The sequence below is a fragment of the Anaerosporobacter faecicola genome (genome assembly GCF_012070565.1).
GTDB classification, from domain to species: Bacteria; Bacillota; Clostridia; order Lachnospirales; family Lachnospiraceae; genus Anaerosporobacter; species Anaerosporobacter faecicola.
In genome coordinates, this window is the sequence record NZ_JAAQRO010000008.1 from 230686 (window position 1) to 288356 (window position 57671).

Here is a 57671-nt window from a genome sequence, read left to right on the forward strand (position 1 = left end):
ATTGGTTCTGCGTTGTTTCTTTCCAATCGACTCCAGTCACATATCCTCGTGCAGTAAATAAGATGATTTGATTTCCCATTTCATACAATTTATTAACTACTTCAATCATCGGCGTATTAGGTTCTGATAACCGATAGTTATTATTCGGTTCTAGTTTTGCAATTACCCCATCAATATCAAATACAAAACGTTTGCCACCTTCGCAAATTTTTAACTGATTTTGAGCCAATCGCATTTCTTCTTCCGTATCAATATCGTAGTTATCTTTCATTTCATAACCAAGAATCTTCTTTCCTGACATAGAACGTTGTTCTAAGATTACTCTTCCTCTTACCACGTCAATGCAAGCATTTTGATAATATGCTACAGGGAGTTCCTGTCTCGGCATATTATAACATTCTGGGATATCCGTTGTTACTGGAACAATTTCCCCATTCTCTCTTTTTTTCCACATCTTATAGGGAATCTCCGTAGCTAAAGCAATACTCCGAACAGAATCTGCGTCTTCTTGCTTCTGTAGCATCTCAATCATTGTATCGATATCTTTTGGATTTCTAATTGGATATGTTGGTCGAAGTTGAACAACAAGATCAGCTTCATACCCTTCCGTTTCTTTAAGATACGCAAGACAATGGTAGAACACATCGATATCAAGAGAATGATCCTGTGCATATTCTGCAGGTCGAATAAATGGTGTCTCTGCACCATATTGTCTTGCTATCTCAGCATATTCTTCGCTATCGGTACTAACTATAACACGATTTATCAATTCTGATTGTAACGCATGCTCGATTGAATAAGCTAGCATTGGTTTATTATTAATCATTCGTATATTCTTGTGTGGTACACTTTTTGATCCACTTCTTGCAGGAATGATTGCAAGTATATTCATCGTTTTTTCCTCCTATCTACTATAACGAAAGGATTTTACCTTGTTATTACATCTGACATTTTCATAATTTTAGTACCTTCAATATAAGCTCCACCTTCTGTGGCATCAATAAACTCCACAGAAGTAGCAGTATTCTTAATTCGTTGTTCAATCCAACGACGATACAAATCTAAATGTTTACTTGTCTTAACAAGATTACCACGTATATCAGGGATTTTTTTAAGACTTTCATCTTCAACAAGATTTCTCCTAGAAGTTCCTTCTGCATGAACCAGATTATCAGGATATGCAAGATCCAAGCCAAGAAAAACAACTTTATTTGCTCCCAATGTAATTGCCAAATCTAATGCAATTGTTGCAACACTGCCTCCTGTTTGATACAGATGATACCCTTCTTCTTTAGCAACTTCTTCTGCCAGTGAAAACTCTTGTTGATAAATCAGGTATTTTTCGCCTTTATATCTTTGAGCAAATCCTTTATATGCCGTTGATAAAATTAGTAGAGGAATTGTTTCATTTTCCAAATTGTCTATTTGATGTATAATTCTAGCATTTCCATCTGAAACAATTACATAATCTGGGCGAATACCCGCAGACATTAACTTATGATACACGGTACCAGTAGCCAAAATAATATCTTCCTGACTTTTTTTACTTAATAATTTATAATTTTTGTCTAGTGATGGTCCAGCTGCAACAATATATACGTTTTTTCCGTTCCAGGAAGACTTCAGACTGTCAACAACCAACTTACATTTTTTTCGATTCGACTTGAAATTATCACATAACATTGTTCTTTGATTTTTAACAGAATGATAGTGCATAAAATATTCTTCTATTCGTTCCTTTATCTGTTTTTGTGCAATCATTCGAACAGATGGATGATATACCACAACTTCTGTTTCTTCATCAATATTCTGAATTTTATTTGCAAATTCCTTATACTGTGGATCATAATGAATGTTTACTTGATTTGTTGTTAAACAATACCCCAATACACCGTACTTTACTGCTAAATATAGCATCGTCATATTCCCTTCATATACATCAATTGTAATTCCGGGATTACACGCACATAGTTGCTGCAAATGATACCCCAATCCCAAACCATACACAATATATTTTGTTTTTTCATCAGAATACCAACTAGTCGCTAGGATATATGCTTCAAGATCCGGATTATTATTACTATGAACATAATACTCTATCCCCTCATCATTACAGCGAATCGTAGGTAAACCACTAGAAGAGAATTCAACAAAGAATTCTATCTTTGTACTCGTCTGTATCCCTTTCTTTTTCTGAAGCGACTCATAAAGAATTGGATTTGCCTTTTTAATTATTTCCAAATTCTCTTTTTCATGATCAACGGGCACATATTCTAATTTCATCATTATCCATTCTAGGAGTTGTATAATAAATGGTCGTAACTGTAATTCCAACAAGTCAGCCAAAAGTATATAATCTTTCCATTCCTGTGCTTTTAGACTGGAGGACAGTATTTCTATTAATGCTTCCTGTGTTAACGTTTGCTCTTCTATTTGATTATAATTTTGCAAAAATCTTTCCATAAGTGTTATAATATTCTGATATGTCCTTAAACCTCTATCATAATTTTGTTGTCTTAGTAACATTGTGGTTAGATCAATATTTTCTATTAACGCTGTTGTTAGATGCAAAACATTCTGATAATTCAACGTCTTTTTCCTCCTATATGTCTATCTATTTTGCTATGTTTTCATCCAATTTAGTTGAAATTACTTTTACAGCATTTTGTATAGCATAATAAACTTTTTGTGTTTTCAGATAAACATGTTCTCTGTTTTTTTGTCGATCTTTAAATTGAACAAATAAATCTTTGTACTCTGTCATAGTGGTATCATACGTATATCGTTCAATCAAAGCATTGATGTTCTTCTCACTTATTATTTTATTTATTTCAGACAATCTTTTTACATTTCGTTTCATATTATTTGATTCAACGACGTTTGTTTTATTTTCTTTTAGTAGTTTCTCTATTATTTGCAACGCATCTTTTGTTGCTACTTCAATTTCTTTCAATTCCTCATGCATCTGTTGTAATGTATTATTGACTAGTAATTTTTCATCAGTTTTATTATTGTTTTCAATTTCATCATTCAAGATTTCGTTAATCTCAAATTGTTTCCTACAATATTTTGTAATCGTTTCCTCTAGTGTTAGAATCTCTGTTCCTTCAATTCTTGCTCCACCTTCTGTCGCATTTATTACTTTTCCTTCAAAGCGTTTGATTCTCTCGTTAAACCAACATAAATAAGTAAACCAATCATATCGAGTCTTTAACATTTCACCATTATTTCCCGGTATTAATTCTTCATATACTGTTGAAATATCATCTTGCCTACGTTCTCCCATTGCATGAGAAGCATTTCCTTGAAAAGCAAGATCTTGACCAACCAAAATTATGGTTTTCGCTCCTAGATAACATGCTATTTCAAATGTTGCTGTTGCTACTGAACAAGCTCCAGCTATATTCATACTAGGATACTTTAGATTCTTATATTGTTTTAAGTTTAGTAGATCATCAAAATAGATTTTCTTTCCATCATTTATATCCAATATAGCAGGATTAGACATCGTACTTGCAATCATTGCACAATGTACTGCAGTAGGATTTTGAAAATGGCCTATTGATTTTTTTACATCTAATGTCACGATAAAATCAGGTTCTACTCCATATTGATCAAGATATCTAACTGATGAGTCCACAGCTAAGATCAATGCTCGTCCTTTCGCTTTCTTAATTGTACTAATATTTTTTGTTAATGATGGTCCAGAAGCAACTATGATAACTGGTAAATCCTCTGGAATAACATTGTGATACTGTTCAATAAATTTCCCCGATAAAACCGGGACTAGATTCTTAATCAATGCATCCCCCCACATCTTACCATGATAAACAGCCGTATTGGAATCAATTAAAGACGCTATATACACTCTTTGATACGAATCTTTAAAATAATTGAGTTTGTCACCAAAAATATTGCAATAATAAGGAATATTCAATAATACGCATTGTCCATAAATAATACTAAACTCATTTTTTTTCAGAACTTTCTCTAAGTCATTTCCATTAATTTGATCTACAAGTAAAAAGATATTCGGTCTTCTAATAATATCTTGTATATCATAATGTCTCATTGTATGCACAAACATCTCATAACTTGGTTCATAAACAATCAAATTCTCATCTTCAGCCATTTGTTCTATCAATGAACTTATAAAATATCCATTTCCCAATCCAAACGAAATAAATGTTCGTTTCGTACAATGGCTATTTTCAACCGAATACTGTTTTGCCCATATTGTAGCTTCATTTGTTGGATTATAGCTACTATTAAGTCTTATATGAGCAGTACCAGTTTTTATCCAAGTAATCAATTCTTTATTCTTTGCTTCTTCTACATCAAACATGATTTCCGTCATCTGATCTTTATCATCCCAAATATTTTCCATTTTTGAGTAGAGATACAGTGCATTATTTTCTATACATTTCAGATTATCTTCATATATACCCATATACGTTTCCTTCCCATCACTTAATAGAATATTGCAAAATAAAACGTCATTGCATTCTATTTTGTAATACTCTATTTTTTTTCTTTAAAAGTAAACTTACTTCTTTCAAATTGCTCACTAATTCAAATTGCATAATGTCAGCAAATAAAATATAGTCTTTTTCTTCTAATGCATATAGTGCGGTTTCCAAAATTTTATTTATCTGGTTCACATCTATTTCTATAATCGCTTCTTTACTAAGATAATTCAGTTCTTCTATAACAGAAAGTACATTTTCCAGCACTCTATTCAAAGCCTGATATCCTTCATTGTTTTTTTGTTGATAGAAACATATATTCATATATTCAACTTCTTGTATGCATGTTTCCAAGTTTCTTTCAATTTTAGCCAACATAGATCCTCCTCAAATTATGACTTTTACACCTTCCTATAAAAGAAAAAAGGTTGGCAGTTGCCAACCTTTTTTCGAATAAGTATAACAATTAACCAATGATAGATAATACACCTTGTGTAGATTGGTTAGCTTGAGCAAGCATTGATTGAGCTGCTTGTTGAAGAATGTTATTCTTAGAGTACTTAACCATTTCATCAGCCATGTTAACGTCACGGATACGTGATTCAGCAGCAGTTAAGTTTTCAGCTGTGTTATCAGCATTAGCGATTGTGTGCTCTAATCTGTTTTGAACAGCACCAAGATCAGATCTGAAGTCAGAAACTGTCTTTAATGCAGTATCTAATGTATCAAGGTAAGCAGTTGCTTTACCATATGAACTTACATTAGCAGATGCAGAATTAATACCTAATGTAGAAGCTGTCATGTTCTTCATGCTTACACTGATGCTTTGACCATTGTTAGCACCAACTTGGAAGTTGAAAGAAGCTGTAGTATTAAGAAGTTTCTTAGTATTGAATTCTGTTTCATTTGCAATACGTGTTACTTCTGTTGTTAACTGAGTTAACTCTTTAGAGATTGCATCTCTATCTTCAGAAGCGTTCGTATCATTAGCAGCTTGAACAGTTAACTCTCTCATTCTTTGGATGATAGAGTGAGTTTCATTTAAAGCACCTTCAGCTGTTTGAATCATTGAGATACCATCTTGAGCATTTGTAGAACCTTGTTCCAAACCTCTGATTTGTCCTCTCATCTTTTCAGAAATTGAAAGACCAGCAGCGTCATCACCAGCACGGTTAATTCTGTAACCTGAAGATAATTTTTCAGCTGATTTTTGTAAATTTCCAGTAGTTACGCCTAATTGTCTGCTAGTATTAGCAGCTGTCATATTATGTTGAATAATCATATTGTTTTCCTCCTTGAATTTCCAGCAGCATCCATGCTGCTTATAATTTGTTTAAGTTGAAACAACCAAATATTAACGCAGGCCGTACGCTCCTTTGTTAATATTGATTAATTTCTTTTTACATTTTATTTATCGGCTTACTTTTTTGAAAACTTAATAGTAAAATGAAAAATTTTTATTTTTTTTTGTCAAGAAAGTACGATTGTCCTTGGTGTTGATTTGCCATATTCTGATAATACTTTGAGGCAGTGGTGTTACTCATTTTAAAGGAACGTATTTCTTGTTTTTTCGTAGAAGTATATTGTTCAAATCTCACCTTATTGCGTAGCTCTGTCGTCTGTAATACTACGCTTAAATCGGTAATCTCTTTTATTAATCCCTGCATAGTCACAATTTCATCTTTATGTTGTTCCCTATGTAGTTCTATCTCCTCTTTTACTCGAGCAAATAATTTTTCAAAACCAGTATCTAGAAGATTTAATTGTTCAATCCATTTTTGTTTTTCTTCGATCAAGTCACCAAACCGGTCCAGATCAACTTCTTGTTCTCGTAACACAAGTGATTGATCTTGTGTTAGATCAGCGATCTTCTCTAATACTTCTTTCTTTTTTTGTAATGATTGGATCATTACCTGTATATAGGTTGTATTGTTATCCAACTTTCCACCTCTTATCTATCCTGATCTAGCAATCCGCTTTTAAAAGGACTTGATTATTTATTTCCTTGTATTCTTGCTTGCTTCATAACTTGTGACCATATATCACGCATTTCTTTAAAATCTACTAATACTGCCTCAAGAATAGCCTTGTCCTTTTTAATATTCGCTTCTACTAATCTACGATACATATGATCATACACAACATCAAAATCATGTGCCACCGCGTATTTATGATCCAATGTAGAACGAAATTCCACAATAACATCTTCTGCTTTTTTTATGTTGTTATTCGCACTCTGAATGTCCTTCTTTTCAATGGCAAGTATTGCCTTATTCACAAACTTAATCCCTGCATCATATAACATGAGTGTTAACTCACCCTTGGTTGCAGTTTGTACTTTATTATTCTGATAAGCAGCCGCATAATTGAATGCCATAATAACTTCCTCCTTAATTGATGTACTTTTAAGAAAGGTTACCTCCTCCAAAAAAATCTATAGAATCGGTAACCTCTATTCCTAATACATCGATTACTTCTTACTACATAAGCACTCCAATAATGAGTACTTAATATCTATTCATGGATCGATATGATCAGGTTAATCAATATTCACTTCTTAACTCTCGTGCTTGATCACCTGCCGATAAGTTAATTATACCAAATTAATTGTTTCCTAACAAGCCAGCTAATGAATTTTGCTGTGATTGTAAAGAAGCCATTGCTTTCTCCATTGCAGTAAACTGTTTGTAATATGCATCTTCTTTTTCTTTCAGTTTTTTCTCCATAGTGCTAATGTCTTTTTTATATTTGGTTACTTGGTTAGCCATCTGTTTATCATTGTAGAATGTTAATGCACTACTTAAAGATGTCTTACTCATCTTATCAAATAAGGTACTATGAAGTTCGTCTACAATTCCAGCCATAACTTTAGCAACCAATTCTGGATCTTCATTAATTGCTTTTAATAATTTATCTTGTTTATCAGAATACGTAGAATCTTCCTTATCACCATAAATGTGAAGTAAACCTTTTTCCGTATAATCTTTTGACGTCATGATGCCAAATGAGGACAGTGAATACTTCTTTCCATTTACTTCTACTACACTTTGCATAGCAGATTTCATTGCACTTGTAATACCACCAACAGTTGTATCACGTCGAAGTAAGGAATCTTTGATCTTTGTTTCCCATTTTTCAATTTGGTCATCTGTCATTGCTTCTTTTTCTTCATCAGTTAATGGATCATACCCTCTAGAAGAGTCCGCATAATAGAGTTCATTCATTTCTTTAAGAATGGAATTATAGGAGGTTAGGAAGTCCTTAATACTTTTATATACTGCTTCTGTATCATTAGAAACAGATATTGATGTAGCCTTATACGCCGTAGGATTCCCATCTATATCTTTTTCCGTAACAGTAGAAACCGAAACTGCTTCCATTGTTAGTCCATTGGCTGTTAATGTGTTGGTTGAACTAGTTAACTCTGCATCATTATATATAAAAATACTATCGGAAGCCGCAACCGTTTTGCAACCAGTACCTAAACCTAAAGCATTTAGCTTATCAGCATCTACCGTAGCTCCTGCCCCATTTACATAATTATCCATACTTGTTTTCAAACTACTTTGTGCTTCTGAACGAACTCTTTCTTTTTCCGAATCAGTAAATCGTTCACTAACTTTATAATTAAGCAATTCCTTCATTTCCGATTTTTTCAATGCATCCTTAACCATAGCATTAATATCATCATCGGTTTCTGCTCCTGTTAGATCGGATGACTTTGGTATTTCAATACGTAAAGTCTTATCAACACCATCTACAGTAATGGTTTTTTCAAAAAATCCATCTTCAGAATTTTTTATTTTATCCTTAATTTCACTGCTTAACAATTCCGTTTCTTCTGAAGTTATAGTATTTTTCAGAGCAGTCTCTGCTTTTGAATTTGTAGCACTTACTATTGAATTAACGCTATCAAAAATCGATTGTTTTATAGATTTTTCCGTAGCATCTGCAATACCACTAATTGTAGTACTGGTAATGGTTCCATCTAAAACACCATCAATAAAACTTTGTGGATCCGTAATTAATGATTTTTTTGCTTCAATATTATTAAGAGCATCATAAACTGAGGTGCCACCTAATGCAACGATTTCATTTTTTGCCGCTAATGTTGGGCTACCCACTCCATATGAATTAGTAGTAATTGAAAAAGATTGATCAGCACCACTTTCTTTTGAGCTAATAAAAAATCTACCTTGCTTTTCATCAAAGCTAGCATTAAGTCCTGCCTTTTTACATGCATTTGTAAAATCATTTATTGTAGTTGAATCTGTAATATCAATACTTTTAGACCCCGTTGCTGATACAATATCAATTTTTGTACCCACTAAATTAGAATCTAGTGAACTAAGTTTTGTAGATCCTTTTATATTGCCAGTAAGTTTTTCACCAGTCATATACTGTGAACTTGCTAACTGCTTTACAATTATATTATGTGTTCCTTGAGTAGCCTCCTTACTAGCAGTAACTTTCACTACTGATTCGTCTGCAGAGGTTGCCTTTCTTGTAGAATAACCAGAAGTCAAATGCAATTTCGAAGTCTGTTCCTGGTACAACTTATATAACTTCGTATTCAGGTCTTTCCACTTTTCCTGTGTCCATTCCAACTTCGTTTTCTTATTCTCAATTTTGGTTAATTTCGTACGATGAGCTTCCATTAAGGCTTCTACTACAGATTCTGTGTCCATATTCGAAATTAAGCCTGTCATTCTAATACCCATAACTCTTACCTCCTATAGTTTCTCATCCACTAATAAACCTGCGATTTCCCATAGTTTTTCGATCATCTTGATTGTTTTTTCTGGCGGAATTTCTTTTACTACCTTATCTGTCTCTTTGTCTATTAATTTGATCGATACACGATTCATATCCTCATGATATGTAAACTCGCATCTAGTCTGTGGTTGAGATTGCTTTATTTTGTTGTTTGCCATGCTTAAGGCATCTTTTAATTTTTTATCTAGTTGTTCTTCCGTTACTTGCGAGTCATCAAGTGTTGTATTTTGTGGACTTGATTGTGCATCTGCCATTTGTGTGGAAACCTTCTCCACTGTAACCTCATCTGTTTGCATTTCCGGTACTGGCATGTTTACTACATCTTGAACACTCCCTGTACCTGGCTTTACTCCGTTAATCGCCATGATATACACCTCCGTGTGCATGATAAAATATTTTCCCTTATTAATGAGAAGTTCTTATTTGTTAATATGTTACTTTTCACTTAGAATTTTTATACTGTTATAACTTAATAATGCATTTGCTTATCTGTACTTTACGTTTAAGTACTTTTACTTTATTGACACTCGCCTATTACACTTTACGTTTAAGTACTTGAACTTTTTTTACTCTTGCTTGTTGTACTTTAGCTTTAAGTACTTCTACTTTCTTGACTCTCGCTTGTTGCCTATACCTTTAAGCACTTAGCTTTTTTCTTTTCGTACTCTTGCTAAGAATATCACTTTTAAAGTACTGTATATTATGTTGTATTGCTTAGTCGCAGTCTTGCTACTGCCTCATACTTAAGCAATACGTAATTTCTATCTATTATCTCTATCGGCAAATACCCGAAAAATGTTAACCTTTTTCGAACCGATTTAGAAATTGGCTTTCATTATTAGTCAAATAATCCTGATAAATCTGCATTTGTTGGCAAACTATTCGCCGCTTCTTTATTGGATTCCTGAATTTGAAGATAGAGTTCTTTTCGATATATTGGTACACTTTTCGGTGCTGCAATACCAACTTTAACTTGATCTCCTTTGATTTCTAATATTGTTACTTCAATATCATTATTGATAACGATTGTTTCTCCAATTTTACGCGATAGGGCTAACATCTATTCAACCCCCTTGTTCTTTTTTCTTTGTTGCATGATCTCATATATATTGTATTTCACCACATAATCAGAGTTCTCTGCAATGATCTGGCAGCCTTTTTTGGTATCTGCATTAATGATGATTGGTGCTTTTAGATTTACGGTTGTTTTCTCCAAATCCGAAGGAACCGTTACTACAAGAAATACAACCAGATTTTCATCTGTCAGTTCTCCTAATGGTTTTAAAACCTCATCTTCTACCGTTGGATTGTAATCTTCCTTTACAACAGCAGGAGATATGATTGGTATCGCTAATTCTGGTTCTTCTGTCGATTGTAACCAAGAAATCTTCGATTTTGTATCTTCAATATTGTATAGAATTGTGTAATTTTTATAATTTTCAAAACCCATTAATCCATTTTGAAATGTAATGATCTTATCATCATCAAGATTGATTTCTCCGAAACATCTTGTCTTTATAAGCATATGCATGCTCCTTTCCTGTGTATATTTACCGTACAATTAACGCTTTTAATATCTAATTTGTTTACGCTACAAGAATTACCGTCCATGCTACATACTAGAATCTCTATGTTACATGTCTCCTCTCTATATAACATGTTTTCAACACTTCAATAATACGAGGATCAAAGGTCATAAATCAAAAACTTCACCGTACACTTGCCGGAATACATACTCCAGTAAAGCGACCGTGAAGTTCTCTGTATCTTATAAGAAATCCAATAATGTATTGGTCACTGCTTTCGAAGCGGCTTGTAAAGAACAATTGTATACGAGCTGCGCCATTGATAGATTGATATAAGTCTCTGACATATCCGCATCTTCATTAGATGACAGCAGATCTTTGAAATCTACTTGCTGATTGGATAAACGTTCTTCCGTTAATTCCACACGAGCATAACGGCTTCCCATATCAGAGTTTTCAATATTCACTTTCTTTTGTTGTGTTGAGGTAGTTTTATTAAGGCGTTCAAATCCTTGTCGTAATGCACTGTTTTTTGCTTTCAGTTCATTATTCATAACCTCAAGAGCAGCTGCAATTGCATCATCTGGATAATCGGTTCCGCCATTTCCTTTCATCTTCTCAACGTCTGCAATTCGTTTTTCCAAATCTTCAATTTCGGATACCATAGCCTGTAATTCATCAATATCTCGACCAATGTTGTGGGTGAATACATCACTTGCCTGGGTATTGATCGAAATTGTCTGTCCAAAATTAATCTCATACTCGATCTTTTGATCTTCCTTCGTATAGCTTACACTCTTCCCAGCAATGATAGCACCAGCATCTGTTAATTCATTCTTTGTACAATCAAAGTACATCTCTGGTCGTAGATCATCAACCTTAAAATTTGTTTTGTCGTATTCTACACTAAAGCTTTCTGCATTACGAAGTGTTTCAAAAGCTGTATCGGATAGGATTACTTCTCCTGAATCCTTAATTGCTAAGCAATCATACGTTGTACCGTTAGCCGCATTATATGCTGCAACATCATAGCAATTTGGATCTGTAGAACTAACATTTCCTACGGATAGTGCAGTTCCTGTTGGATTGTATTTGATACTTGTAACTTTATCAACATCACCATAGGCCAATTTGAAACGGTTTACCGAACTAATCGTTACTTGATTAGCAGCAGACGCATAATCCTCTGCTGTTTTTCCTGCAACTAATCCAGCAACTCCAGAGGAAGATTTTGAGATAGTCTGTAAAGCAGAACTGTCAAAATTCTCTTTTATACCGGTATAGGACATATTCTTAAGATCATCCGCATCAAATGTTAATTTCGTATCTGTTTTAAATCCGGTGAATACATAACGTCCGGTATAATTTGCATTTCCTTCACTGTATAGTTGTGTTTTACTCTGTACCAAACTCTCAATGATTGCTTTTCGATTATCCGCTGTTAAGTCATCATTAGAACCATCTACACAATTTGTATTCATATCTTTCAACAACTGATCTACATTATCCAAAGCACTTTCTGTTACTTCCATCCAACTTAATGCATCAGGAATATTCTTTCCAAGATACTGATTCACCTGAACCAAATTCGTACGTAATTTCAAGGCACGAACTGCAACAATTGGATCATCAGAAGGTCTTTGGATTTTTTTTCCTGTTGCATACTGTTCATTTAATTTATTGACATTTAATTTATTGTTATTAATGCTACTCATCATATTATTGGTAAGCATCTGATTTGTTATTCTCATTTGGTATCACCTCCGTACTTTAGAGTATCTATACACCAAGTCCATTTACTAATTTATCATAGATTTCATTCATTGTTTGAATTACTTTTGCAGATAAATTATACGCGTTCTGGTATTTTACAAGATTCATTGCTTCTTCGTCTGTATCAACACCAGCTACTGATAATCGTTGATTCTTAATTGATTTTCTTATACTGGTCTGGCTTTTTTCAAAGCTTTCATACTTCGATGCATCAACACTAACTTCACCAACAATGGAGTTATAAAAATGAGCAGGCGTTCCAGCTTTGAATAAAGTCTTATCCGATTCTATGTTCAATAACTCTTTTAATACTGCTTTGTTTTCAACACCTTGTGAAATATCTTCTGCTGCAGCAAATGTACTTGGATCATTAACAATCTTATCTGCTACTTTGATATTACCTGCATTCATCAAATAGTAAGAAACATTCACATATCCACCTGTTAGAATTGGACTGCCTGTTGCATCTGTTGCGAAACCAGAAGAGAATGTCGTTGCGCTTTCATCAAAGTTCGCTTCTTCTCCAGCAACTTTACAATTAAAGAGATCCGCTCCAGCATCTCCGTTTAAATCTTCACCAGTATTGTGGATTTTATTAAATACAGACGCAAACTGTCTAGAAAATTCATTTAACTTTGCAAGATAATATGGAACACCTTTGTAATCAACACTTTGACCAACTGACATTCTTGCTGCATCTACATCTGCAGCTAAAGCTTCTTTCATTTCAAAGGTATACGTATAGGCTCCACTTGCATCTTTTGTTATTGTAAAGTTCTTATACGCATAATCCTTACCTGCAATTGTAATATTCCCTGTTGAAGGTAACGTAAGTTTTGTAATATCGTCACAGCTTGGCAAGGTTACTGTTAATGAGGTAGATCCTGCATCTCCATCGGCAACACCAGTGAAGTTTTCTCTGTTGTTTCCGTCACGCACTTGGAATAATGCAGCTAAGGAACCTTTTAGATTTGCATTATTTAAAGAAAACTCTGATCCATTTGCCCAATACACATCGTATAAGCCATCCACATCAGAATCATTTATCTTTTCTGTTCTAGGCCGTACTTCTAGTTGTCTTGGTACTTCTGAATCAACCAACATTTGTCCATTGATTCGAACTTCATATAAAACTTGTCCTGGTTCATTATCATCCGTTGGATCACTCTTAACAATTCTTTCTTCTGTTGTTACATTAACAAGTTCCGATAATTTATCTACAATTACTTCTCTCGCATCTCTTAGATCATTAGCACGAACACCCGTTACTTCTAATGTGTTGATCTGCTGTGTCAGATTAGCAATCTGTGTACTATAAGAATTGATTCGATCGATTTGATTTTTTATTTGAAAGTTTGCATCATTTTGAATGATTTTCATGCTGTTATACATGTTATTCAAGAATTCTGTAAATGCTTGTGCATTATTGCTTACAGACACCCTCTTATCATTATCCGTTGGATCATCATATAAGGTCTTTAATGATGTAAACAAATTGTTATAGCAGTCTGTAAAACCAGAATCATTGGTCTCATTAAAATAATTTTGGATTTGTCCCATGTAGTCATTCTTTGTTGCATATTCACCATATAAGCTAGATGCATTCCGGTATTTGGTATCATAGTAAGCATCTCTTTGTTGAATGATATCAACAATGTCAACACCTGTTCCTACCATACCATACGAGCTGTACACACGTAGTGGATCACTTGCCTGTGTTATAAGGGATTGTCTTGTATACCCTTCCGTTTCTGCATTTGATATATTATGTGCTGTTGTATTAATCGATGCCTGATATGCGTATAAACCAGACAGTCCAATATTTAGTCCAAAAAATGTCGAAGCCATACGTCCTCCTTACTATAGCCTTGTCACAAGATGCTCTAACATAGAATCTACTACATTGAAGTATCTTGCTGCTGCACTATATGCATGTTGGTATTTGATCATGTTTGCCAATTCTTCATCAGAAGAAATACCCATTACATTCTGTCTTGCTGTTGCAATATTATCAACCATCGTCGTTTGGTTCTTGGTACTGGCAATATATTGTTCTCCTTTTGTAGAGATTCCTCCCCACATTGATGTATAGTAATCATAAAATGTATCAGATTTTTCTGCGTTAGGTGATAATGGAGAAAATTCCTTATTCCAAGCTTCTGATAATTTCTTCGCTACATTATTGTAAGCATAATCCCCTGTACTGTTCTCCTCACTAAGTGGTAGTAAAGAATAATCGGCTAAGATGTCTTCATTAACTTCAATTTCTCCAAGGGTATATAAAGAATACTTATCCGCTGGATTTTCTTCATTATATACTTTTACATTAATCGTCTGTGGTGCACCCGTCTCATCTAAGTAAGTTAATGTTGCATCGGTATAGCGGTCTGTACTTTTTCTTGCGAATAATTCTGTACCCTGTGTCTTATCATCATTCATACCAACTGGGGCATCTAGACACATAATCTTAACATCTTTATTCGTAGAAAGATCAATGGTTTGAGCCACTCCATTAATGGTTAATGTTGCTGTACTACTTGAAGTTGTTGGCAACTGACTTGCAATGTCACTGGTAACTGGACTTAAGATATTATTAATGGTTGTTGTTATTCCATGAATCAGATTATCAAACTGTGCCTGAATGGTACGAACCGTAGAAGATTCAACTCTTAAGTTATAAACATCTACTGCATCATTATAATCAGCATCCGTTGCAAAATCCTCTCTTACAGGAATATCGGTATAATTTGCTGCGTCATTACCTCTTGCCCAAATTAATCCTTTTAACGATCCGATGTTTGTATTCGTTTCATAATTTGGTACGCGGTCCATGCTAAAGACATCGGTTCCTGTATGATCCCATACAGCTTTTACCATATCCGTTCCATCTTCCACACGTGTTGTAGACATGGAATACGCTGTTCCTCCTGCTACTAACTGTGTATTCTCTGCCATGATGCTAAGAGAACCATCATACTGTTCTACCGCTTTAATATCAATTAAGGAACTTAATTTGTCTGCATATACATTTCTCTGATCTCGTAAGTCATTGGCACGTTCCACGCCACCTGCTTCAACCTTTGTAATCTGTGTATTCAGATCTGCAATCTTTCTCGCATATTCATTCACTTGATCAACTTGTTTGATGATCTTTGTGTTCATATTCACTTGATATGCTTCTAACTGTTTGTAAATGCTTTCTGCTCTTTGAATAAACGACTGAGCATTTTTTGCAAATACTGTACGTACGGATTTGTCATCAGGAGATTTTACAAGTTCCTGTGTACTGGTCCATAAAGCATCAATCGCTAATTGGAATGGGGAATTCTCCAATTCACCCATTACATCTTCGATCTCTAAAATTGTATCTTGCTGCGCATCGTAGAATCCAAGTCTTCCACTTTCTGTTCGATATTGTTTATCATAAAATTCATCTCTTACTTGACGAACAACTTGTGTTGCTGCACCAAGTCCTGTTTGCATTGTACTATATGCAGACTGTCCAATGGAATTATAATGGAAATCCTGAATGATTACTTGTTGTCTTGTTGCACCATTAGTGTCAATATTCGCCAAGTTATGCGCTGTTGTATTCAAAGCATTCTGGTTTACGGTAAGTCCTGAAACTGCTGTCCATAAACCGGTCATAATATTACCCACGATTTATCACCATCCTTATCTATTGTTTTGCATCAAACATTCCTGCTTCAGGTAGTATGCTACTTGCTTGAGCAGCTGATTTTGTATAGTTATTCCCTGGTGACATCCGTGTACTTTGAATAAAGTTCATATTAAACTCTATTATTTCAAGGGATTGTTCGATTAACGATTTGTTGTGATTATTAAATTCCATTAGTTCATCGATTGTTTTCTTTAGATTTTTATGAATGTCAGAGAGCATCTCCTGTTCCTTTGGCTGTTTCTCTAACAATTTGATTATATCCTGTATTTTCAGTGTTCCTGCATCCTTGCAAAGAACAATACCAATATTCGTAATTACTTCTTCTCTTTTCTTATCAAGAGCCATAACCTGTTCCACATATACTTGCTCTCGATCTGTCAATTTTTGTAATGCTACGAGGTCATTGTTTGCTACAATCGTTGATTTTTCTTTCGCAATGGGAATCATCTCTTTATATATTTCATTTTCTTTTTGCAAAGTTGTGATCAATTCTTCTATTAAACTAGCCACGGTAACCTCTCTTTTCTCCTATACCACATTTGCTCTAATTATTAGAGCAAATATGGTAAGACTTATACTATCGTATTAAAATAATTGTCTAGTAACTTATCTGCCACTTCATTCATGCTAACATCATAGGTACCTGATGCCATTCTGTTCTTGATTTCTTCCACACGGTCCATACGAACCTCTTCTGTTCCTGCAACTGCCTGTTTTACAGTTTGAAAATCTTTTCCTGTCTGTGAGATCTCTAATTGATCTGCTTTTCCTGTCTTCTTTGAAGCTTCCATAGCTCGAATCTTATTCGTTTGGTATATCTGGCTTACTTTACTGTATGCATCTATTCTCATAATTTCACCACCTTATTCTATATTGCAATATACTCCCTAGTTTCCAAAGCAAATCTGTATTTTGCTTCGCTACTTTTCATAACGCAAACTTCGTACATCTAAAACCACATCTAGCTAAAAGCGAAGTTTGGGTTCAGCCTTGTATTGCTCTACAACATATTTATCGGATTATTTTCAATTATCATTATAGCCTTAAACAAACTTTTTTTATTTTACAGCCTTTTCGTCTATAGTAATTTTGTCCCATTGAGTTAATATATATGCCTAACTGTTACTATTTTGCAATTGTATGAAGCATGTATATCTAATATAAAACTTGCTGAATGTTTGGATTCTGTTTATCCGATCCTTCCTGTATACACAAAGAAACAGGCAGCCGGCATCACATCGCCAGCGCCTGTTTCTTTTGTTATATTCTTAACACGGATATGATCATAAACATGAGAAAGTAACCGTTTATGCAATCAAACCTATCCGCTTTTAGTACTTCATATCCTTTAATATGTCACAAAAATCAAATGTTGCAAAGTAATCTTGTGGTTTTTCCCCACGACGGATCAACTGGGTACTTCCATCTTCTTTTAACAATACTTCTGCTGATTTTAACTTTCCATTATAGTTATAACCCATGGCAAATCCATGCGCACCTGTATCATGAATGACAAGAAGGTCACCAATCTCCACTTTCGGTAACATACGGTCAATTGCGAATTTGTCATTATTCTCACAAAGAGAACCTGTTACATCATACTTGTGATCACATGGTTGTTCTTCTTTTCCCATTACCGTTATATGATGGTATGCACCATACATTGCTGGGCGCATGAGATTAACCGCACATGCATCCAAACCAATGTATTCTTTATGTGTATGTTTCTCATGGATTGCTGTTGTAACTAAGCAACCATAAGGTCCTAACATAAAACGTCCTAATTCTGTATAGATTGCTACATCGCCCATTCCAGCTGGAACAAGAATCTCTTCGAATGCTTTCCGTACACCTTCCCCAATTACCATAATATCATTTGGCTCTTGATCTGGACGGTATGGAATGCCAACGCCACCTGATAAATTGATGAAGGTAATATTCGCGCCTGTTTCATTTTTCAACTCTACTGCTAATTCAAATAAGATTTTTGCAAGTGTTGGATAATATTCATTGGATACGGTATTACTTGCCAAGAAGGAATGAATTCCAAAATTCTTTGCTCCTAACTTCATTAATCGTTTATATCCTTCAAACATCTGCTCTTTTGTAAAACCGTATTTTGCATCTCCTGGATTATCCATAATACTTGTGCTGATTTTAAACACTCCACCTGGATTATAACGACAACAAATGGTTTCTGGAATTCCTGCTGCTTTTTCCAAGAAGTCAATATGTGTAATGTCATCTAAGTTAATAATTGCGTTTACTTCTCTTGCTTTCACAAATTCTTCTGCCGGAGTAGCATTGGAGGAGAACATAATCTCTCCTTCCCCAAAATCAAGAGCTTGGGATAACATTAATTCCGTCATAGAAGAACAGTCTGTACCACAACCTTCCTCCTTTAAAATTTTAAGTAAGAATGGATTTGGTGTTGCTTTTACTGCAAAGAATTCTTTAAATCCCTTGTTCCAAGCAAATGCCTTTTTTAGTTTTCTAGCATTTTCACGAATGCCTTTCTCATCATATAAATGAAAAGGTGTTGGATATTCCTTTACGATTTCTTGTAACTGTTCGTTGGTAACAAATGTTTTCTTCGTCATAATTTCAGTCTCTCCTTTTCTTTGCATTAAATCTCTTGTTGTATATTCTGTTGTAACAGAATGATTTCATTCTGAAGCATCTCTTTAAATACCGACACCAGGTTATCATTCATCGAATACAAACATGTCGTATCCCCAGGAGTTGTAATCTCTCCTGTTAGTACTTTTCCCGAATCAACGATCAAACGTATTCGGTGATCCTTTTTCTTTGTAATATATACAATTGCCTGCTCTTTAAGATTGGTTTGGTCTGTTATGATTACAAGCTTAATATTGCGTTCAATTACCTGTAAAAGTTCATCCTTTACCTTCTCCAATAACTCTCCAGATACAGACAGATACACACGTTCCTGTGCTTCCACAAGCATGGTCCGGAGTTTATCCATTACATTCTTTTCCCCTTGAATAGTAATATAACCGGAATTCTCCACCTTTTTAATAGGAAGTAGCTCCATTAAACGTTGTTTAGAATCCTCTAGGTTTCTTAATTTGTTGTTACAGAATTCTTCAATGCTAACTGGAGTATATTTGGTTACAGATCCTTCAATAATATATGCAGCACCCTTATCCACTAATCCCGCAAGTCCATTGTAGGTATTGGATCTTGATATGGTGGTTTTCTTTGCTGCTTCATACCCTGTCAGTTCTCCTTCTGAAAGCAATGTCACATAAAGCGTTGCTTCCTGTCTTGTCAAACCATACATTGTAAGCTGTTCGATTACTTCCATACGACAACTCCATTTCTCTTAGTATTACTTTATAGGAACACTATACATCATGTAAAAAAGAATGTCAACCAAATAATGATTGACATTCCTTATTATTGACCTTGTTGCGATAGTTTCTCAACTTTTCTAATCGTTTGAAAAGAACGAATGCAATGACATTTCTACTTTATTGTACCCCAGCAATTCGATCTTCAATCTCTCGTAATTGTTCTTTGGTAGGGATATAGTTGATCTTCATTGGTTCTTGTACCAATTCCACTCCCATTGCTTCTAATTCCTTTTGTATATTTGATATGCTTTGAGGTCCCCATCCGTATGAACCAAAAGCGAATCCTTTCTTTCCTTTTGGAGAAAGACCTTTCATGTATGTTAAGAAAGCCCCTACAGTAGGCAATATGTTATTATTTAATGTTGGTGAGCCTACAACCAAGTACTCTGCCTTCAATACCTGGGTTGCAATATCTGAGATGTGATTTTCCTTTAAATCATACAAGCTGCAAGATATACCTGCTCGTTTGAATCCTTCTAAAATTGCGAATGCCATCTTCTCTGTAGAATGCCACATAGAATCATAAACCACTAATGCTTTCGCTTCATTTTCTCCATTACAGAAGTAGCTATATCGATCCAAAATATCTTCAATGTGGCTTCGGAAGATGACCCCATGGCTTGGTGCAATCATCTCAAGTGGTAATGATCTTACAATTTCAATTGCTTTATTGGCTTGCTTTCCATAAGGCATTAAGATATTCGCATAATATTTTTCCGCTTCCTGCATCACGATGTTCAAATCCACTTCATCATCAAAATGTTTGGAAGATGCAAAATGTTGTCCGAAAGCATCATTAGAAAATAGTATCTTCTCTTCTTTACAATACGTAACCATGTTATCTGGCCAATGTAACATTGGTGTTGCAACAAATGTTAAACTTCTCTTGCCCAATGATAAAACGTCCCCCGCCTTCACTGTCTGATACTTATATTGGCTACCGTAATGCGCTTGTAATCCTTTTAAACCACTAGGTTCTGAGGTGATGATTGTGGCATTCTTAGCAACTTCCATTACTGCTGGAATTGCACCCGAATGATCCATTTCAACATGATTTGATACAAGATAATCAATCTTAGCAGGATCAACAATTTCTGCAATCCGCTCTAATAGTTCTTGCCCAAATGGTGCTTTCACTGTATCGATCAACGTAATCTTCTCATCCATGATCAAATAAGCATTGTAAGTTGCTCCACGATTTGTTGTATAACCGTGAAAAGATCTTACATTCCAATCCACTGCACCTACATAATAGATATCCTCTCTCAATTTAACAATTTCCATTGTAATCACCATGCCCTTTCATAAGTTTGGCATTTTTGTATGCACAAAAAAGCCATGTGAAAGACTTTCTTTCACACTTACCTCTCCTATATTTACCATAACGATAATTATTATCATTATTATATGTCTTTTTTTTATCAATGTCAAATAGGAAATACGTACGTTCCTTGCCCTTAATTAGGAAGATTCGAATTATTATGCATCAACATGTAAGTTATATTCGCTATTACTATAACCAAAACTTACATTTTATTTTAATTTACGACATTCACTTTACTTTTTTCAGTTATTTGCATGAAAAACTTATTTTTATATTTATCCTTTATTACTCAAGTTTTGCATATTTAAAACACTATTTTTCTTGTTATTAGTTTTAATTATATCTCTTTAAATGTATTTTCTATTAAATATACAATATATCTATGAATATAAATTAATAATTGTATAAAATATCTATAGAATGTTCATCTCCCACATTATATAATAAAATCACATAATTTTTACCTATTAAATTACTTATTTACTTAATTCCATATCTATAAACCGATCCATTATCCTGTGTTTCAACATAATTAGATACAGATAAGCAACACAGAATACATTTGTATGGATCGGAATTAGACATACAAACACATGAAAAAGCTCCCTATAGATCGGAATTAGACATTGAAACCTAAATACATAATGAATAAGGAGAATAACTATGAAGAAAGAAAAATCCCCCAACAAACCCAAAAAAGCAACAATTCTTCCACTAGCCAAGGTTATTAACAAATCGTTTGGCTTAACCAGAAACATTGCCTGCGTAATCAGCATCTTATCCATACTTACCACAATCATCTTAACAAGCGCCATTATTGATTTTAAAACTGGTCCTTACTCCTTGGAAAAGCATACCTCTCAGACACAATACTTAATGAAACAGATTGAAAGTACTATGTATCACAAGATTGTACAGATGACTGGATCTCGTATGAAGGGTGCAGAAGAAGATATGAATGCAATTGTCGCACAACTAAACGAAGAATTGCAACAACTCTTCCGTATCGTCAAACGAGAAAATATAACCGATTCCAGTATTCTTTCTGATTTAGAAAGTAAATTTATTGAGTCTGAACCATATCGTGCGGAAATTGATGATTATGTTACCAAACACCGTATGACCAATGCCAATGATGTATTGGTACAAAATTATCTTCCACTTATTAATGAAATTAATACAATTCTAGACCAAATTGCAAAGGATTGTAACCAGTATGCAGAGAGCCAGATTAATCAGTATTTGTTCGTTTCCATCATATCCATCACCGCTTTAATCATCATGGCCATCGGCAGCTACCTATTATCCATCAAATACGCTAAACGAACTTCAAAGCGTATTGTTACGCCTGTTACTGACATAAAAGAAGCAATGAATGAGTTGGCACAGGGTAATTTACAAGTTTCAGTACATAACTCCGATATCAGTGAAATAAATGACCTATCCCTTGCTACAACAAAGACGATTTCTTCTCTTACTTCTTATATTAACAACATTACTACTGTTTTAGGACAATTAGAAAATCGAGATATGACCGTTTCAGTTGATATTGACTATATAGGAGATTTTGCTCCAATTAAGAACTCCCTAATGGAAATCATCCATTACCTCAACACGTTATTAGTTAATATTAAAGATTCTGCAAATCAGGTTGCTGCTGGAGCAGAACAGATTTCTAATAGTTCTCAGTCCATTGCAGAAGGTGCACAGGAGCAAAATAACTCCATTACAACACTTGTTAACCAAGTTAATGATATTACTACTGTGGTACAAAACAATGCAACAAAAGCACAAGACGTAAGTAAGATCTCCGGGGAATCCCTTGAAATTGTTCAAAAGGGTAACTCCCATATGGAAGCCTTACTACAAGCCATGAGCCAAATCACAGACCAGTCTAACCAGATTTCCCAGATCATTGAAGTGATCAACGATATTGCAAGTCAGACCAATCTCCTTTCTCTCAATGCTTCCATTGAAGCTGCCAGAGCAGGTGAACAAGGAAAAGGCTTTGCGGTTGTTGCTGACCAGATTGGTAAACTAGCAAATGATTGTGCAAAAGCCGCTGGCAATACCACGGAATTAATTAACCAATCCCTCGATGCTATTAAAAATGGTTCCACACTTGCAGACGATACCGCTAGTCTATTGAACGATATTGTTACAAGCTCCTCAAAAACTTCAGATCTTGTGGACAGCATAACCGATGCATGTACAAACCAAGCCGAACAGTTAAATCAAGTACTAGCATCAATCCAACAGATTTCTGTAATCGTAGAATCCAATTCGGCTGCTTCTGAAGAAAGTTCCGCTGCAAGCCAGGAATTCTTATCTCAGTCAGAAACCTTAAAAATGTTACTGGAAGGGTTTACCTTGTAATACAGCAACTTCTAATCAATAAAAAGTTTATTAGTACTCTTCATAAAAAAACTGTGGAGTCTAATATCTATAAAGAGACTGTTTGATGCCGTCGGCACTTCGTTTGTGACAATGTTTTCTGTCACAAACGTATGTACCAATACGAGCAGAAACCATGTGTAACGTATCTCTGTTAGATATTAGATCACACAGTTTTTTTCAGGTGTAAAATTGAATTTACTATGCAAAAGGAATGAGACACAATGCTTCCTACGGCAGCGTCTCTCTTTACCCATAGCGAATTTTTATTATTTATGTTATAATCGATACGATTGGATACCACTAAGATAATCTTGTTGTAAATTACAACTATTTATTAGGGTATCTATCTTTTTCTGTGCATAAATGTTTCTACTTCTGTACATAAAAACCGTAAGAATAGAACAAAATAAGCCGCAAAATGCAAAACAAAGAACAAATGCAAAACCATAGTCTGGTTTTTGTTACTTCGAAAGGAGCTATATACTTATGGAACAATATAATGGTAGCCAGATTGTTATACTCGAAGGTCTTGAAGCTGTTCGTAAAAGACCTGGTATGTATATCGGTAGTACTGGAACACGAGGACTACATCACCTAATCTGGGAAATCATCGATAATGGAATTGATGAGCATCTAGCAGGATTCTGTTCACAAATTGATATCACTTTACAAAAGGACGGTGGAATTACCATCCGTGACTATGGACGTGGTGTCCCTGTTGACATTCACCCTACGAAGAAAATCCCTACAGTCCGTGTAGTTTATACAATCTTGCATGCTGGTGGTAAATTCGGTTCGTCTGCCTACAAAGTTTCTGGTGGTCTACATGGTGTAGGTGCTTCCGTTGTAAATGCCCTATCAAGCCGTATGATCATTGAAGTACGCAGTGGCGGTCAGATTTACCGTGATGAATATGCCAATGGTGGTCATCCTATAACAGAATTAGTAAATGGTAACATCCCTGTCGTCGGCAAATGTAACAAATCCGATACGGGAACCAGTGTTACCTTCTATCCTGATCCAACCATCTTTGAGACCGTAGAGTTCAAAGCAGAAACGATTAAAAAGAAATTAACAGAGATTGCATTTTTGAATAAAAATCTGAAAATTATATTCCGTAATGAAATAGACGGAACGGAAAAAATCTATCACGAAGAATACGGTATTCAAAGTTTCGTAAAATATCTAAACCGTGAACTTACACCAATTCATGAGGAAGTCATCTATGCGGAAGGAACCAGTGGTGACATTGAAGTGGAACTTGCTTTTCAATATACGACCAGTTATACCGAACAGATCAATGCCTACTGTAACCGAATTAATGTAGTAGACGGTGGAACTTTAGTTACTGGTTTTAAAACCGGACTGACTCGTATTATGAATCAATATGCCCGTGAACTGGGTATTTTAAAGGATAAAGATGATAATTTCGATGGAAAAGACATTCGTAACGGACTTGTAGCAATTATATCCATCAAGCATCCGGACCCACAATTTGAAGGACAGACTAAGACCAAATTAGGAAATACGGATGCCAAAAGTGCTGTAGAAGATGTATTTACCTCCGAAGTACAACGGTATTTTGATAAAAATGTTGAAGTCCTTCGTGCGATTTTAGAGAACTCCCTTAAATCATACCAGGCAAGACGTGCTGGTGATAAAGCGAGAAATGCTGTCTTAAAACAATTATTAGATGTAGACACCCGAAGCAAATTAGCTTCCTGTTCTTCTAAAAAGCCAGAAGAATGTGAAGTCTATATCGTGGAAGGGGATTCCGCCGGTGGTACTGTTAAAACAGCAAGAAATCGTCGTACCCAGGCAGTCTTACCTTTACGTGGTAAGATTCTTAATGTAGAAAAAGCAGCTTTAGAGAAGATTCTGGTAAATAATGAGATCAAATCCATGATTGCCTCCTTTGGTTGCGGAATTGGAGATGATTTTGATATCAGCAAATTACGCTATGACAAGATTATCATCTTAACCGATGCCGACGTGGATGGTGCCCATATCAGTACACTGCTTCTCACCTTCTTCTATCGGTTCATGCCAGAATTGATCATGGAAGGAAAAGTATATCGTGGGCTTCCACCTCTATATAAAGTAGAGTATGAAAATACGGCTCTCAAAACCAAGAAAAAGAAACAGTCCCAATATATATTTAATGATTTTGAATTAGAGAAATTCAGGAAACAACCTGATATTAAGATCCTGAACCTACAACGTTATAAAGGTCTTGGTGAAATGGATGCAGAACAGCTTTGGGAAACTACACTTAATCCAGAAACAAGAATCCTCGCACGAGTGGATATTTCGGATACCGTTGAAGCTGACGAAATTACCAGTACACTCATGAGTAATAATGTACCGCCTCGGCGCGCCTTCATTATGGAAGAAGCCAAGTACGCAAAGATCGATGCTTAATAGAAAGGGATAAAGAATGTCAAATAAATCGGAATCAATCATACAATTAGATTTTGCGGAAGAAATGAAGAATTCCTACCGCGATTATGCCATGAGCGTTATCATCGCTCGTGCATTACCAGACGTACGTGACGGTCTAAAGCCTGTACAACGTCGTATCTTATATGCCATGAATGAACTGGGATTATCCCCAGATAAACCTCATAGAAAAAGCGCTCGTATCGTCGGTGATACCATGGGTAAATACCACCCTCACGGGGATAGTTCCATCTACGATGCCTTAGTTCATATGTCAGAAAATTATTCTCTTTCCATGCCTCTCGTAGACGGACATGGTAACTTTGGTTCGATTGATGGAGATGGTGCCGCAGCCATGCGTTATACGGAAGCACGTCTATCAAGTGGTGCCATGACTTTATTAAGTAATCTGGATAAAGGATTAGTTCCTTTCATTCCAAACTTTGATAATAGTGAACAGGAACCAAGCGTTCTTCCAGCAATGTTGCCAAATCTTCTAATCAACGGTACCACTGGTATTGCAGTTGGTATGGCTACCAATATTCCTCCTCATAACACAGGAGAAGTCATCGATGGCGTTATAGCCTATATGGACAACCCTAACATCACTACAGAGAAACTTATGAAATACATACCTGCTCCAGATTTTCCAACAGGTGGTACCATCGTAAATCAAAGTGAAATGGATAAGATCTATACAACTGGGGAAGGTAAAATAAAAGTTCGTGCAAAGACGGAAATTGAAGCTGGAGACAATGGTCGTAAGAATATCGTTATAACAGAAATTCCTTATACCGTTGCCGGAAACAAAACTAAATTGGTTGAAAATCTGGCTACTCTTATGAAAGAAAAAGTCTTTGATGAGATTTTTGATGTACGGGATGAATCCTCAAAGGAAGGTATCCGAATTGTAATCGAGGTCAAAAAAGACAGAGATATTCAAAACCTTTTAAATGGATTATACAAAAAATCAGCGCTTGAAGACACATATGGTGTAAATCTTCTAGCTGTAAAGGAACAACAACCAATCGTATTTAATTTGCCTGCATTAATCCACGAGTTTGTCATCTTTCAAGAAGAGTTATACACAAAGGAATACCAACATCTATTAGATAAAGCACAAAACCGTCTGGAAATTGTGGAAGGTTTAATGAAAGCTACCGATGTCATTGATCTGATCATCGAGATTTTACGTGGTAGTTCTTCCGTAAAGCAAGCCAAAGGTTGTTTGATTACTGGTGATATTACCGATATTACATTCAAAACCAAAGCAAGTGAAAAGCAAGCCTCTAAGTTATCCTTCACAGAACGCCAGGCTGATGCAATACTCGCTATGCCACTGAGCAAATTAATTGGTTTAGAGATTCTAAAATTACATGAAGAAAATGATACGCTTCTTGCTAACATAGAAGAATATAAGCATGTCCTTTCTGATAAAGCAGCGTTGTATGCGATCATTAAGTCTCGATTAAAGTCGTACAAAAAAGCATTTGCAACACCTAGACGTACAACACTGGAGAACTCCGAAAATATCGGTTATGTGGAAGAAGTAAAAGAAGAAGATATCTATGTTCTAATTGATAAGTTTGGCTATACCAAATCCCTTGACTCGGCGAGTTATTCCCGAGCCTCCCAAGACACCTTAAAAGAATATACCCATATCGTTTCGATGAAAAATACAGACCGCCTATGTCTATTTACAGCAGAAGGTAACATGTATCAAGTAAAAGCTGCTGCGATTCCAAAAGGAAAGACCAAAGATAAAGGTGTCCTAATCCACAACTTATGTAAAGTCAACAAAGAAACCATCTTACTTTATACTTCGTTTGAAGAATTATTCGAATCACAATTACTATTCACAACAAAAAATGGCTTTATTAAACAGGTATCTGGTGCTGAATTTGAGACAAATCGCCTTATGATCTCATCAACCAAACTAGAAGCAGATGATCTACTTGTCTCAATCACCGTGTTAACAGCACACGATATCCTATCACAAAACATGAAAGTTATTCTTTTGACAGAAAAGGGAGCCTCCCTCGGATTCCCACTTGAGGAAGTCTCTGAATTAAAGAAAACAAGTCGTGGTGTCAAAGCCATTGCTCTAGATTCGGGCGATCATGTAATATATGCAACTGCACAAGACAGCAATCTGGATCGGTTTACGTATGAATCCAAAACATATAGTGCAAGGAAAGTTCGAATGCGTAAACGTGGACAAAAAGCAAATCTGTCCGAATAATTTTTCAATTCCACTCATATATTGATAAAAAAATAGGATGGTTCCATATGCGTACAACAATTTTATCAATTGATGGTGGAGGAATGAAAGGGATCGTATCTGCACTCGTGTTAATTGAACTAGAGGAGTTGTTAAAACGATATACAGGAAAAGATACTGTTTATTTGGTGGATTATTTTGATTTAATTGCTGGTACGAGTACTGGGTCCATCTTGGCAGCTCTTCTTCTTTGTCCCAATGATTGCAATCGACCAAAATATACTGCAAAAGATGCATTAAATCTCTATCTTACCAAAGGAAAATCCATGTTCCAAACCAATTTTCTTCATAAGATTACTAGTTTAGGTGGATTACTTGGACCGAAATACAAAAACACAGCATTTTCCGCTGCGTTACAGTCCTATTTTGGAGAGGTCAAAACGGCTGATTTGCTAAAACCCTGCTTATTGACTTCCTATGATATGACAACGAGGAACTCCGTATTCTTTAATTCCCTATCCAGCAAGAAAGAGGAAGATCGCAACTTCTATCTGGCTTCCGCTGTTTTAGCCTCAACTGCCGCGCCAACATTCTTTCCTCCAACCTGTACAGAGTCCTACGGTGCCTGTGCAGATTGTTTGGTAGATGGTGGTGTATTTTCCAACAATCCTGCCCTTTGTGCATTGATTGAATCCCTTAAGCTAGAAAAGACAAGGGAGTTGAAGGATACCCTCCTATTCTCTGTGGGCAACGTAAGTTCCTCCAAAACCTACAACTATTCACAGGTACGACATTGGGGCGCACTCCGTTGGGCATTTCCTTTACTTGATGTATTGATGGATGCGAGTGAACAAACGGTTGATTATCAACTGAAAAAGCTATATTCCATACTTGGAATACCAAACCAATACCTACGAATTGTTGCTCAGGTGAAAGAAAATGTACCTGCGATGGACGACACCTCACCAGGAGCCATTGATCGTTTACTTGATATTGGAAATGAATTGGTACGAAAAAAACATCGTGAACTGGAACAGTTCGCCCATCTATTAATTGCAAAATCAAAACAGTAAAAAACAAAAGAAAGCTTCCCAACTGGTGTTTTGTAAGATCTAACACCAGTTAGGAAGCTTTTTAACAACCATTCCTATAGGTTTAATGATTAAAGAATTGCACGCCCATTTGAAGATCGACCACTAAGAAAGAACCGTCAAGTTTTTCAGAGACAAGTCAATGATTGGAGCAGAATGTGTCAAAGCGCCAGATGACACGAAATCAACACCAATCTCTGCAATTTCACGTAACCGCTCTTTCGTAACATTACCAGAGCATTCTGTTTGTGCCTGCTTTCCAATCATCGCAACTGCTTTTTTCATTGTATCATGATCCATATTATCTAGCATGATAATATCCGCTCCTGCTGCAAGAGCTTCTTCTACCATGGCTAGGTTCTCCACTTCCACTTCTATCTTTCGTACAAATGGTGCATATTCTTTCGCCATGGCAATGGCTTTTGTTACACTTCCTGCTGCACCAATATGATTATCCTTTAATAGAATTCCATCGGACAAATTATAACGATGATTCGAACCGCCTCCAATACGAACAGCATATTTTTCAAAAGGACGCATATTAGGTGTTGTTTTTCTTGTATCCAGTAAGGTTGTGTGGGAACCTTCCAACTCTTTCGCATATTCATGCGTGTAAGTTGCAATTCCACTCATTCTTTGGAGATAATTAAGAGCCGTTCTCTCTCCTGACAACAAAGCACGAATATCACCAACTACGGTTGCTATGATTTCTCCTTTTTTTATCTCATCTCCATCTGTATAGGAGGTTTCCATTCGCACATCTCCGTCTAAAAGTTGAAATACTCTTTCAAATACGGCTAATCCACATAGTATACCATCTTCTTTACAGATTAACTGCGCGCTTCCTTTTTGATAATGCTTCATAACCGAATTCGTTGTAACATCCTCACTAGTTATATCCTCTTTTAATGCATTTTTTAAATAATCGTCAATATTAATTTGCATTGTTACACCATCTAACATAAAATTTTTCATCCTCTCGTTTAATTTCTTTCCATATTAGTTGCCGGAATAATTCCACTCGTTTGGAGTCATCATCAAGAACCGAACTAGCAACTGCAATTTGTTGCTGCATATCCTCCTGATGTTGCAAAACATCTTCTTTCACAATCTGTTCCGCCGCTCTACTGGCAAATACAAGACTCTCTAAGAGTGAATTACTTGCAAGACGGTTGGCACCATGCACTCCATTGCAAGCTGTTTCTCCAACTGCATATAAGTGTGGCAAAGTTGTTGCTCCCTTCGTATCTACTTTGATTCCACCCATCAGGTAATGTTGCGCTGGTGCAACTGGTATCGCTTCTTTCGTGAAATCATATCCTTCTTCCAAACATCTCTGGTATATATTAGGGAAGCGCTTTATTGTCTTCTCCGCTTCCAAGTGGGAAATATCAAGAAATACATGATCCGTCCCTTCCTTTTCCATCTCTTCTTTAATCGCCGCTGTAACCACATCACGAGGCAATAGCTCGTCAACAAACCGCTCCCCCTTATGATTTTTCAACACACCACCTTCTCCACGAAGAGATTCCGAAATTAAGAATCGTCTTCCTTTCTTCTTGGAGTATAATGCGGTAGGGTGAATCTGTATGTAATGAATATCCTGCAACTCTACCTGGTGACGTAACGCAATGGCAAAACTATCTCCTGTAATATGTGGGAAATTCGTAGAGTTCTGAAACAAACCTCCAATTCCTCCTGTTGCAAGAACAACGGCGTTGCTATATACATTCTTTGTTTCTCCTGTGGAGGTTTCAATTACAATCCCTTTACAGGACTCATCAGACAACAAGTCAATCATCGTGGTATATTCCAACACTTGAATGTTACTTCGCTTCTTCACCTGCGCAATCAACTTACTGGTAATCTCTTTTCCTGTCACATCATCATGTCGCAGAATCCGGTATGTAGAATGTGCACCTTCTCTTGTATAAGCAAAACTACCATCCTGATTTTTGTCAAATACAACTCCATAGGTAAGAAGTTGTTCAATGATTGCTCTCGAAGATTGAATCATAACACGAACGGACTCTTCATTATTTTCATAATGTCCCGCTCGCATCGTATCTTCAAAATAGGAGGAAAAATCCTCTTCATTCTTTAATACGGAGATACCACCTTGTGCTAGATAGGAATCACTATTCTCTACCGCATCCTTTGTGATCATTAGAATCTGCATTTCTTTTGGTAGGGATAACGCAGTAAATAAACCTGCTGCTCCTGTACCTACAATAATAACCTGATACGTTTCTCTAAGCTCATCTGCATTTTTATCTGTCATTTGGTCCATACGTTCAACCAACCTTTCTTGTCGCCTGTGATTACTACGCAGGCATACATTTCCTAATGAATATATTCTTCTATGACAATTTCAACATTCTTTCCAATGGAATTCTTGCTTGCTTTGCCTTTTCTTCATCGATTTCAATTAACGGTGATTCCTCTTGTAAGCAACGAATAACTTTCTCTAAGGTAATCAGTTTCATGTTTGGACAGAACTGTCGATGTCCAACCGAATAGAATTTCTTATCCGGATTTTTCTTATTTAGTTCATAAAATACACCCATCTCCGTACAGATAAGAAACTCCTGTTCCTGACTCTTTGTTGCATAAGCAATGATCCCTGATGTACTGCCAATGTAATCAGCAAGTTCTAATACTTCTTGTTTGCACTCAGGATGGACAAGAACTTTCGCTTTTGGTCTTGCTTCTTTTGCTTTTTTTACCGCATCTGCTGTAATACTTGTATGTACATGACAAAATCCATCATTAAAGATAAACTGTTTTTCTGGCAATTGACTGGCAATATATCTTCCCAAATGTTCATCCGGAATAAAGTAGATTGTTTTGTTTGGCAATGACTCAACTACTTTTTTCGCATTTGCCGATGTAACACAGACATCTGCATATTGTTTCAGCGTAGCAGTGGAATTGATGTAACAAACCACGGCAACATCCTCATACTCTGCTCGGACTTTATTTATCCGATCCAGATCCACCATATGCGCCATCGGACAATCTGCATTGGCATCTGGAATGATCACTCTTTTTTCTGGATTTAATAACTTTGCACTCTCACCCATAAATTGTACTCCACAGAGACAAATTGTCTTCTGATTCACTGTCGTTGCAACCTTACTTAGATAATACGAATCTCCAACATAATCGGCTACTGCCTGCACTTCATCACTTACATAATAATGCGCTAGGATTACCGCATCGCGTTCTCTTTTTAATCGTTCCACCTGTTCCACTAATGTTTCCATAATATCTCCTCTATACTTTCAATCTTGTGTAAGATAAGTTTTGCTTTTATTAACACGTATTGTTGCACATTATTTTGTTTTTGTCAAGATAGTTGTCTTGTCAGCTGTAAACATATATTTTATACAGTAATTTACTTTTACCATGAAAAGATAAGCAAAGTACCAATAAAATCACTATATGAACCATATCATAATGCATAATGAATCCGTATATTTCTAAAAAGAATGAACCAAACTAACGATGTATTACTCTATATTACAACATCATATTAGAATCAATTCTTATTGCAGCTCACCGAGAAACTAGACAATCGATGCTACTCATGAAAGGACAGACAACATGACGAATAATAATACAACGAATAATACCACTACGAATAAAACGACGAATGCTCATGTGATTAGAAAGAATGAGATTGGATATAACCAACCAAATGAAAAACAAGAATCAAAAAACAAGATAGAAAACAAGATGGAAAATAAAACGAAAGATTCCTACAATACACAATCTGATGCAAGAATGAAGGAATTTATACCTTACTCCGTAAATCCAGATAACAATGCGTTCTTTGCAAAGTACAGCAATCACTTAAGCAGTAAAGGTGACTAACCATTTAAGTACTAAAAAAATAAAAACAATTTTCATTGGATTATATTCAAGCCACCACACGAAGTGCCAATCATTGAATTGTAATCCATGAAAATTGTTTTCTTATTGATCCGTATGCGCGAGTGCGCTTCCCCCGGAGAGTTTCTATAATAGAAACAAAGTGTATTCTATAATAGGAAAGTCGGAGGACTTTCCTATTATTAGTAAATGGTTACCCCATTATTCTTATATTTTACTTCCACAGTTTGGACAGAAAAGATCTTCCTCTTCAACTACCGTACCGCAAGTACCACAATATTTTACATTTTGAATCTTAGGTAGCACATCAAAATCTTTGTTATGTACGTCAGATGCTTCTGATGTTACTTCTGGTTGTTGTTGCATTCCCATTGATGATGACGATGCTGCTCCTGCCTGTTGCTGCATTCCCATTGATGATGACGATGCTGCTCCTGCTTGTTGTTGCATTCCCATTGATGATGACGATGCTGCTCCTGCCTGTTGCTGCATTCCCATTGATGATGACGATGCTGCTCCTGGTTGTTGCTGCATTCCCATTGATGATGACGATGCTGCTCCTGCCTGTTGCTGCATTCCCATTGATGATGACGATGCTGTTCCTGCTTGTTGCTGCATTCCCATTGATGATGACGATGCTGTTCCTGCTTGTTGTTGCATTCCCATTGGTGCTCTGTCTGTTCTAGGAGCTTGTCCGTACATCATTGGTTGTCCCATTGGCACTTGTGGGGGTACATTCTGTACAGGATTTCTGTAATTATTATTTGTATTTTGATCCTTTAACTTTTGATTAATCTCCGTCGTATTCTTACAGATCGTAACAAGCAATAAAACTAGTTCAAATGTCAACCGGATGATTATATGATAGAATATTAATGCAAGTATGCCTGTTCCAAAATCTTCTGGAATAATAAAACATAAAACTATTGTTCCAAAAATAGCAAAGAACATATAAAGAATCTTTAATACCCCTTCTAACATTAGCTTTCCAAAATCCAAAACTTCATATAACCATTTTACAAAACCAGAGAATCTTCCCCGATTTTTTTTCGAAAGAAATGTGAAGTAAATAATAACTGACGCAATGAGTGCAACTAATGCGATGATTCCCGCAGTATCACTATCAATACTCGTATTAATATAGTCATACTCGTGCCAGTCTGTGCCATAATTGTAATAATTCTTTAGTAAGTGTAACATAAAAATCCCTTCTTTCTTTTTTATATTGAAATAGGAAACCAAAGAGATTATCTCTTGGTTTCCTAATCCTATTTATATGATACAAGAATCAAAAGGTCATGTGTTTCCACACTACACTATTCAACTAATTTCCGAAGCATAGATATCGCATCATCTTCCACTTCTCTTAGTTCTTCTCTACGTTCATCCGTTCCTTCCCTCATAACCAATGATCGTGAAGATTCAACAAAAAGATATGGTTGTTCTTCTTTTTCTCTTTGGATATCAAACGCATCTGTCAATGCATCTACAATAGAGCAACCATCAAATTCATTTAAAACTAATCCCTTTTTCTGCGCCATATTGATCCCCTTTCTCTAATTATGGCTCTTTGCAAAAGCAAAATATAAGTGTCAATTCATACTATTTTTCTTGCTAAAACTCCCCGTTTTTCTACAAGAAAAACTCAACTCAAGGCAATTATATTAGCGGGATTTTTAAATGTCAAGTTATTTCTATAATGGCTCTTATTTTCGATGTTTGTTATGCTCATCTGACTTGATTTCATATCACATCTATGTTAAGAAGGTTTACTACACCCTGACATCATCTGTCGTCTACTCTTGAATTAATTCATATGCCGAAATCTTTCGAATTCTTCCACTTAGGCAATATGCAATGCATAAGGATACAAGCAGTATCCCCACACCAACTCCAATTAACATTGGGATCGGTAATAAGAAGGTTAATTTCATGACCCCTAGTACATGGAACAGTAACACAATACTAGAATTCATAAAAGCATAGCTGAAAAATCCACCAAGGATTACTCCAATCAATACAACTGGTAAGAATGACATCGTTGTCTGTAACCGTAATTGACGTGTGGTGTAGCCAATTGCCTTTGATATTCCCAGATTCACTTTTCCATTATGAATTACTGTTTTTACTAAGATAAATAAAATCAAGGCGATCAAGGCAATCGTAATCACGATAATGATAACTGCTAAGATTCCCGCAATCCGTATGAATACCTGCATGGCACTTTCTGTTGATTTTACACCATCAACAGTTCCTAAAATCTGCTCCCCGTATTGCTCTTGAAGTTCCTTAATGTACGCTCCTGTTTTTGTATTATCTTTCAAATAGATGTTTAACTGGCTCTTCTTAAATGATGGATTTACTCTCTTTATTCCCTCTTCTGTAAGTTCCACACAACTTCCTTGCTCATTTACAGATTGAATGAAGCCTGTAATTAGATACTCTTCTTCTATCGTTCCGCTTGTAACACGTATGGTGTCACCAATCTTGTAATTCTCTTCTTCCACAAGTTTGCTACCTATTGCAATTTCATTATTATGAATAGGATCTCTTCCTTCGTAACAGATGGAGTAATCCATTTTTGAAAAGTCTGCTGTAATGAATGCTCTTCTTTCCTCCTGCGCTATGGTTACTTTTGAAGAATCATAATATAAAGTAAAGTCTACATTATCATCTTGTTCAATCTCTTCAAGAAATTGTGTATCATCTGAATCCGCAATGGTTAATCCAACATCTGAAATCGGTTCACTGATTGCTTCAAGGAATGCCTTTGGTTCCACGGCCATATTGTAATACATCGTTCCCGCGAAAACAGCGGAAATAGTAGTTGCCATAATAACAAGTAATAATAATAGGTTCTTCTTTCCATTTGCAACGATATTCTTTAATGCTAAAACGATATTCACATTTCCTTTTGCCTGGTCCATTGCAAAATAATTCTTTTTGAAATTATGTGTCTTTACACCTCCACGCAATGCAGTTATAGCTTGTAATCTGCGAATCTTACGAGCTGCCAGATAGGAGGAAAGCAGAATGATTACAGTAGTTGCACATACGGTAAGCAATGAACTAACCACATCAAATCCCTGCTGCCAACAAAAACCCGTCTGTGCGTCAAAGGCAGCTTGTACAGGTGGCAATGCCAAGTACGAGAATCCCACTCCGATAACAGACGCAACGAATGCAATGACAATATAAGATACGATTGTTGAGAATATAATCTGTATTCCTTTATAGCCAACTGCTTTCATAACTCCCATATTCTGCATTTCCACTTCGATATCATTATTAATACGGAACACACTGATCAACACGCTGACTAAACCGATCACACAAGCAAATGCAAGAAAACACATACCTCCTACACTAGCTGTCATGGTTCGCACTTGTTTACAATAGTCATAATAGTTTACGGAATATTTTTCTGTCATCTTACCGGACAACAGGTCTGTGATTTCTGCCGTAACCGCTTTACTTTCCTTTTTATCTGTTAATTTGATATCCATGCATGTTCCAATGTTGTCTTGATTCACGGAATCTTTTAACTCCTGAAACGATTCTTCTGGAAGATAGATTCCTAATTTTCCAAGACTTTGCGTACCAAAGGTCATATCTTCTACAAAACCGACAATCGTAAATGCATGTTCCACATTGTTGGTGGTAAATACATAGGTATCGCCGATATCATATCCTGCAAAGGAAAGATAATAGGATACATAGGCAGGTTGTTCACAAGTAATTTCTTTTTCCTTCACTATCCCCAGTTTGGAGTACTCATGTGCTTCATCATAGTTGAAAAAGATATTATCCATGTCAAATTGGGACCCGTTCATTTTATAGGAGCCACTCATCCAGATACATTCTCTCGTTCCCACTGCCTTCACATGCTTAATCTGTTCGATCTGTTGTACATAATCTGGTGAATAATCTGGCTTCATTAGGATTGCTGTAACATCTGCCGTATCATAATGGTCCCATTTTTCTGTGAAGGAATCTTGAAAGTTTCTTTTGATCATTAGTCCTAAGTTCAAGATCATTGCTGCAATCATCAGAATAATTCCAAATGTTATATATTGTCCTTTGTTCTTGCGAATCTTCGATAATGTGATAATACTGAATTTTCCCATAATACTCTCCTTCCTAATATCCCATTGATTTTAGGAATTCGTTGACTTTATCCCGTCTATTTGGATCTTCTTTTGTATAGGCATCTAAATTGCATTCTCCTGCAATCTGACCATCCTTTAGATAAAGAATTCGATTTCCTCGTAAAGCAGAACGAAGATCATGGGTTACCATAACAATACTCTGTCCCTCTTGATTAAAGGAACTGAATACATCTAGAACAGCATTTGAATTGGCTGAATTCAATGCTCCCGTTGGTTCATCTGCAAACAATACACTTGGTTTATTGATCAACCCTCTTACAATACCTGCCCTTTGCGCCTCTCCACCAGATATTTGCGAAGCGAATTTGCGATAGGTCACTTCTGGAAGGTTTACTTTCTTAAATAGCTCTTGCGCTCTGGTTGCAACAGCTTTCTTATCCTTATTTACCAACAGTCCGCTTGCTAATACGTTATCCATCAAACTCATCTTATCCATCATATAGATTTGTTGAAAGATAAAACCACAATTCTTCCGACGAAAGACTGCAAGCTTATCATCTGAATATCTACTAATCTCTTCCCCACAGAAATGAATCTCTCCGAGTGTTGGCTTATCCATTCCCGATAATGCGTATAATAATGTGGACTTTCCTGCTCCAGAAGCTCCCATGATTACCGTAAAATCACCCTCATATATGGAAACATCCACATTTCTCAATATATGTTGTTGTACTCCCTCATTGGAGAATGTTTTGCATAATTTCTTTGTTTCTATAATTGTTTTCATGTTCTCACCTATGCTTTCTCAATCATGATCTATTACGTTTCATTTACATACTTATCTTACCAAGTGAAAACTTAACAGTCTTTATGGAAACCTTAATTATTCCTTAATTGCCCCATTTCTTGCTTTCATTAATTTGCACAAACTTACCAGTGTGTTTCCGACGAATAGCAACACGAAAAACATGCACCTACAAAGCTTGCATAATTAATAAAAGCCCTTTCTCTTACAAATCCTTAACGAAAACCATCAGAATATATTATGTATATTTACGCAAGCAGTAAGGTAATACTCACGACGAACCCATCGCTCACATTTCGAAATTGCAGATTGCCACCCATTTGTACCAAAAAATAGTTGGACAAATACAAACCAATTCCAGCACCATTCTTATCCTTGGCATTGTTACCACGGTAGAATTTCTGCGAAAGCAAGGGTAATTCCTCCGTCTGTACCCCTTTTCCAAAGTCTTGTATCTCTACTTCCAGACTCTTGTCCTTTATGGTTGCACGTAATTGAATCTGGGTATTGGCGTATTTGTATGAGTTGTATATGACGTTGTCCAGTACCTGCTCAAGTCGAAGTGGATCACAAGATACAATACAATCGGGAATTTGTATGTTCTGGATTCGATGTTCATAATCAGAAGTTTCTAGCAGATCTTTAATGATTACACTCTCCACTTCCACTGGTTCAACTTTGAGACTTTGTAGTTCTTCCAATGTGGAATGAAATAGATTATTGGTCAATTGCTCTATTTGAATTATTTTCTTTTCGATGGATTCTACCTTCTTCTTCTGATTCTGATCCTCCATGGTTACAAGTAATACTTCTGCCATTGCTTTTATGGAAGCAAGTGGGGTCTTAATATCATGGCTTAATGAAGCAACCAGCTCTTTCTTACTTTCATTCGCTTCCCGTTCCTTTTCTTTGGCAAGTTGTAATTGCTCCCGCATGATATCAAAGCTTTCTGTGAACGCACCAAATATATTATTACGGTCCATTGTAAGCGGAGCATCCAGATTTCCTCCCGCAATATGTTTGGCAAACTGACGTAACTTTTGAAAGGGATCTAGAATCTTATTCTTTAGGTAAAGTAAATAACAGATTCCTCCCACGGTTAGAACTATGCTTCCAAGAAAAAGTACAATGAACAGATTCTTTCTTGTTTGCCCTTCTTGTTTTCCTTCTTTTTGAATCAGAACTTTACCAATTACTTCATCTCGATGTTCAAAATCAAGAATTATATCACCGTATTCAACTGCTTCTCTTAATGATGTTGCTTTCATCTTGTCCGTTTGGTAGATGCAGTTTCCAGCCAGATCGATTAAAGCAGCCTCCATACCATACTGTTTTGCAACTTCTTCAATCTTCTTCCGTTTCTCTTCCGTAAATATTACATCTTTGTAGGTATCTTCATATGTGTTTTCATATGTGTTTTCGTATGTATCTTGTAATGTATTTTCATATGCTTCTTCTAATGTGTCTTCATATGCTTCTTCCATGGTATAGACCAGATCATTTACATCAACCATGTGGAAATACGCTTCCTCCTGTTCCTGACTAAAATGATATAACACAAGACAAAACAGGAGTTCACATAGAAGAAGCAAACCTACAATTCTTCTACTCTTCATACTGATACCCTCTTCCCCATACGGTCTTTATGTGAATTGGTTCATTGGGGTTTTCTTCAATCTTTTCTCTAAGATAACGAATATGTACATTCAATGTGCCATCTCCGGTGATGGCATCTTGCCAAACTTCTTTGAATAATTCTTCTTTACTGATGATTCTTCCACGATTCTTAATCAGATAGCATAAGAGCCGATACTCCATTGCTTTAAATGGAATCTCTTTCCCCTTGGAATACACTTTTCCAGCAGTAAAATCCACACGAAGATTCCCCTTCTCATATTGTTCTGACTCCTCTTTTTTCTCTGTCGTGGAAGCATACCGTTTAATCACCGCTTGTACTTTCGCCAACAATATACTTAACGTATAAGGCTTTGTTATGTAATCATCTCCACCGATATTCAGAGCGACTAAGATATCTTCGTTGCTTGTTCTTGCACTGATAAAAAGGATTGGAACCGCTATGGTTTCACGTAACTGTTTGCAAACAGCAAATCCAGATGCATCTGCCAGATTTATATCAAGCAAAATTACATCCGCTGTATTCGTCTTGAAAAATTCGATACAATCATCATAATTGGTAACATATTTTGTTTTCACATCAAACAGATTAAAGTATTCCGCTGTACTTTCTGCTAACTCTATTTCATCATCAACAATCAAACATTGGTATTTCATACAATATGCCTCCTAGATAATTTATCTTCACGTTATTACAAACTACTCTATTCATTATAACCGAAAATGTTGCTGTAGGGAATGCGGGTTCATGGTAAAATGATTGTAAGAATTTATTTAGAATTTTGTCAATACCATTATAGATTTGTATTATAGACTATAGATATCTTAATGATAACGATTCAGAGTCGAGTAATTGTGTGAATACTCCTGAACTAGGGCATACGCAGAATTTTGAATTGAACTCTAGAACGACAACCGATAGAAAGGATAAAACCATATGTGGATCAAGAAATTAAAAAATAAAAAAATACAATTTGTAGTTCTCGGACTGATCCTGGCTTTTGCAGCGATGTTACTTACTGCATGCTTAAGCATCAGTGTAGAAGTTGAACAATATACCAACGAACGTTTCTCCAGAGAACAAAATGCAGACCTGTTTCTCTATGCAACCAAAGGCACAGAGGAATATCTGGCCTCCAAACTGAAGGATTACGATGAAGATGCTACCCTTGAAACCATACCAGGATATGTTATAGATACAATGGATTTGTATCATGGTAAGAATTTGGTTAGCGATTATATTACGCCTCTTTTTTCCCTTGTCCTTCGTGATTACCACACAATGCCTTACCAAATGGATTTAACCGATTCTAGCTATGACTCCGATGAAATGATAACTGGTCCAAAACAAGGAGAAGTATGGGTACAGAAAATAATTGCCGATCAGCATAGCATCAAATTGGGTGACACCTTCGAAGTAAAAGGAACAGATTTTTCCTTTACTGTCTCTGGTATTGTGAACGATAATACAAAAGCTGTTTCCATTAGTACAGGCGCTTTTGTTTACTACAATCCAGAAGATTCTACCCTGTTCTCCTCCCAAAAGCCCTTCTCCTTTATCAGTATAACCTCTCAAAAAGATACCACAGAGTTGACCGAATGGGTAGAAGAACAATACACCAATGACTATTACGCCATGCTTTACTCTACTTTGACTGATTTAAAGAATAGCGCCAATTTAATGACCTCCCTTGTGGCCAAGATTGGTAGCTTAAGTGCAGGGTTTATGTTCTTAATTACCATTGTGATCATCTTGTTCTTTATCCGTAATACCATATTGAATGAGTATGGAACTATTGGAACATACAAATCGGTTGGGTTCTCCACTACGGAGATTATGGGCTTCTATATGAAAGCATATCTCCTTGTTGGTATCATTTCTATCATTATAGGTGCGTTGCTTGGACTCCCTGTCTCCATCTTCATTGGAAATATTGTTATGGAGTATATGGGTACCTTCCATCTAAGTACTGCTACGATTCCAAGACTTTGTTTCGTTATCCTATTTACAATACTGTTGCTAATACTTAGTATCTATTTGGCACTGAAGCGAATCCAGAAGATTAGTCCCGTAGATGCATTTCATGTAGGTACAACATCGTCTAAGTCAAAATTGAAGAAATCCTTGATCAAGGGAGCACACACTTCCCTAAGTATGGCAATCAATGATATGTGGAAATACCGGAATCGTTCCGTTCTTGTAATCCTTGTTGTAACCTTTTCACTCTACATTGGAACCATGTTGATCAATATGACGCACGTCTTTGATCATATGGAGAATAATGCAACCGCATGGGTCGCTTTACCTGCATGTGACGCTTTTCTAAGTAAACCAAATTCATCAATTCCTGACGACTTATTATCCTATGTGGAAAACAGTCCCTATGTGGAAAGTTACATAACCGGAACTGGTTTGTTTTATTCCGACCTGCGTATCAGTAGCGCCGATCCTTTAGTAGACTTGGAATATGCAAATATTATGTCCTACAACACGTACGATTCTTCTCTTACTAACATCGTTTACGCCCAAGGACGACCACCTAAGAATGATAGTGAAGTTGCTTTTGACTATAAAACATTGCAAGAGAGTAACTATACGATTGGTGATACGATTACCTTATCCTTAGGCGCGGAAAGCAAAACCTATCTAATCACAGGAATCTTTCATTCGATGATGTCACCAAGCGTAGCCTTTGTAAATGATGCATTAGCTACTTATCCAAAGGAATCTTACGATACGACCATCGGTGTTAATTTAAAACATACAAGCGACAAAGCAGCATTTGAAGCGGATTTTAGAAAACAGTTTCCTACCTATCGTTATGGTACATTAAAGGACATCGTAGATAATATTAAACAATCCATTATGTCCATTATGATTCCGATTACTATGATTATTATTGGTATCTTCTGTTGCTTTACTCTGCTTAACATTATTAATCTGATTTTGATGAACCAGTCAGAACAGAAACGAAATTTTGGTATTATGAAGGCATTTGGTTTTACCAATTCCTATATTATCCGTCGAAATGTATATCGTATTGCAATTCTAAGTGCCATTGGCGCTTCACTTGCCTTGCTTCTTAATCATATAGTAAATGCAAAAATTTTCTGTGCTGTACTAACAGTCGATGCTTATCAAACCAATTGGTGGTTAACAGGAACCTATTATGGCATCGCCCTTACCGTAATCGTTCTGGTTACATTATTATTAAGTCGTTCCATTCGTCGTATATCACCAAAAGAGTTAATGGAATAAAAGGAGGCTCCTTATGAAAAATACAATTATCGAAACGAAGCAATTATGTAAATCTTATATACTAGGAAAAACAGGTATGCACGTACTAAAAAATATCAATCTAGAAATCTATGAAGGGGATTTCACGGTGATCATGGGTAGCAGCGGTGGCGGAAAATCCACCCTCCTCTACAGCATAAGTTCTATGGATCGACCTACCAGTGGAAGTGTTAAGATTCTTGGACGTGATGTTACAACTATGTCAGAGAAAGAATTAAGTAAATTCCGGAAGTCCGAGATTTCCTTTGTGTTTCAAAGTATGAATTTGCTTCACGATCTGACTGCATTGGAGAACATAACCTATATTGGTTACGGAACAGATACAAAAGAAAATATCAATAAGAAAGCATTAACGTTATTGGAACAGTTTGGGTTATCTGAAGAGAAAGATAAATACCCAAGTGAATTATCAGGCGGACAACAACAGCGGGTTGCCATCTGCCGTGCATTGATCGGCGGTTCGAAAATAATCTACGGAGATGAACCAACGGGTGCTTTGAATTCTACTACAGGAAGACAAGTGCTCGACTGCTTAACTAGCCTTAACGAACAAGGGCAATCTATTGTCATGGTTACCCATGACCTAAAGGCTGCCGTTCGCGCTACTCGTCTTCTGTACATGGCAGATGGACATATCATGGCAGAACGTACTCTTGGTCCATACCGTGCAGAAGAAGAAGGAGAACGAAAGGCAGTTGTCTATGACTTTTTGAAAGAATTAGGTTGGTAATCACACCTCCTATTCTACTGGTAGCGTGAATTCCATGGAAGTCCCTTCTTTCGGAACACTATCTACCATAATACGTCCTCCATGCTGTGTGACAATGTATTTCGAAATACTAAGACCTAATCCTGTTCCCTGTACATTTAAAGTTCGAGCTTTTTCTCCACGATAAAATGGTTCAAAGATCATGGAAAGGTCAGAAGGTGCAATTCCAATTCCTGTGTCTTGTACAGATATGGATAATTTGGATTCTTTATAAGCAAACAACAAGGATATGGAGCCTTGTGTAGTAAACTTAATAGCATTACCAATGAGATTTTGAATCACTTGTCGAATTCGTTTCTTGTCGATATTAATCATGACATTTGGAATCTCATTGGTAAGAAAAAGCAATCCTCTCTTTTCCACATCATTCTTCATCTCTTTAACCAACTCCTCAAAATACTCTTTTGCATAACATTCTTCCTTACAGATTGTAAATTCATACAGTTGTGCTTTGGAGTGTTCTAGGATATCATCGATTAATCCATTCAACATCGTAATCTTCTTAAGAATAATAGTGGTATACTCCTTGACTCTCTCTCCTTTTGCAAGACCCGTATGTATTCCTTCCACATATCCAGAAATAATCGCAATCGGTGTACGTAGATCATGAGATATATAGGCAAGTAATAATTTTTCTTTTTCTTTCATGCGCTTTTCACTTGCAATGGAATAGGCAAGTTCTTCTCGTAATGCTTCAAAATCATGACAGAGGACACCAATTTCACTTGCATAATCATACTTCACCCTCTCTTCAAAGGAACCTTCCCGAATCTTTTTCGTTGTTTGATGAACTTGTCTGATTGGCACAAGGATATCCTTTATAACCCATCGGACCAAGGAAACCACTACCAAAAGGAAACTGGTAAGAATGATTACCATGATTACAAGCATATTCTTGGGATGCTGTTGTAATTTTTCATATGGAATATCGACAAAGATTGTTCCAATTTGCTCTTCATTTTGTACAAAGGGATTGCTGTATATGTATACGCCTTTTTTCTTATCGCCGTAAGTATTTCCAGTTATGGTTTCAAGGGCAATTCTTGCATCCACAGGATATTGATCTTGATTAGAATCGAGAATTATTCCACGATGATCAAGAATGACATAAGGATAGGCATCTAACTCCTGCAAGTTTCCTCTATTCGCCTGATAGACGCAATCATTAACAAGTACACGCGCACGGTTTGCAAGCATTGCATCGGAATTGCGATAGACAAGGGTTATGATCATTGTACCTAGTATCCCTGCCAAAACAGTTAGAATCCCTACATATACAATGAGCCTCTGTTTCATGGAGATTCCCTTTTTTTCTTTCTTACCTTCTTCTATCCTTCCCATTTGTAACCGACTCCCCAAACCGTCTTGATCATATCAATTCCTTCTTTTATTAACTTATCACGTATTCTACCAATATAAACAGCAATGGTATTCTCATCGATAAAATCACTATACCCCCATACTTGATCAATGATCTGCTCCTTTGTAAATACATGTAATGGGTGATCGGATAAGAAATCCAATACTTGAAACTCTTTGGGTGAAAGCTGAATTTGCTTATTCTTCACCTTCACCTCAAAAGACTCTTTGCAGATTCGCAGATCACCAAACCTTTTTTCTCCGGATTTTTCTCCTACTTCACTGTTATGTTGCCTTGGTATGAATTGAGTTACTCTACGAAGATGGGATTTTACACGGGCAACCAGTTCGATCTGGGAAAATGGTTTGGTCATATAATCATCTGCACCTACCCCCAAAGCTAACACCTTATCATAATCTGAATTCTTCGCCGATATGACTATGATGGGTATCTGCTGTTCTTCTCTGATTTTTTTGCAAACACCAATCCCATCCATCTCTGGTAACATAATATCCAGTACAACAAGTGCCGGTTCACATGTCTGTACCATCTTCAGTCCTTCACTCCCTGTATACGCCTGCCGTACATCATATCCTTCATTTCCTATAAAATCTCTCATAATATTAGACAGATCAATATCATCTTCAATTAGTAAAATCGTCTCTTTCATCCAGTGATCCCTTCATTTCTTTCTTGTTTGCTTACAACGAAACCATTTCGTAATTTTTCTCTCTATGACTCAATATATTCCTGCATTGCATCCAATCTTTTATTGGCAATTTGTTTTCCAATCTCATATAAATCACGAAGTTTATCAACATTCTTCTCTACTCTAGACACCAATACAGGCTCTTCTGGTCGAATTACGAATATTCTTCCTTCGTTTTCCCATTGATCCACTTTTTCCTGCAATTCATTATAATGGGCAGGAATCTGCTTTAACCGATTGATCAAATGTGGATACTTTCGATATGCTCTCTCATACGCATGTAACATCGGTTTAGACACCGGTTGTTTCCGATATCCCTGCTGTCTCGTCAGAACCACCACAATCTTCTCATATCCTTGTTCAATCGCCCATTCAATAGGAATTGGATTTGCAATTCCTCCATCTAGACAATTTAACCCTTCAACTTGGACAATTGGAGATAGAAGTGGCATACTACAAGAACTACGGCACCCTAATAAAATATCTTTTGTTTTTCCTTTTTCAAAAGGAACGAGCTTCCCTGAGCTGCAATCTGTAGCAAATGCCACAAATCGCTGCGTCGATCGTTCAAATGCTTCTACATCAAAAGGAAGTAATTCTTTCCCAATGTCATCGAATAAAAAATCAAAATTAAAGATGGAATGATTATGAATTAAACTATGAATACCAAGGTATCTTTTATCGTTTACATAATTAATATTCACCTTCGCTGTCCGTCCTATTTGTTTTGACACATAATTTAACCCACTTAACGAACCAGCAGAAACCCCTGCAACACAAGGGAATTCTATTCCTTTTGACATGAAAGTATCCAATACTCCTGATGTAAACAGACATCGAAGAGAACCACCTTCTAATACTAATGCTGTACGTTCTTTCATTTCTTTTCCTTCCTCTATATCGTAATACAATTAAATTTTCTATAGGATTTCACCTTACCATCATAATTATACATTCTTATTCATCTATTTTCCAGTATAGGAATATTTGAGCACTGTAAGATTCCGCTGACATCTACCTCGTGTGCGAATGCGCAGCCCACGGAGGGTTTATATACTAGGAAAGTCGGAGGACTTTCTTAGTATATAAAAAACGACTACCCAAACATTAGATTATAGGTCTAATGTTTGGGTAGTCGTTTCGTTTTATTCTTTTACTTCCTCTAAGCATTTCTCCAACATACTACGTCCCCATTTTGGGAAATCATCTGTTTCGTAATGTCTATATTCTCCTTCCATAGACATTAACATATACAAATAAATATCGTACCACTTAGCACGACGTTGCTGTGCTTTTGTTAATTGACCAATTCCATACCCTTTGAAAAAATGTTCATTTTTTTCATGTGGGCGGAAACCTGCTTCCATTAATGGATCGGCCCATACACAACGTTCAAAGTCTATAATTCCATTCACTTCACCATCTTTTACGAATACATTACCAGCCCATAAATCCCAATGAACAAAACTAGGTTTGGTCACTTCTGCAAAATATGCCTTGTCTCTTTCTAAAAATGATAGTACGGTTTCTTCCTCTAAAGGCATTGCCATGTTAATCTTCTTCGCATCTGCAAAAGCTCCTTGCAACATACTCTTGAATACGATATACCAGTTATCTCCTTGTTTGTCTGGTTGTCCATAGTAACCGAACACCTTGTTCGTTAGCTGGTTCATTTCATAATCGTATTTTCCGATTCGTTCACTTATGTAGTCTTTCTTCTCTTGTGGCAGGACGTTCTCTAACTTATTGAATGGATCTCCCTCTACCACACTCATGAAAAAATACTCCGAATCAATCAATTCCTTCGTATTGTCATAATATAAGATTTCAGGAACAGGAACGGACGTATTCTTCTTAATCATCCTAATTGCATCAACTTCACTAAACATGATATTCTTTTCGCAAGACATAACTAATGTTGATTTTGAAGGAGCAATCTTTAAGATTGTTTCTTTCTTGTTTGCTAAATCTACACGATATGCAACATTAAAAGACCCTTCTGTTAATTCAACACATCGTTCCATCTTAACCCCTGGGAAAGCGCGTGCAACCATGTTCTCAATATTCTCCACGGTTTGTCTATTCTTTGTTACGTATTCCATTAATTATTTCCTCCTCTTATTAATCATATGATACAAGGGTCAAAAGGTCATGCGTAGACTTTTTGACCCTTAAAATATGAGAAAGTAGCCCGATTAGTTCGTTTCTTAATCATACCATCATTTTATCATAATCATGTAAGAAACTGCTAATAGAATAAAAACATGAAATACTACTATTCTGCCATTTTTCGGATATATTCTGCTGTAATCGTGTCTCCCTTTTCAACCATTTCTTTTGGTGTTCCCTGGAATACAACTTGACCTCCATTTTTTCCACCTTCTGGTCCCACATCAATGATCCAGTCAGCCTGACGCATGACAGAAACATTATGTTCAATGATCAATACCGTATTACCTCGTTCTACCATACGATGGAATAAATCCATAAGTTTTTGTACATCGGATACATGAAGTCCTGTTGTAGGTTCATCTAAGATATAGATGTTCCCCTTTTTATCAAGATACTTTGCAAGCTTGATTCGTTGTAATTCTCCGCCTGATAATGTACTTAGTGGCTGACCTAACGTCATATAAGCCAAGCCCACTTCCTTCATTGCGCGTAAGATCTTGACAATCTTGGAGCCAGCAAAGAAAGTAATTGCTTCTTCTACTGTTAATTGCAGAACTTCCATGATATTCTTTCCCTGATAGGTATACGAAAGTGCTTCTTCACTGTATCGACTGCCGTTGCATGCCTCGCACTGTGTCACAACAGGGTCCATAAAGACAAGCTCTGTTATAACCACACCTTTCCCTTGACATACCGGACATGCTCCTTTGGAATTGAAGCTGAATACACTTGGTTCTACCTGGTTTTCTACTGCAAACAATTTACGAATCTCATCAAAGAAACCAAGATATGTTGCTGGCATAGAACGGCTACTGGCAGTAATCGGACTTTGATTTACCGTAATTACATCATTCTCATACTGTTTCGCAAAAACATCTGAAATCAATGTACTTTTTCCAGAACCTGCAACTCCTGTTATTACTGTCAGAATGTGAAGAGGAATGTCTACGTCCACATTTTTTAAGTTATGAAGGTTTGCGTTTCGGATTGGTAAGAACTCTTTTGCTTTACGAACATTCTCTCGTAGAACTACTGGTTTCGTTAAGTACTTTCCTGTAAGCGTGTCGGAACAAAGAAGATCGGAATAACTTCCCTGGAATACAATCTCTCCCCCTTGTTTTCCCGCATATGGACCAACATCTACTACCATATCCGCTATTTTGATCACATCTTCATCATGCTCTACAACTAATACCGTATTTCCCTTATCACGAAGACGAATCAGTAATTCATTCATTCGATGAACATCTCTTGGATGTAACCCCGTACTAGGTTCATCAAAGATATACGTCATATCCGATAAGGCACTTCCCATATAACGAACCAGCTTTAATCTCTGGGCTTCTCCACCAGAAAGTGTAGACGATTCTCGATTCATATGCAGATAGGATAATCCAATATCAATCATGCGATCCAAAGAAGCAACTAAAGCAGTTACCATCGTTGTTGCTCTAGGATCTGTAATCTGCAATAAAACCTCTCTTAACTCTTGGAACTCCATATCACAGAGATCTGTAATAGAATAACCAAGAATCTTGCAGTTTAAAGTATCCTGGTTTAAGCGCTTACCTTTACATACTGGACATTCCTTTTCTTCTAATAGGTTTGCCGATTTTTTTTGTGTATTTGAACTCATCGAACTAATATCTCTTTTAAGATATAATCGTTCATATTGATTTTGTAATCCCTCTACTTTAGGATTCTCCCGTTCCCCATCACGCCCTTTTCTTGAACCATACCAAATCAGATTGAATTCCTCTTCTGTATAATCCTCAAGTTTTTTATCAACATCAAACAGTCCAGAATCGGTATACTGCTGCCAATACCAGCTTCCTGGCTTGAACATAGAATCAGCAAGTGGTCCCTCATTCCAAGATTTTTTCTTATCTAAGATTGACATAACATTTACTTTTGTTACTTTACCAATTCCTGCACATTCCTTACACATACCATTGGGATCATTAAAAGAAAAATACGATGCGGTTCCCGCATAGGGTTGTCCGATTCTAGAGAATAGTAACCGTAATGTAGCATATAAATCCGATATTGTACCTACTGTGGAACGTATATTGCCGCCTAATTGTGACTGATCTACAATAACGGAAGCCGTTAAATTCTCAATTAATTCTACCTGTGGCTTCTCGTACTTTGGTAATCTTCCACGTACAAATGCTGTATACGTTTCATTGATCTGTCGCTGTGATTCCGCTGCTATGGTATCAAATACAATACTTGATTTTCCCGATCCCGATACACCAGTGAAGACGATTATTTTTTTCTTCGGTAATCGAAACGATAAATGCTTTAGATTGTTTTGTGTTAACCCCTTAATAATGATTTCATCCATCTTATTCACCATACCCTTTCTTCTATCAGACAATTATGCAAGCTCCATCATCTGATAAAATTTCTTCTTTTCGTAAAATTCAATGTTAACGGTAACGTTGTTTCCATCAATAAGATGATCTCCTACTCTTTTTTTATAACAGGAATCTGTATTTCGGTAAGCCATTCCTTCTCGTCTTCCTTGTTCCAAATTCCATCAATGTACGATTCTCTTGGTTCCTCTGCTACAATATACGAATTCTTTTCAATCCAATTAAAAGCATATGCATATGCCAAACCAAAATCCTCATAGCGACCACGATGCATAACGGATACTACTGTAACCGATGGAATCTTTTTGAATTCCACGCCTTCCGGTGCAACTCCAAAACGGTCCACTGCTTCACAATATTCGATGTGAATATCTTTGTCCCTATATTCTCGGTCGAGATTTCGTATAAAACAATACTCTGGAGTTACACACTTAATATCAGGGTTCAATGTAGCAACCTTTTCTCCTAATGCAGGAATTCTATCAAAATACTCTTTATGATCGTTTAACTGCATGACGGCTGAATAGATTATATATTCTGGTACTTCTTTTACCACAGCATGGTAATTCATATACACTTCTTGATCTCGTTCTTCCTTGATAAATGTTATCCTAGCTAATTGTGCTTGTAATACTTCTAATTCTTCTTGTATCTCTTGCTGTCTTTTCTTTAGGATTTCTTCTTCCTTACGACCTAAGAAGATCAATTGAATCTCATCAATGGACATTCCTACTTGTCGATAAGACTGGATCTGATGAATCCTTACCAATTGATCAGTCGTATAGAAACGATAATTTGTTTCCTGATCAATCCACTCTGGTTTTAATAGATTAATCTCATCATAATAACGTAGTGTCTTAATGGAAACTCGACACATCTTTGAAAATTCTCCAATTCGGTACATATAAACTCCTCTTCTGTCAAACTTAATGATCGTTGAAAAGTAACTATAAGATATCTTATAGTCTCCCGTTAGGGGAGAGTCAATATGTTTTTTACATTTATTTATTAAATCACTTATTGTTTCTCATCAATTACTTATCTCAATTACATTCTACCTTTCCTTATAGATCTAGTTGTAACGATTTAATATGATGGTATCTAACGAAGGAAACACCCTATTAAAAAGGAGAATCCATTTGCTCCAATTGCAAATATATAGGGATGTTTAATCGAACTATGACACTGTTTATAAAGTTCTCCTTCTATATAAATTGCCATAATCTCCAAAGGAATTTTAACACAAGTCCCATTCCAATTTGTATGACGCATAAGAAGATAATAACTTAGTACCACAACTGGATTGGTCAGTAAATTAACCAACGTCACCAAAAGCAATGTTCGTTTCTTTCGATAGCCAAGGAGAACCGTATATGTTATTTCAATTACGATTGTAAGAAAGAGTGAATATATAAGAATCTTATATAATGACATATTACTAACACTCCTCTCCTACCACTTGCTGCTCATCTCCGCTTTTTGGTTCCTCACTACTTTTTCGTTCCTCTCCCCTTGCTTACCACACCCATTCGTATAAAATTTAGTGGCTAAAAGTAGTATTCCTAATGAAAGGAATGTCCATATAAAATAGGCAACTCGTCCTTCTGGGCCAATGGTTATTCCCAGATAACTAGGCAAAAAACCAATAAACAATCCAAAGGTAAGGAAACCAAAGGCAAAACCTTTTTTGCTCCAAAGGATTTGGGCACAAAACCATAACGTAATGGGCATTGACATATTAAAAAGGAAGACACCCAGATACCCGAATATAGGGATATTCGATAAAGGAAAGCATATACAGGCAAGACCAAGGGAAGAAATAACAGATTTCCTTACCCCAAGCCAATCCATAAGTATTCCTCCTGCCATCTTTCCGAATACCACCATACTAACATGTGCCATTCCTGTCAATTGCCCTCCCTGTCTCTTCCACGGGAAGTCAAAATGCATGCCTGCATACGAACGAAGCACGACAACCACAAATATGCCCACTAATAAAACACAGAGTAATCCTATCTGATTGATTCCGTTCTCCTTGATGCAGTACTCCTTCCTACTTTTTTCACTAACTCCCTTGGTGCAGTTCTCCTTCCTAGTTTCTTCACGAATTATATCCTTGTTCCACTGTCTTACAAGTATGGCTAATCCCACCCCCATCATACTTACGATTGCTAATACAGGAACCATTGGGATACTACCCTTATTCCCAAGTAGTGCACCAAAATAGATGCCAAATGCTCCCGGTGATACAAAGATTCCAAGTGCACTGGCTTTCTCCCTACTCATAGCAATTACAGATACACCTGCTCCCACATGGAAAAAACCATTTCCTAAACCTGCAATGATTCCCAAGAGAATTGGTTCCCTTCGGAATACATACGCTAGAGGGACAAGAATACAGCCTAATGCCGCAAATTGTGTTTTTCCACCTTTTCCGTCTGCAAGAACTCCTATTGGCATCTGCATGGCAAAGGCACAGAAATTATAGAGTAAAAATGCTACTTTCCAATCACTACTTTTCCCCACACAACAGAGCAACAAGAGTGCACAAGTAAAATCCACCACAAAATGCAATGCAGAATATATAATAACTTGCTGCCTTTTCTTCATCTCTTACACCTCTGTTTTTTTTCTTAAGCGAAGTAATAAAAGTGCTGTTATGATTACAACTCCTGCTACAATTCCAATGAGGATTCCCTCCTCCAAACGTTCCTCTTGTTCTTGACTTTTTAGAATATCCTTTGGTGGCTCAACAGGTGTAAATTCTTCTTCCTTGGCATGTTGTTTAATCGGCAGTTTCTCATTCTCCGGATCACTTATACAGATCCAGCCACCCATTCCATAATAATATCCAACATATCCCCATTCTCTACCGTCCTCATCTGTATAACATTCCGATAGATTAGGTGCATTTTCTTTGTTATCCCAAGTAGTTTTATCAATTTTATTGAGAGCTTCACCGGATCCAGGATAGGTCCAGATATAGATCTGTTCCTTTATCTCATATGTATCAAAATCTCCGCTATAGGATTGAATCTGACCTGTATGATCTTCCCGAAAGGATATTTCATCATATACCACGTTCAGTTCTTCTAGGCGAACCCAGCCTGTTGTTCCACCCGCGTAAGCAGGTTCAACCGTATCGTCTCCCTTTTTATCATAATTAATCACACCCCAGATTTCTCCGTCCTTATCATAAGAAAACGATACATGCAATGTACTTCCATTGATTAAGGCGTCAATCTTCTTATTCTGAATTGGAGAACGATACACGATAATATATCCTTTTTCCCCATTAGAGGTGTAGCTTCGATTTACATATGTACACTCATCTGTATGTTCGCGATAAAAATCGTCCTCTGGTTCCCATATTACGTCTGCCTTTATCCTCTTATTTTCATTGAATATTGTGATCAAAAGCAATCCTAGTAATAATAACACACTACCCATTCTTTTTTTCATTCCTAATCGCTCCTTCTTCTTAAATGCAATTTCGTTCGTCATATTCTACCAAATCAAGTATTGCAAAAGCCTTCCAACAATACAAGGTAAGTCTTTTCTACGAACTCTATTATATAGACGACTGAATTCATGATCTGGTTCCACTTCTCCATTCATATGTCAGTGTTGACCTTTTTCCTTTCATACTGTTAGAAGATATCTCAATTTTACGAATCAGATGCTAACCATGCTATTTGCTTAGTTGCATTCTACATGTGAATTAGGATGAAAAAACCTCACTATGTCTACATTCTTAATGACTGCTTACATAGTGAGGTCGATTCTTCTATTTGATGATACTGGTAACTATTTTATGTCTAGTATCTTTCTTTTTACGATGTTATGATTGGCACGACAAAAGGTATATTACCTAGCCGACCAGATTCAAAACTTGAATTAACAGGATCCATGCAACTCCATAATACGTAACAACTGCAACTAAGTCATTAACCGTAGTAATCAATGGTCCAGATGCAACTGCTGGATCGACTTTGATCTTATGGAAAAACATTGGAATGGTTGTTCCTACAAAACTTGATATTGTCATTGCAACAATCAATGCAACCGCAACACATGCGGAAATAGAAAATGCATATACAGCTGATTTTCCTTTTAATATCATAATGTAAAGTCCGATAAATAGAAAGGATAACACACCAAGTAACAATCCATTGGAAAATCCGATTCGAATCTCTTTCCAAACCAATTTCATCTTGTCCTTTGCGGTTAATTGCTCATCCATCAAAACACGAATGGTTACGGCAAGTGATTGTGTTCCAACATTCCCTGCCATATCTAAGATAAGGGATTGGAAACAAACGATCAAAGCGATCTGTGAAACAACTTTTTCAAACATACCTACTACTGAGGATACCACCATCCCTAGTATGAGCAAAGCAAACAACCAAGGTAGTCTCTTCTTCATACTTTGTAATAAGGTTTCGTTCAAATCCTCTTCCGCTGTCAAACCGGCTAACTTAGCATAATCATCCCCCATCTCATCATCAACTACTTCTACGATATTCTGTGATGTAATAACACCGATTAAGGTATCTGTATCATCCAGAACAGGAATGGAATCCTCTGCATAATCTTTTAATCGTTCGATACAGTCGTTGATTTTTTCGTGGGCACGAACAAATGGGAATGACGTACTAATCAAGGATTCCAATTCTACATAATCTCTGGCACATATTAAATCCTTTAGATCAATGGCACCGTAGAATTTTTCCTTTTCATCTTTTACATAAATCGTTGAAATATTATCATTATCTTCCGCTTGTTCAATAAGTAATTTCATTGCCTGTCGTATTGTTAAGGAGCGGTCAATCTCAATGTAGTTCGTTGTCATCTGGCTACCGATTTCATCTTCATCGTAAGATTGAATCAATTCAATGTCATCTTTGGCTTCCTTGGTCATGAACTGGATTAATTGTTCCCGAATGGACGAATCCACTTCCTCCAATGCATCAACAGCATCATCTGCATCCATGTTTTCAATGATATCCGCTGCCTTTTGTACATCCAACTCTTCCAGATACATTCCCACATCATCAAGATAGGTAAAGATTTCCGATACTTTTTCTACTCCAAGTATCCGATATAATCGTTTTCGTTCTGGTTCTTCTAAATTTTCTAATGCCTCCGCAATATCATTTTCATGATAATCGTCTAACTTTTCTCTAATTTCTTGATCTGCTGCTTTGCTAGTAATAATCGCAATCAGTTCTTGCAAAACTTCATTATTCCCTGTTTCATTACGCATTCTAGCTCTCTCCTTTTCCTTTTGTAGTCCTATAGACAATCGCCATTTTTACGTAATAAGGCACCTTTGTCTGTCGTAATCGTACTCGGGAGCATACAGAACGTAGATGATCCATCAACAGTGCTTTTGTCGATCGAACATCTCACTATTTTCTAATATACTCCGCCTATGACTTCGACCGTCACTGCCCATGTAATCACCTTCCTTTTAATTATTCGCATATCAATTTTTATGAGATACGGATCAAAAATCTTATGTTTCACACCTACGGGAAACAGAAGACTTTAGCATCCTCAAACATTTATTAACGTGAACTATTATATCACAATTATAGTTATATTTCTAACCCCAAAGCATGATTTCTTCTATTCTTAACATGGATATTATTTCAGATTTTATGCATGGGAATATATTGTAAATATTAGATGGTCTTTTTCAATTCTATCCAAATCCTCTCCCATAATAAATAAGGTACTATCTTCCTCTTTGAAATCATTGATCTCAAATCCCTCTTTTTGTAATGGAACAAAACCCAGATGAATCTCTGTATACACCGTTGAAAGCATTGCAAACAAAGCCTCCTGATCCACCACATGCTTTGCAAGGATTCCCTGCAGATATAGCTTATCTTCTTCCATGCTTGCTAGTAGATAAGCATCCAGTGTCTTACTATAGTATACTCCCTCCAGATCATGGTAGTAAAAGCCCATTAATCCCTCATTGATCATAGCCATTGCATCATTCGGTACCGCTTCTCGAACATAGGTAAAGAATCGTTTTCTCTCTTGTTCGTTCCCTGCTTCTACTAGAACAAGATCCCCAGGCAATCCCTGTTTTTTTGTCTGTTCGCTTTTCGCAAATGTTTTCTTATAACTATACTGCTTGCTTACTTTAAATCCATACTTTGGATAATAATTAAGTACCGTATCATTTCCAAAGAGATAGATTCCATCACAAATTCCACGATATGTATCAATTACTTTCTCCATCAGTTGACGTCCTAGCCCAAGGTGACGATATTCTTTTGCCGTCATTACTGTACCCAATTGTATGTAATGTTTCAGTTGTCCATCTATGATAAAGTCCATTCGGTTTGCGGAAACATTGGCAACAATCTTATCTCCATCAAATAAGGAATGGGGAATATAATAATCCTTCTTCCAATACCCATTCTTATACCATTCTTTGAAGTCAAAACAAAATGTTTCTCGTGTAAGTCGATTCAGTTCCTCTCGTAATTTTTCTTGCTCTGCATAGGCTGTTTTGTATTCATATTGTTTCATACAATTACCTCGTATAGCTACTCAATTGTTGTCCACCACTTAATTCCATGATCATACTTGCTCTGCTTTATCCGCAGTTGGTGAACAACAAAGCGCCATACTCTCCTTTCCTTTTTTTATATGCTTAAATTACCCACTTGAATGATTTGAGCAAATAAACAAATGCTCCCAAACCAATCATAGGATATCATAGATTTGCTTTAATCCATCTTGTGTTAATTCATAGATTGTATCACAGACTTCCTGTAAATATTTTCGATCATGGGATATACTGATGATTGCCCCACTATAATTCTTTAAAGTTTCTCGTATTACCGGATTCGATAATGGAGAGAAATTACGGGTTGGTTCATCCAATAAGAGCACATTATATCCCTCCATGCTCATCTTTAATAAGATTAATTTCGCCTTCTGCCCACCGGATAATTCTTCAATCTTATGATACATCTCCTCTGATGTGTACTTCATACTTCCCAGATACGTACAGATTCGAACATTTTCCTCTTTATCTCCTACTCTAGTTAAGAATTCCACTGGCGTTTGTTCTTTGTCTAGCAGATCCAAGTAATTTTGTGGCATATATGCAACTTTTATGTCCTTTCGTTCAAGCATCTGTTTACTGACTTCTTTCATTAATGTTGTCTTCCCACATCCATTTTTTCCGATGATTCCAATCTTCTTTGGTCCTTCCACATGAAGCACAATATCGCGAGCAAGTACCCGTTCCTGCTGTTGCAATACATCCAGCCTATAATCTAAGATCACTTTACCGTTAGGTATGGCGGTTTGATTTGCAAACTTAATGAACATTGCATCTTCTGTATCTGGTATTTCAAGAAAATCTTCCTTTTCTCGTTCAAATCTTCTTCCCATGGATTTCACTGCATGCATCTTTTTTTTAAGAACCTGTCCACCATGTGG

At 36.3% G+C, this 57671-nt stretch carries 48 protein-coding genes (2 of these 48 only partly in view); 7 read left to right on the top strand and 41 right to left on the bottom strand.

The annotated features are described in order from the left end of the window. The 20 genes from HBB17_RS04245 to HBB17_RS04335 form a co-directional block, all read right to left on the bottom strand. A protein-coding gene (locus HBB17_RS04245; protein ID WP_167956035.1) for an acylneuraminate cytidylyltransferase crosses the window boundary here: on the bottom strand, positions 1–892 show its 5' portion. The gene continues 119 nt to the left of window position 1, outside the view; 892 of the gene's 1011 nt are visible here — the first part of the coding sequence; it begins with the start codon at positions 890–892; its stop codon lies off the left edge, out of view. A gap of 35 nt (positions 893–927) precedes the next feature. Beyond that, positions 928–2589, bottom strand: coding sequence for a motility associated factor glycosyltransferase family protein (locus HBB17_RS04250; RefSeq protein WP_167956037.1), 1662 nt, complete (start codon positions 2587–2589; stop codon positions 928–930). Between the two features lie 25 nt (positions 2590–2614). Continuing rightward, positions 2615–4450: a motility associated factor glycosyltransferase family protein gene (locus HBB17_RS04255; protein ID WP_167956039.1), complete on the bottom strand. Its 1836-nt coding sequence runs from the start codon at positions 4448–4450 to the stop codon at positions 2615–2617. Positions 4451–4496: 46 nt separating this feature from the next. Next, complete coding sequence (locus HBB17_RS04260) at positions 4497–4844, bottom strand: hypothetical protein (RefSeq protein WP_167956041.1); 348 nt, start codon at positions 4842–4844, stop codon at positions 4497–4499. Positions 4845–4932: 88 nt separating this feature from the next. Further along, on the bottom strand, positions 4933–5748 hold the full coding sequence (locus tag HBB17_RS04265) for a flagellin N-terminal helical domain-containing protein (protein WP_167956043.1): 816 nt from the start codon (positions 5746–5748) through the stop codon (positions 4933–4935). Between the two features lie 175 nt (positions 5749–5923). After that, positions 5924–6406: a flagellar protein FliT gene (locus HBB17_RS04270; protein WP_167956045.1), complete on the bottom strand. Its 483-nt coding sequence runs from the start codon at positions 6404–6406 to the stop codon at positions 5924–5926. A 53-nt stretch (positions 6407–6459) separates the two neighbouring features. Continuing rightward, a complete protein-coding gene (fliS, locus tag HBB17_RS04275; protein WP_167956047.1) occupies positions 6460–6843 on the bottom strand; it encodes a flagellar export chaperone FliS in 384 nt (127 codons plus the stop codon). A gap of 226 nt (positions 6844–7069) precedes the next feature. Then, positions 7070–9187, bottom strand: a complete 2118-nt coding sequence (gene fliD, locus HBB17_RS04280) for a flagellar filament capping protein FliD (protein ID WP_167956049.1) — start codon at positions 9185–9187, stop codon at positions 7070–7072. Positions 9188–9199: 12 nt separating this feature from the next. Further along, on the bottom strand, positions 9200–9607 hold the full coding sequence (locus HBB17_RS04285; protein WP_167956051.1) for a flagellar protein FlaG: 408 nt from the start codon (positions 9605–9607) through the stop codon (positions 9200–9202). Between the two features lie 473 nt (positions 9608–10080). Then, positions 10081–10302 (bottom strand): carbon storage regulator CsrA, encoded by a 222-nt coding sequence (gene csrA, locus HBB17_RS04290; RefSeq protein ID WP_167956053.1) that lies wholly within the window; start codon positions 10300–10302, stop codon positions 10081–10083. Further along, a complete protein-coding gene (gene fliW / locus HBB17_RS04295) occupies positions 10303–10767 on the bottom strand; it encodes a flagellar assembly protein FliW (protein WP_167956055.1) in 465 nt (154 codons plus the stop codon). A 243-nt stretch (positions 10768–11010) separates the two neighbouring features. Further along, entirely contained in the window at positions 11011–12519 is a 1509-nt protein-coding gene (gene flgL, locus HBB17_RS04300; protein WP_167956057.1) for a flagellar hook-associated protein FlgL, read from the bottom strand. A 28-nt stretch (positions 12520–12547) separates the two neighbouring features. Beyond that, positions 12548–14389 (bottom strand): flagellar hook-associated protein FlgK, encoded by a 1842-nt coding sequence (gene flgK / locus HBB17_RS04305; RefSeq protein ID WP_167956059.1) that lies wholly within the window; start codon positions 14387–14389, stop codon positions 12548–12550. Positions 14390–14401: 12 nt separating this feature from the next. Beyond that, positions 14402–16201 (bottom strand): flagellar hook-associated protein FlgK, encoded by a 1800-nt coding sequence (flgK, locus tag HBB17_RS04310; RefSeq protein WP_167956060.1) that lies wholly within the window; start codon positions 16199–16201, stop codon positions 14402–14404. A gap of 19 nt (positions 16202–16220) precedes the next feature. Further along, positions 16221–16733 (bottom strand): flagellar protein FlgN, encoded by a 513-nt coding sequence (locus HBB17_RS04315; protein WP_167956062.1) that lies wholly within the window; start codon positions 16731–16733, stop codon positions 16221–16223. Positions 16734–16795: 62 nt separating this feature from the next. Beyond that, positions 16796–17074 carry a flagellar biosynthesis anti-sigma factor FlgM gene (gene flgM, locus HBB17_RS04320; protein WP_167956063.1) on the bottom strand — a complete coding sequence of 93 codons (279 nt, stop codon included), beginning with the start codon at positions 17072–17074 and terminating at the stop codon, positions 16796–16798. A gap of 338 nt (positions 17075–17412) precedes the next feature. Then, on the bottom strand, positions 17413–17538 hold the full coding sequence (locus HBB17_RS20615) for a hypothetical protein (protein ID WP_274380757.1): 126 nt from the start codon (positions 17536–17538) through the stop codon (positions 17413–17415). Positions 17539–17554: 16 nt separating this feature from the next. Then, positions 17555–18823 carry a diaminopimelate decarboxylase gene (locus tag HBB17_RS04325; RefSeq protein ID WP_167956065.1) on the bottom strand — a complete coding sequence of 423 codons (1269 nt, stop codon included), beginning with the start codon at positions 18821–18823 and terminating at the stop codon, positions 17555–17557. Between the two features lie 26 nt (positions 18824–18849). Then, positions 18850–19551 carry a TrmB family transcriptional regulator gene (locus tag HBB17_RS04330; RefSeq protein ID WP_167956066.1) on the bottom strand — a complete coding sequence of 234 codons (702 nt, stop codon included), beginning with the start codon at positions 19549–19551 and terminating at the stop codon, positions 18850–18852. Positions 19552–19717: 166 nt separating this feature from the next. Then, positions 19718–20896, bottom strand: a complete 1179-nt coding sequence (locus HBB17_RS04335) for an FprA family A-type flavoprotein (RefSeq protein ID WP_330588148.1) — start codon at positions 20894–20896, stop codon at positions 19718–19720. Between the two features lie 691 nt (positions 20897–21587). On the opposite strand from HBB17_RS04335, the gene HBB17_RS04340 reads away from it, so the two are divergent. From HBB17_RS04340 to HBB17_RS04355, 4 genes are all read left to right on the top strand, one after another. Further along, the gene (locus HBB17_RS04340; RefSeq protein ID WP_167956068.1) at positions 21588–23300 is read left to right on the top strand and encodes a methyl-accepting chemotaxis protein; all 1713 of its coding nucleotides are present in this window, start codon (positions 21588–21590) and stop codon (positions 23298–23300) included. Positions 23301–23807: 507 nt separating this feature from the next. Beyond that, positions 23808–25742, top strand: a complete 1935-nt coding sequence (locus HBB17_RS04345; RefSeq protein ID WP_167956069.1) for a DNA gyrase/topoisomerase IV subunit B — start codon at positions 23808–23810, stop codon at positions 25740–25742. A 16-nt stretch (positions 25743–25758) separates the two neighbouring features. Continuing rightward, on the top strand, positions 25759–28002 hold the full coding sequence (locus HBB17_RS04350) for a DNA gyrase/topoisomerase IV subunit A (RefSeq protein ID WP_167956071.1): 2244 nt from the start codon (positions 25759–25761) through the stop codon (positions 28000–28002). Positions 28003–28049: 47 nt separating this feature from the next. Next, complete coding sequence (locus HBB17_RS04355; RefSeq protein ID WP_167956072.1) at positions 28050–29054, top strand: patatin-like phospholipase family protein; 1005 nt, start codon at positions 28050–28052, stop codon at positions 29052–29054. Positions 29055–29177: 123 nt separating this feature from the next. On the opposite strand, the gene nadC is transcribed toward HBB17_RS04355, so the two are convergent. The 3 genes from nadC to nadA all read right to left on the bottom strand — a co-directional run bounded on the left by nadC (position 29178) and on the right by nadA (position 32338). Further along, the gene (gene nadC / locus HBB17_RS04360) at positions 29178–30017 is read right to left on the bottom strand and encodes a carboxylating nicotinate-nucleotide diphosphorylase (protein ID WP_207717318.1); all 840 of its coding nucleotides are present in this window, start codon (positions 30015–30017) and stop codon (positions 29178–29180) included. Further along, complete coding sequence (locus HBB17_RS04365) at positions 30007–31353, bottom strand: L-aspartate oxidase (protein ID WP_167956074.1); 1347 nt, start codon at positions 31351–31353, stop codon at positions 30007–30009. The genes nadC and HBB17_RS04365 overlap by 11 nt, the downstream gene beginning before the upstream one ends. A gap of 79 nt (positions 31354–31432) precedes the next feature. Then, on the bottom strand, positions 31433–32338 hold the full coding sequence (gene nadA / locus HBB17_RS04370) for a quinolinate synthase NadA (protein WP_167956076.1): 906 nt from the start codon (positions 32336–32338) through the stop codon (positions 31433–31435). A 340-nt stretch (positions 32339–32678) separates the two neighbouring features. Here nadA and HBB17_RS04375 point away from each other — a divergent pair, with 340 nt between their 5' ends. Next, complete coding sequence (locus tag HBB17_RS04375) at positions 32679–32948, top strand: hypothetical protein (protein WP_167956077.1); 270 nt, start codon at positions 32679–32681, stop codon at positions 32946–32948. A gap of 225 nt (positions 32949–33173) precedes the next feature. On the opposite strand, the gene HBB17_RS04380 is transcribed toward HBB17_RS04375, so the two are convergent. From HBB17_RS04380 to HBB17_RS04405, 6 genes are all read right to left on the bottom strand, one after another. Continuing rightward, entirely contained in the window at positions 33174–34166 is a 993-nt protein-coding gene (locus HBB17_RS04380) for a zinc ribbon domain-containing protein (RefSeq protein ID WP_167956078.1), read from the bottom strand. 116 nt (positions 34167–34282) lie between these two features. Beyond that, on the bottom strand, positions 34283–34507 hold the full coding sequence (locus tag HBB17_RS04385; protein ID WP_167956080.1) for a hypothetical protein: 225 nt from the start codon (positions 34505–34507) through the stop codon (positions 34283–34285). Between the two features lie 255 nt (positions 34508–34762). Beyond that, entirely contained in the window at positions 34763–37093 is a 2331-nt protein-coding gene (locus HBB17_RS04390; RefSeq protein ID WP_167956081.1) for an ABC transporter permease, read from the bottom strand. 13 nt (positions 37094–37106) lie between these two features. Next, positions 37107–37862, bottom strand: a complete 756-nt coding sequence (locus tag HBB17_RS04395; RefSeq protein ID WP_167956082.1) for an ABC transporter ATP-binding protein — start codon at positions 37860–37862, stop codon at positions 37107–37109. A gap of 266 nt (positions 37863–38128) precedes the next feature. Next, positions 38129–39496, bottom strand: coding sequence for a HAMP domain-containing sensor histidine kinase (locus tag HBB17_RS04400; protein ID WP_167956083.1), 1368 nt, complete (start codon positions 39494–39496; stop codon positions 38129–38131). Next, positions 39486–40172, bottom strand: coding sequence for a response regulator transcription factor (locus HBB17_RS04405; RefSeq protein ID WP_167956084.1), 687 nt, complete (start codon positions 40170–40172; stop codon positions 39486–39488). The genes HBB17_RS04400 and HBB17_RS04405 overlap by 11 nt, the downstream gene beginning before the upstream one ends. 280 nt (positions 40173–40452) lie before the next feature. Between HBB17_RS04405 and HBB17_RS04410 the strand changes: the two genes are divergently transcribed. Both HBB17_RS04410 and HBB17_RS04415 read left to right on the top strand, forming a co-directional pair. Next, the gene (locus HBB17_RS04410) at positions 40453–42774 is read left to right on the top strand and encodes an ABC transporter permease (RefSeq protein ID WP_167956085.1); all 2322 of its coding nucleotides are present in this window, start codon (positions 40453–40455) and stop codon (positions 42772–42774) included. A 13-nt stretch (positions 42775–42787) separates the two neighbouring features. Beyond that, a complete protein-coding gene (locus tag HBB17_RS04415; protein WP_167956086.1) occupies positions 42788–43543 on the top strand; it encodes an ABC transporter ATP-binding protein in 756 nt (251 codons plus the stop codon). Positions 43544–43552: 9 nt separating this feature from the next. Here HBB17_RS04415 and HBB17_RS04420 read toward each other — a convergent pair whose 3' ends face one another. The 12 genes from HBB17_RS04420 to HBB17_RS04475 form a co-directional block, all read right to left on the bottom strand. Continuing rightward, the gene (locus tag HBB17_RS04420; RefSeq protein ID WP_167956087.1) at positions 43553–44923 is read right to left on the bottom strand and encodes a sensor histidine kinase; all 1371 of its coding nucleotides are present in this window, start codon (positions 44921–44923) and stop codon (positions 43553–43555) included. Next, a complete protein-coding gene (locus HBB17_RS04425; RefSeq protein WP_167956088.1) occupies positions 44911–45612 on the bottom strand; it encodes a response regulator transcription factor in 702 nt (233 codons plus the stop codon). The genes HBB17_RS04420 and HBB17_RS04425 overlap by 13 nt, the downstream gene beginning before the upstream one ends. Positions 45613–45674: 62 nt before the next feature. Then, entirely contained in the window at positions 45675–46532 is an 858-nt protein-coding gene (locus HBB17_RS04430) for a patatin-like phospholipase family protein (protein ID WP_167956089.1), read from the bottom strand. A gap of 264 nt (positions 46533–46796) precedes the next feature. Then, positions 46797–47753: a phosphotransferase family protein gene (locus HBB17_RS04435; RefSeq protein WP_167956091.1), complete on the bottom strand. Its 957-nt coding sequence runs from the start codon at positions 47751–47753 to the stop codon at positions 46797–46799. 173 nt (positions 47754–47926) lie between these two features. Further along, a complete protein-coding gene (locus tag HBB17_RS04440) occupies positions 47927–50170 on the bottom strand; it encodes an ATP-binding cassette domain-containing protein (protein ID WP_167956245.1) in 2244 nt (747 codons plus the stop codon). Positions 50171–50292: 122 nt separating this feature from the next. Beyond that, the gene (locus HBB17_RS04445; protein WP_167956093.1) at positions 50293–51105 is read right to left on the bottom strand and encodes a MerR family transcriptional regulator; all 813 of its coding nucleotides are present in this window, start codon (positions 51103–51105) and stop codon (positions 50293–50295) included. Positions 51106–51302: 197 nt separating this feature from the next. Further along, positions 51303–51635, bottom strand: a complete 333-nt coding sequence (locus tag HBB17_RS04450) for a hypothetical protein (protein ID WP_167956095.1) — start codon at positions 51633–51635, stop codon at positions 51303–51305. A gap of 18 nt (positions 51636–51653) precedes the next feature. Further along, on the bottom strand, positions 51654–52811 hold the full coding sequence (locus tag HBB17_RS04455; RefSeq protein ID WP_167956097.1) for an MFS transporter: 1158 nt from the start codon (positions 52809–52811) through the stop codon (positions 51654–51656). A gap of 3 nt (positions 52812–52814) precedes the next feature. Continuing rightward, positions 52815–53663: a hypothetical protein gene (locus tag HBB17_RS04460; protein ID WP_167956099.1), complete on the bottom strand. Its 849-nt coding sequence runs from the start codon at positions 53661–53663 to the stop codon at positions 52815–52817. 409 nt (positions 53664–54072) lie between these two features. Continuing rightward, complete coding sequence (gene mgtE, locus HBB17_RS04465) at positions 54073–55467, bottom strand: magnesium transporter (protein ID WP_167956101.1); 1395 nt, start codon at positions 55465–55467, stop codon at positions 54073–54075. 395 nt (positions 55468–55862) lie between these two features. Then, entirely contained in the window at positions 55863–56750 is an 888-nt protein-coding gene (locus HBB17_RS04470) for a GNAT family N-acetyltransferase (protein ID WP_167956103.1), read from the bottom strand. A gap of 177 nt (positions 56751–56927) precedes the next feature. After that, positions 56928–57671, bottom strand: partial view of an ATP-binding cassette domain-containing protein gene (locus tag HBB17_RS04475; RefSeq protein WP_167956104.1) — the 3' portion only. Its footprint extends 798 nt past the window's final position; 744 of the gene's 1542 nt are visible here — the last part of the coding sequence; its start codon lies off the right edge, out of view; it ends in the stop codon at positions 56928–56930.

Bases quoted from the DNA above. Each gene is read 5' to 3' on its own strand.
- HBB17_RS04470 (WP_167956103.1), bottom strand. From the start codon at position 56,750: ATGAAACAATATGAATACAAAACAGCCTATGCAGAGCAAGAAAAATTA.
- flgL (WP_167956057.1), bottom strand. From the start codon at position 12,519: ATGAGAATAACAAATCAGATGCTTACCAATAATATGATGAGTAGCATT.
- flgM (WP_167956063.1), bottom strand. From the start codon at position 17,074: ATGAGAATAGATGCATACAGTAAAGTAAGCCAGATATACCAAACGAAT.
- HBB17_RS04435 (WP_167956091.1), bottom strand. From the start codon at position 47,753: ATGGAATACGTAACAAAGAATAGACAAACCGTGGAGAATATTGAGAAC.
- HBB17_RS04380 (WP_167956078.1), bottom strand. From the start codon at position 34,166: ATGTTACACTTACTAAAGAATTATTACAATTATGGCACAGACTGGCAC.
- HBB17_RS04385 (WP_167956080.1), bottom strand. From the start codon at position 34,507: ATGGCGCAGAAAAAGGGATTAGTTTTAAATGAATTTGATGGTTGCTCT.
- HBB17_RS04375 (WP_167956077.1), top strand. From the start codon at position 32,679: ATGACGAATAATAATACAACGAATAATACCACTACGAATAAAACGACG.
- mgtE (WP_167956101.1), bottom strand. From the start codon at position 55,467: ATGCGTAATGAAACAGGGAATAATGAAGTTTTGCAAGAACTGATTGCG.
- HBB17_RS04350 (WP_167956071.1), top strand. From the start codon at position 25,759: ATGTCAAATAAATCGGAATCAATCATACAATTAGATTTTGCGGAAGAA.
- HBB17_RS04260 (WP_167956041.1), bottom strand. From the start codon at position 4,844: ATGTTGGCTAAAATTGAAAGAAACTTGGAAACATGCATACAAGAAGTT.
- HBB17_RS04355 (WP_167956072.1), top strand. From the start codon at position 28,050: ATGCGTACAACAATTTTATCAATTGATGGTGGAGGAATGAAAGGGATC.
- HBB17_RS04395 (WP_167956082.1), bottom strand. From the start codon at position 37,862: ATGAAAACAATTATAGAAACAAAGAAATTATGCAAAACATTCTCCAAT.
- HBB17_RS04330 (WP_167956066.1), bottom strand. From the start codon at position 19,551: ATGGAAGTAATCGAACAGCTTACAATGTATGGTTTGACAAGACAGGAA.
- HBB17_RS04415 (WP_167956086.1), top strand. From the start codon at position 42,788: ATGAAAAATACAATTATCGAAACGAAGCAATTATGTAAATCTTATATA.
- flgK (WP_167956059.1), bottom strand. From the start codon at position 14,389: ATGGCTTCGACATTTTTTGGACTAAATATTGGACTGTCTGGTTTATAC.
- HBB17_RS04460 (WP_167956099.1), bottom strand. From the start codon at position 53,663: ATGAAAAAAAGAATGGGTAGTGTGTTATTATTACTAGGATTGCTTTTG.
- nadC (WP_207717318.1), bottom strand. From the start codon at position 30,017: ATGCAAATTAATATTGACGATTATTTAAAAAATGCATTAAAAGAGGAT.
- HBB17_RS04430 (WP_167956089.1), bottom strand. From the start codon at position 46,532: ATGAAAGAACGTACAGCATTAGTATTAGAAGGTGGTTCTCTTCGATGT.
- HBB17_RS04255 (WP_167956039.1), bottom strand. From the start codon at position 4,450: ATGGGTATATATGAAGATAATCTGAAATGTATAGAAAATAATGCACTG.
- HBB17_RS04285 (WP_167956051.1), bottom strand. From the start codon at position 9,607: ATGGCGATTAACGGAGTAAAGCCAGGTACAGGGAGTGTTCAAGATGTA.
- HBB17_RS04345 (WP_167956069.1), top strand. From the start codon at position 23,808: ATGGAACAATATAATGGTAGCCAGATTGTTATACTCGAAGGTCTTGAA.
- fliW (WP_167956055.1), bottom strand. From the start codon at position 10,767: ATGCTTATAAAGACAAGATGTTTCGGAGAAATCAATCTTGATGATGAT.
- HBB17_RS04425 (WP_167956088.1), bottom strand. From the start codon at position 45,612: ATGAAAGAGACGATTTTACTAATTGAAGATGATATTGATCTGTCTAAT.
- HBB17_RS04325 (WP_167956065.1), bottom strand. From the start codon at position 18,823: ATGACGAAGAAAACATTTGTTACCAACGAACAGTTACAAGAAATCGTA.
- HBB17_RS04365 (WP_167956074.1), bottom strand. From the start codon at position 31,353: ATGACAGATAAAAATGCAGATGAGCTTAGAGAAACGTATCAGGTTATT.
- nadA (WP_167956076.1), bottom strand. From the start codon at position 32,338: ATGGAAACATTAGTGGAACAGGTGGAACGATTAAAAAGAGAACGCGAT.
- HBB17_RS04340 (WP_167956068.1), top strand. From the start codon at position 21,588: ATGAAGAAAGAAAAATCCCCCAACAAACCCAAAAAAGCAACAATTCTT.
- HBB17_RS04445 (WP_167956093.1), bottom strand. From the start codon at position 51,105: ATGTACCGAATTGGAGAATTTTCAAAGATGTGTCGAGTTTCCATTAAG.
- csrA (WP_167956053.1), bottom strand. From the start codon at position 10,302: ATGTTAGCCCTATCGCGTAAAATTGGAGAAACAATCGTTATCAATAAT.
- HBB17_RS04400 (WP_167956083.1), bottom strand. From the start codon at position 39,496: ATGAAGAGTAGAAGAATTGTAGGTTTGCTTCTTCTATGTGAACTCCTG.
- HBB17_RS04265 (WP_167956043.1), bottom strand. From the start codon at position 5,748: ATGATTATTCAACATAATATGACAGCTGCTAATACTAGCAGACAATTA.
- HBB17_RS04405 (WP_167956084.1), bottom strand. From the start codon at position 40,172: ATGAAATACCAATGTTTGATTGTTGATGATGAAATAGAGTTAGCAGAA.
- HBB17_RS04335 (WP_330588148.1), bottom strand. From the start codon at position 20,896: ATGGTGATTACAATGGAAATTGTTAAATTGAGAGAGGATATCTATTAT.
- HBB17_RS04410 (WP_167956085.1), top strand. From the start codon at position 40,453: ATGTGGATCAAGAAATTAAAAAATAAAAAAATACAATTTGTAGTTCTC.
- fliD (WP_167956049.1), bottom strand. From the start codon at position 9,187: ATGGGTATTAGAATGACAGGCTTAATTTCGAATATGGACACAGAATCT.
- HBB17_RS04440 (WP_167956245.1), bottom strand. From the start codon at position 50,170: ATGGATGAAATCATTATTAAGGGGTTAACACAAAACAATCTAAAGCAT.
- fliS (WP_167956047.1), bottom strand. From the start codon at position 6,843: ATGGCATTCAATTATGCGGCTGCTTATCAGAATAATAAAGTACAAACT.
- HBB17_RS04420 (WP_167956087.1), bottom strand. From the start codon at position 44,923: ATGGGAAGGATAGAAGAAGGTAAGAAAGAAAAAAAGGGAATCTCCATG.
- HBB17_RS04450 (WP_167956095.1), bottom strand. From the start codon at position 51,635: ATGTCATTATATAAGATTCTTATATATTCACTCTTTCTTACAATCGTA.
- HBB17_RS04390 (WP_167956081.1), bottom strand. From the start codon at position 37,093: ATGGGAAAATTCAGTATTATCACATTATCGAAGATTCGCAAGAACAAA.
- HBB17_RS04455 (WP_167956097.1), bottom strand. From the start codon at position 52,811: ATGAAGAAAAGGCAGCAAGTTATTATATATTCTGCATTGCATTTTGTG.